The sequence below is a fragment of the Actinotalea sp. Marseille-Q4924 genome (genome assembly GCF_916618755.1).
Classification (GTDB): domain Bacteria; phylum Actinomycetota; class Actinomycetes; order Actinomycetales; family Cellulomonadaceae; genus Actinotalea.
Window position 1 is genome coordinate 397,399 of the sequence record NZ_CAKAKB010000004.1, and the last position, 42,389, is coordinate 439,787.

36 protein-coding genes, 2 tRNA genes and 1 pseudogene are annotated in these 42,389 nt (G+C 75.5%); 28 read left to right on the forward strand and 11 right to left on the reverse strand.

Annotated elements, in window-relative coordinates; genetic code table 11:
- Nucleotides 1–15: 15 nt before the first annotated feature.
- A complete protein-coding gene (locus tag LG379_RS14605) occupies nucleotides 16–555 on the reverse strand; it encodes a MarR family winged helix-turn-helix transcriptional regulator (RefSeq protein ID WP_225755321.1) in 540 nt (179 codons plus the stop codon).
- Nucleotides 556–587: 32 nt separating this feature from the next.
- Between LG379_RS14605 and LG379_RS14610 the strand changes: the two genes are divergently transcribed.
- Nucleotides 588–1,505 (forward strand): NmrA family NAD(P)-binding protein, encoded by a 918-nt coding sequence (locus LG379_RS14610; protein WP_225755322.1) that lies wholly within the window; start codon nucleotides 588–590, stop codon nucleotides 1,503–1,505.
- A 137-nt stretch (nucleotides 1,506–1,642) separates the two neighbouring features.
- Entirely contained in the window at nucleotides 1,643–2,743 is a 1,101-nt protein-coding gene (locus LG379_RS14615; RefSeq protein ID WP_225755323.1) for a magnesium and cobalt transport protein CorA, read from the forward strand.
- A 9-nt stretch (nucleotides 2,744–2,752) separates the two neighbouring features.
- Here the strand turns inward: LG379_RS14615 and LG379_RS14620 are convergent, their stop codons facing one another.
- Complete coding sequence (locus LG379_RS14620) at nucleotides 2,753–3,631, reverse strand: hypothetical protein (RefSeq protein WP_225755324.1); 879 nt, start codon at nucleotides 3,629–3,631, stop codon at nucleotides 2,753–2,755.
- A gap of 84 nt (nucleotides 3,632–3,715) precedes the next feature.
- Here LG379_RS14620 and LG379_RS14625 point away from each other — a divergent pair, with 84 nt between their 5' ends.
- Together LG379_RS14625 and LG379_RS14630 are read left to right on the forward strand one after the other, a co-directional pair.
- Entirely contained in the window at nucleotides 3,716–4,459 is a 744-nt protein-coding gene (locus LG379_RS14625) for a sulfite exporter TauE/SafE family protein (protein ID WP_225755325.1), read from the forward strand.
- Nucleotides 4,460–4,475: 16 nt separating this feature from the next.
- Entirely contained in the window at nucleotides 4,476–4,766 is a 291-nt protein-coding gene (locus LG379_RS14630; protein ID WP_225755326.1) for a hypothetical protein, read from the forward strand.
- Here LG379_RS14630 and LG379_RS14635 read toward each other — a convergent pair.
- Complete coding sequence (locus LG379_RS14635; RefSeq protein WP_225755327.1) at nucleotides 4,726–5,640, reverse strand: oxygenase MpaB family protein; 915 nt, start codon at nucleotides 5,638–5,640, stop codon at nucleotides 4,726–4,728. The genes LG379_RS14630 and LG379_RS14635 overlap by 41 nt on opposite strands.
- A gap of 423 nt (nucleotides 5,641–6,063) precedes the next feature.
- On the opposite strand from LG379_RS14635, the gene LG379_RS14640 reads away from it, so the two are divergent.
- On the forward strand, nucleotides 6,064–10,278 hold the full coding sequence (locus tag LG379_RS14640) for a hypothetical protein (RefSeq protein WP_225755328.1): 4,215 nt from the start codon (nucleotides 6,064–6,066) through the stop codon (nucleotides 10,276–10,278).
- 71 nt (nucleotides 10,279–10,349) lie between these two features.
- Nucleotides 10,350–10,601 (forward strand): hypothetical protein, encoded by a 252-nt coding sequence (locus LG379_RS14645; RefSeq protein WP_225755329.1) that lies wholly within the window; start codon nucleotides 10,350–10,352, stop codon nucleotides 10,599–10,601.
- Nucleotides 10,602–10,655: 54 nt separating this feature from the next.
- Here the strand turns inward: LG379_RS14645 and mscL are convergent, their stop codons facing one another.
- The 3 genes from mscL to LG379_RS14660 form a co-directional block, all read right to left on the reverse strand.
- Nucleotides 10,656–11,051, reverse strand: a complete 396-nt coding sequence (mscL, locus tag LG379_RS14650; protein WP_225755330.1) for a large conductance mechanosensitive channel protein MscL — start codon at nucleotides 11,049–11,051, stop codon at nucleotides 10,656–10,658.
- 140 nt (nucleotides 11,052–11,191) lie between these two features.
- Nucleotides 11,192–11,608: an RcpC/CpaB family pilus assembly protein gene (locus LG379_RS14655; RefSeq protein WP_225755331.1), complete on the reverse strand. Its 417-nt coding sequence runs from the start codon at nucleotides 11,606–11,608 to the stop codon at nucleotides 11,192–11,194.
- A gap of 106 nt (nucleotides 11,609–11,714) precedes the next feature.
- A complete protein-coding gene (locus LG379_RS14660) occupies nucleotides 11,715–12,173 on the reverse strand; it encodes an FmdB family zinc ribbon protein (protein ID WP_370634536.1) in 459 nt (152 codons plus the stop codon).
- Nucleotides 12,174–12,252: 79 nt separating this feature from the next.
- On the opposite strand from LG379_RS14660, the gene LG379_RS14665 reads away from it, so the two are divergent.
- Entirely contained in the window at nucleotides 12,253–14,820 is a 2,568-nt protein-coding gene (locus LG379_RS14665) for a penicillin acylase family protein (RefSeq protein ID WP_225755332.1), read from the forward strand.
- A gap of 75 nt (nucleotides 14,821–14,895) precedes the next feature.
- Here the strand turns inward: LG379_RS14665 and LG379_RS14670 are convergent, their stop codons facing one another.
- A complete protein-coding gene (locus LG379_RS14670; RefSeq protein WP_225755333.1) occupies nucleotides 14,896–15,534 on the reverse strand; it encodes a 5-formyltetrahydrofolate cyclo-ligase in 639 nt (212 codons plus the stop codon).
- Between the two features lie 109 nt (nucleotides 15,535–15,643).
- Between LG379_RS14670 and glp the strand changes: the two genes are divergently transcribed.
- The 5 genes from glp to LG379_RS14695 all read left to right on the forward strand — a co-directional run bounded on the left by glp (nucleotide 15,644) and on the right by LG379_RS14695 (nucleotide 20,343).
- Nucleotides 15,644–16,864, forward strand: coding sequence for a gephyrin-like molybdotransferase Glp (gene glp / locus LG379_RS14675; protein ID WP_225755334.1), 1,221 nt, complete (start codon nucleotides 15,644–15,646; stop codon nucleotides 16,862–16,864).
- Nucleotides 16,864–17,469, forward strand: coding sequence for a GNAT family N-acetyltransferase (locus LG379_RS14680; protein ID WP_225755335.1), 606 nt, complete (start codon nucleotides 16,864–16,866; stop codon nucleotides 17,467–17,469). The genes glp and LG379_RS14680 overlap by 1 nt, the downstream gene beginning before the upstream one ends.
- A gap of 78 nt (nucleotides 17,470–17,547) precedes the next feature.
- Nucleotides 17,548–18,666 carry a hypothetical protein gene (locus LG379_RS14685; protein ID WP_225755336.1) on the forward strand — a complete coding sequence of 373 codons (1,119 nt, stop codon included), beginning with the start codon at nucleotides 17,548–17,550 and terminating at the stop codon, nucleotides 18,664–18,666.
- 81 nt (nucleotides 18,667–18,747) lie between these two features.
- Nucleotides 18,748–18,820 (forward strand) — tRNA-Ala (locus tag LG379_RS14690).
- Between the two features lie 179 nt (nucleotides 18,821–18,999).
- Nucleotides 19,000–20,343, forward strand: coding sequence for a glycoside hydrolase family 20 zincin-like fold domain-containing protein (locus LG379_RS14695; RefSeq protein ID WP_225755337.1), 1,344 nt, complete (start codon nucleotides 19,000–19,002; stop codon nucleotides 20,341–20,343).
- Nucleotides 20,344–20,371: 28 nt separating this feature from the next.
- Here the strand turns inward: LG379_RS14695 and LG379_RS14700 are convergent, their stop codons facing one another.
- Nucleotides 20,372–21,949 (reverse strand): dolichyl-phosphate-mannose--protein mannosyltransferase, encoded by a 1,578-nt coding sequence (locus tag LG379_RS14700; RefSeq protein WP_225755338.1) that lies wholly within the window; start codon nucleotides 21,947–21,949, stop codon nucleotides 20,372–20,374.
- A gap of 112 nt (nucleotides 21,950–22,061) precedes the next feature.
- Between LG379_RS14700 and rsmI the strand changes: the two genes are divergently transcribed.
- A complete protein-coding gene (gene rsmI, locus LG379_RS14705) occupies nucleotides 22,062–22,910 on the forward strand; it encodes a 16S rRNA (cytidine(1402)-2'-O)-methyltransferase (protein WP_225755339.1) in 849 nt (282 codons plus the stop codon).
- 121 nt (nucleotides 22,911–23,031) lie between these two features.
- On the opposite strand, the gene LG379_RS14710 is transcribed toward rsmI, so the two are convergent.
- A complete protein-coding gene (locus LG379_RS14710) occupies nucleotides 23,032–23,646 on the reverse strand; it encodes an isochorismatase family protein (RefSeq protein WP_225755340.1) in 615 nt (204 codons plus the stop codon).
- A 175-nt stretch (nucleotides 23,647–23,821) separates the two neighbouring features.
- Between LG379_RS14710 and LG379_RS14715 the strand changes: the two genes are divergently transcribed.
- From LG379_RS14715 to LG379_RS14750, 8 genes are all read left to right on the forward strand, one after another.
- Nucleotides 23,822–25,048: a sorbosone dehydrogenase family protein gene (locus LG379_RS14715; protein ID WP_225755341.1), complete on the forward strand. Its 1,227-nt coding sequence runs from the start codon at nucleotides 23,822–23,824 to the stop codon at nucleotides 25,046–25,048.
- Nucleotides 25,049–25,112: 64 nt separating this feature from the next.
- On the forward strand, nucleotides 25,113–26,915 hold the full coding sequence (metG, locus tag LG379_RS14720; RefSeq protein ID WP_225755342.1) for a methionine--tRNA ligase: 1,803 nt from the start codon (nucleotides 25,113–25,115) through the stop codon (nucleotides 26,913–26,915).
- Between the two features lies 1 nt (nucleotide 26,916).
- Nucleotides 26,917–27,837 carry a TatD family hydrolase gene (locus tag LG379_RS14725; RefSeq protein WP_225755343.1) on the forward strand — a complete coding sequence of 307 codons (921 nt, stop codon included), beginning with the start codon at nucleotides 26,917–26,919 and terminating at the stop codon, nucleotides 27,835–27,837.
- Between the two features lie 143 nt (nucleotides 27,838–27,980).
- On the forward strand, nucleotides 27,981–29,042 hold the full coding sequence (locus LG379_RS14730; RefSeq protein ID WP_225755344.1) for a G5 domain-containing protein: 1,062 nt from the start codon (nucleotides 27,981–27,983) through the stop codon (nucleotides 29,040–29,042).
- A gap of 212 nt (nucleotides 29,043–29,254) precedes the next feature.
- Nucleotides 29,255–30,715, forward strand: a complete 1,461-nt coding sequence (locus LG379_RS14735) for a resuscitation-promoting factor (RefSeq protein WP_225755345.1) — start codon at nucleotides 29,255–29,257, stop codon at nucleotides 30,713–30,715.
- A 103-nt stretch (nucleotides 30,716–30,818) separates the two neighbouring features.
- Nucleotides 30,819–31,667: a 16S rRNA (adenine(1518)-N(6)/adenine(1519)-N(6))-dimethyltransferase RsmA gene (rsmA, locus tag LG379_RS14740; protein ID WP_225755346.1), complete on the forward strand. Its 849-nt coding sequence runs from the start codon at nucleotides 30,819–30,821 to the stop codon at nucleotides 31,665–31,667.
- Nucleotides 31,668–31,733: 66 nt separating this feature from the next.
- Nucleotides 31,734–32,684: a 4-(cytidine 5'-diphospho)-2-C-methyl-D-erythritol kinase gene (locus LG379_RS14745; protein WP_225755347.1), complete on the forward strand. Its 951-nt coding sequence runs from the start codon at nucleotides 31,734–31,736 to the stop codon at nucleotides 32,682–32,684.
- Complete coding sequence (locus LG379_RS14750; protein WP_225755348.1) at nucleotides 32,684–34,510, forward strand: ATP-binding cassette domain-containing protein; 1,827 nt, start codon at nucleotides 32,684–32,686, stop codon at nucleotides 34,508–34,510. The genes LG379_RS14745 and LG379_RS14750 overlap by 1 nt, the downstream gene beginning before the upstream one ends.
- Nucleotides 34,511–34,534: 24 nt before the next feature.
- On the opposite strand, the gene LG379_RS14755 is transcribed toward LG379_RS14750, so the two are convergent.
- Nucleotides 34,535–35,023, reverse strand: a complete 489-nt coding sequence (locus LG379_RS14755; protein ID WP_225755349.1) for a MarR family winged helix-turn-helix transcriptional regulator — start codon at nucleotides 35,021–35,023, stop codon at nucleotides 34,535–34,537.
- Complete coding sequence (locus LG379_RS14760) at nucleotides 35,020–35,625, reverse strand: TetR/AcrR family transcriptional regulator (RefSeq protein ID WP_225755371.1); 606 nt, start codon at nucleotides 35,623–35,625, stop codon at nucleotides 35,020–35,022. The genes LG379_RS14755 and LG379_RS14760 overlap by 4 nt, the downstream gene beginning before the upstream one ends.
- Before the next feature lie 179 nt (nucleotides 35,626–35,804).
- Between LG379_RS14760 and LG379_RS14765 the strand changes: the two genes are divergently transcribed.
- From LG379_RS14765 to LG379_RS14795, 7 genes and pseudogenes are all read left to right on the forward strand, one after another.
- A tRNA-Gln gene (locus tag LG379_RS14765) sits at nucleotides 35,805–35,876 on the forward strand.
- 189 nt (nucleotides 35,877–36,065) lie between these two features.
- The gene (locus tag LG379_RS14770) at nucleotides 36,066–37,157 is read left to right on the forward strand and encodes a hypothetical protein (protein WP_225755350.1); all 1,092 of its coding nucleotides are present in this window, start codon (nucleotides 36,066–36,068) and stop codon (nucleotides 37,155–37,157) included.
- 175 nt (nucleotides 37,158–37,332) lie between these two features.
- Nucleotides 37,333–38,892 carry a bifunctional UDP-N-acetylglucosamine diphosphorylase/glucosamine-1-phosphate N-acetyltransferase GlmU gene (glmU, locus tag LG379_RS14775; protein WP_225755351.1) on the forward strand — a complete coding sequence of 520 codons (1,560 nt, stop codon included), beginning with the start codon at nucleotides 37,333–37,335 and terminating at the stop codon, nucleotides 38,890–38,892.
- Nucleotides 38,893–38,962: 70 nt separating this feature from the next.
- Complete coding sequence (locus LG379_RS14780) at nucleotides 38,963–39,946, forward strand: ribose-phosphate diphosphokinase (RefSeq protein WP_225755352.1); 984 nt, start codon at nucleotides 38,963–38,965, stop codon at nucleotides 39,944–39,946.
- A 237-nt stretch (nucleotides 39,947–40,183) separates the two neighbouring features.
- Nucleotides 40,184–40,825, forward strand: coding sequence for a 50S ribosomal protein L25/general stress protein Ctc (locus LG379_RS14785; RefSeq protein WP_225755353.1), 642 nt, complete (start codon nucleotides 40,184–40,186; stop codon nucleotides 40,823–40,825).
- A 99-nt stretch (nucleotides 40,826–40,924) separates the two neighbouring features.
- Complete coding sequence (pth, locus tag LG379_RS14790; RefSeq protein WP_225755354.1) at nucleotides 40,925–41,521, forward strand: aminoacyl-tRNA hydrolase; 597 nt, start codon at nucleotides 40,925–40,927, stop codon at nucleotides 41,519–41,521.
- Nucleotides 41,522–41,736: 215 nt separating this feature from the next.
- Nucleotides 41,737–42,389, forward strand: a pseudogene (locus LG379_RS14795) (hypothetical protein); the annotation flags it as partial.

Sequence of the window (42,389 nt, forward strand, 5' to 3'; positions counted from 1 at the left end):
CCGCCGTCGCGCGACTCAGACGAGCCCGGAGGCGTCGTCGTGCGCCGTCCCTGCCGTGAGGCGCTCGGCTCTCACCTCCGCGGCGAACCGCGCCAGCAGGCGCGCGAGGTGCTCCCGGTCCGCCGGTGACCAGCCCTCCAGCAGCGCACCGAGGCGATGCGCACGGAAGGCCAGCGCCCGGCCCGCGAGCGCGGCGCCGTCGTCGGTGAGGTCCAGGCGCACGCGTCGCCGGTTCCTCGCGGACGGCGCCTTCACGACCACGCCCGCACCGATCGCCCGGTCGACGAGGCGGCTCGCTGTGGACGGCGCGACGTCGAGCGCCTCGGCGACGTCGGCGACGGTCGCCTCACGCCCGGCGGCGCGGGCGGACCGCAGCGCCTCCGCGACGAGCAGGGTCGACGACTCGACGTGCCGCGGTGGAGGTCCGGCGCCGGCCGATCCGGCGCCGGGCGGCACGTCGGCGACGGCGTCCGGCGCGCTCCAGAACCGGCGGAGCGCGAGAAGAGCCGCGTCGAGCGTCCCGAACGCGGGGTCCCGGACGAGGCGGTCTTTCACATGTGTATCGTACACACGTCAAGGAGGTCCCCGTGGAACCACCCGTCCTCGTGCTCGGCGCGACCGGCACCGTCGGCTCCGCCGTGCTCGCCGAGCTGCGGGCGCTCGGTGTGCCGGCGCGCGCGGCCGTCCGACGGTCCGGCCAGGCGGTGGCGGGGGCCGCGGAGGCGGTCGCGTTCGACCTCACCGAGCCGGCGACGTGGCCCGGTGCCTTCGCGGGCGTCCGCACGATGTTCCTCCTGCGGCCCCCCGCCGTCTCCGACGTGCGCCGGGACCTGCTGCCGGCCGTGGCCGCCGCGCGGGAGGCGGGCGTGGGGCACGTCGTCCTCCTCTCGCTGCAGGGCGCCGACCGGATCCCGGTGGTGCCGCACGCCGCGGTCGAGGCATGGCTCCGTCGGTCGGGGATGACGTGGACCTTCGTCCGCCCGTCGTTCTTCTGCCAGAACCTCCTGACAACCCACCTCGCCGACGTCCGCGACCGGCGGGTCCTGCCCGTCCCGGCCGGCGGCGGGCGCACCGCCTTCGTCGACGCCCTCGACGTCGCGGCGGTGAGCGCCCGCGCCCTGGCGGAACCGGCCGCCCACCGTGACCGGGCCTGGACGGTGACGGGCCCCGAGGCGCTCACCTACGAGGAGGTGGCGGCGGTCCTCACCGGCGAGCTCGGGGTCGAGGTCCGGTACACGCGTCCCGGCGTGCCCGGGTGGGTGCGCCACGCCCGCCGCACCCTCGGCCTGCCGTGGCCCATGACGGTGGTGACGGCCGGCATCTACACGACCGCACGGCTCGGTCTGGCCGCCGGCACCACCGACGACGTCCGGACGGTCCTCGGGCGTGACCCCGTCGACGTCGCTTCGTTCGTCCGGCGCGAGCGTCGTGCCTGGGCGCCGGTCGGGCCGGGCGGCGCACCGCCCGACCACCCCGCCCCCACCACGCACGGAGGACACGCATGATCATCGCCCTGCTGGGCGCGACCGGCGCCTGACCGGACGCGCGGGCGTCCCCGCATCGGCCTCCTCCGCGGCGGCCTCGCGCCTACAGTGCGGGAGGGGCGGCTGCCGCGCCGCCCGCCAGGGGAGGAGGAAGCGACGTGGCTCACGACGACGACGGCGCGCCGCAGCCGCGCAGGGGCGAGTCGTCCCCGCGCGCGACGGCCCAGCGCGACCTCTCCCACGACGACCGTCCGGTCGGCACGATCGGCGACTGCGGCGTCTACGAGCACGGCGTCCGCCGCGGCGGCCGGATCCCGCTGAGCGAGGCGGCCGCCGCGGCCGCAGCAACCGAGGGATTCGTGTGGATCGGGCTGCAGCAGCCCACGCACCAGGACATCGCCGACGTCGCCGTGCAGTTCGACCTCCCGCCCCTCGCCGTCGAGGACGCCGTGCGGGCGCACCAGCGGCCCAAGCTCGAGGCCTACGGCGAGGTCCTGTTCGCCGTCCTCAAGCCGGTGCGCTACATCGACTCCGAGGAGGTCGTCGAGGTCAGCGAGGTCGCGATCTTCCTCGGGCCGCACTTCGTCATCACCGTGCGACACGGGCACAGCGACGTGCTCACGGCGGTGCGGGCCGAGCTCGACGGCGGGGCCCATCCGCTCCTCACCGACTTCGGGCCGTCGCTGGTGCTGTACCGGGCGGCAGACCTCGTGGTCGACGGGTACGAGCGCGTGCTGGAGGCGATCGGCGCCGACGTCGACGAGATCGAGGAGGAGGTCTTCGGCGCCGGGGAGGACGACCACGCGGAGCGCATCTACAAGCTCAAGCGCGAGGTGGCCGAGTTCCGGCGCGCCGTCGTCCCGCTGGCCTGGCCGTTCGAGCGGCTCGCCACGGCCGCCGTCGGCCACGTCCCCGACTCGACCGCCCACCACTTCCGCGACATCCACGACCACGTGCTGCGAGCCACGGACCAGCTCGAGGCGATCGACCGGCTGCTGACGGACGTCCTGCAGGCCAACACCGCACGCGTGGCGACCGCCCAGAGCAAGATCGCCCTGCGGCAGAACGAGGACATGCGCAAGATCTCCGCGTGGGCGGCGATCGCGCTCGTCCCGACCGCGGTGGCGGGCATCTACGGGATGAACTTCGAGCACATGCCCGAGCTCGAGTCGCGGTACGGGTACTTCGTCGTGCTCGGCGTCATCGGTGTCATCTGCTTCACGCTGTACCGGGCCTTCCGGCACAACGGCTGGCTCTGAGCCCGCCCGTCACCGGACGGGGTCCGGGACGCCGTCCTCCCAGTTCTCGGCCGTCTGCAGCGCCCAGAACACGGTGAACAGCACGAGCAGCACCGCCTCCACGACGAACACCCAGCCGTCGACGGCGACGAACGACGTGAGCGCCTCGGCGCCGGCGACGGCCCCGGCCACCGCGATCGTGCCGACCATGCCGACCGCGACCACCGCGTAGGCGCCGGAGAACTGGCGCGGGCTGAGCACGCGCACGCGGGCCCGCCGTCGGACGCGCACGGCGTCGAGGACGGCGACCGCCGCCACGAGGCCGAAGAACGGCACCGCGGCTGCGTAGTGGGCGGCGGCGAGGAAGCCCTCCCGCGGCCACAGGAGGAACCAGGCCCCGAACGCGGCCCAGACCACGACCGCCGTCGTCAGGCCCCACCGGGTCGCGGTGCTCGCACGGCCGTCGGCCAGCGCCATCCAGCCCGCCGCCACGATGCCGACGGCGCCGACGACCAGGAGCGCCGCCACGTTGTTCTCCACCGCCGGCACGAGGTTCGCGGGGACGCACCGCCCGGCGCCCGGCGGGCAGCCACCGGCGACGTCCGCCGCCACGGGGGTGGGCACGAACGCCACGACGGGCACGAGCATCCCCGCGAGGTTGAGCAGCGTGTCCTCCGCGCCGGGCCGACCCGCGATGGCCACGAGGGCCAGGCCGATCGCCACGAGCGAGCCCACGAGCACCGCGCGGACGGGCGAGTAGTAGTACGCGCTGATCGAGCCGAGGAGCGGCCCGCCGGTGCGCGCCACCTCCAGGACCAGGGACGTGGCCAGCAGCAGCGCCAGCGCCACGACCGACAGCCGCAGGTACCGGTACGTCCGGACCGTCGACAGGCTGAGCGCCTCCGGCATTGGCGTCCCCCTCCTCGTCGCTGCGCCGGAGGCTATGCCGCGCACCCGGACGGTGCCAGCGGCGGCCGGGGTACGGTCCGCACCGTGGAGCTCTCGGTCCTGGTGGTCGTCGTCGGCCTGGTCGCGGCGTTCGTCTTCGGGGTCTCCAAGACGGCCGTGCCCGCGGTGGGCGCCTTCGGGGTGGCGCTGCTCGCGACGGTGCTGCCCGCGGTGCCCTCGACCGGTGTCGCCCTGCCCGTGCTCATCGTCGGGGACGTGTTCGCCATCGCCCTGTACGGGCGGCATGCGGAGTGGGGTCTGCTGCTGCGCCTGCTGCCCAGCGTCGTCGTCGGCCTGGCGGCGGGATGGGCGCTGGTCCGGTTCGCGGACCCGACCGTCGTCACGCGGGTCATCGGGGCCGTCCTGCTGCTGAGCGTGGGAGGGGCGCTGGTGCGACGCCGCGGGACGGCCGACGACGACGCCCCGGCGGCCGCGGGCGGACCGGTCGCCCTCCTGCTCGGCGCGGGCGCGGGCCTGTCGACCATGGTGGCCAACGCCGGCGGGCCGATGATGACGCTCTACCTCCTGCGCATGCGCGTCGGGGTGCTGGGGTTCCTGGGGTCCGTCGCGTGGTTCTTCGCGGCGGTGAACCTGCTCAAGGTGCCGTTCAGCGTGGGGCTGGGCCTCATCACCGCCGAGTCGCTGCTCGTCAGCGCGGTCATCGCTCCCGGAGCGGTCGCCGGTGCCCTGCTCGGCCGGCGTCTCGTCCGGGGCATGTCCGTCGAGGTCTTCCGGGTCGTGGCGCTCGCGGCGACGGCCGTCGCCGGGCTGTGGCTGGTCGTGCGCTGAGGCGTACGGTCGCCCGGTGCCGTCGTACCGCGTCCGGATGATCGTCGGGATGCTCCACCAGGGTGTCGACCCGGCGGACGTCCTGCCCGCCGCCGCGGCGGCGGCCCGGGCCCACACGCCGGTCGAGGCGACCGCGCTCGAGGTCGTCCGAGGGCGGCCCCGGCTGACCGTCCGCTACGAGGCGGCCGACGACGTCACGGCTGCGGGCGTGGGCCGTGCCGTGGTGGAGCGGGTCGACGCGCTCGTCGACGTCGAGACCAGCCGCGTCACGCGCCGGTTCGGCGCTCGCTGGTACCCGATGCGGTGACCTGGCCGACGCGCTCCCGGGCGACGCGTGCGTGCGGCCACTCGCGCGCGCCGCGGGGGAGCACGGGGGCCGCGGCGCGCAGGGCACGGCGCAGCGCCGCCCAGGCCAGGCGCTCGCGGCGTCGCCACGGCAGCCCGTAGGCGTCCCGGAGGTCCTCGGGCAGCAGTGCCGCGGCGAGCAGCGTCGGCACCGGTCGCAGCGGGCGCGGCAGCAGCGGCGGCTCGGGCCGCAGGATGCGTCGTGAGAGCGCGCGGGCGGTCTCGCCCACGACGAGGGTCCGGTCGAGCTGGTCCTGGACGTACGCCTCGAGGGACGCGGCGTCGTCGGGCGCGTCCGGGGGCACGCCGAAGAGGCGGCCGAAGCGACGCATGTCCGCCACGTAGTCGTCCCGCTCCGACGACGGCACGGCACGGACGACGGCGTCGGTCGCGCGGAGCGCCGACCAGGCGAGCGTCGCCCACACCCACTGGGCGAGGGCGCCGTCCTGAGCGGCGTAGCCCGTGCCGGCCGGGAACGACCCGGTACCGCTGGCCAGGACGCCCCGCACGGGCACGTGCCGGCGGCCCACCTGGCGGGCTGCGTCGTGGGCCTGCTGCACGTCGCCGAACGTGACCGTGAGGACCGCGTCGAGCGTCCCACGCAGGCGGCGCAGCGGGTCGTCCGTGAAGTCGCTGTGCGCGGCGACGCCCGCACCTACGAGCGGGTGCGCGACCTGCAGGAGCAGGGCGGCGGGGCCGGCGAGGAGGAGCGCGCGCTCCCGCCCGACGCGCCATGCCGCGCTGCCCGGCCCGAACAGGCCGGGGTCGGCGGGCGTGCCGGCGGCGGGCGGCGGCGGGAGGAACCGGCGCACCCTGGTGAGCGGACCGGTGAGCACGCCCCATCATCGCCCGGCCCGGGCGTCCCGTCACGGGCCCCTGTCGGGACGAGTCATGACCGCCGACGATGGGCCTCCGAGTCCCATCAACGCATCTCGTCGGAATGGGGTGGGAGCGCTTGCGCGACGCACGGCCAGCAGCCCCCGCTTCTACGGATTTCGTCGCAAGCAGCCCGATAGGCTCCTGTATCCCGTCTGTGACTCCCGAGGATCAACCGTTTCGGTGGGAAACGCAGTGATCGACGTTTGACGCGCAATCGCGGCGAGAGGCATACTTCTCGTGACGGTCCGCATCGCCTGCCCCCTGCGCGGTGCGGACCGTCTTCATGTCCGGGCGAGGGCGCGCGGCGCCCTCCGCACCCCGCCGACGGCGCCCCGGCGCGGCACCGCCCCGCGGCCACCGACGCCCGTTAGCGTGGCGCCGTGACTCTTCCCGCGCGTCGTGACGACTCGGGATTCGACGGCTCGGGGGGCCGTGAGCCCGAGGGCACCGCTACCACCCCCGAGCAGCTCGTCGCCGCCACGATGGACCGGTGGCGTGACGACCTCGCCGCGCGTGCCGGGGACTCGGCGCTGCTCGACGTGGACCGCCTCGGGGACGCTCGACTGGACCTGTCCAAGGCCCACCCCTCCGGCATCGCCCAGCTCTTCGCCGGACGGGAGACCCGGCTGTCGAACCTGCTGCGTGACGGCGGGGTGCTGGTCGGCGCCCGGCGCAGCGCGCGCGCCGTCGTCGCCCGGGCCGACGACCACGCCCAGCGCTACGGTCTCGCCTCGGCCTTCCTCGCGATCGGCGTCGCCCGCTGGACCGAGCCCGTGGCGGCGGACCAGGACGACGACGGTGCGGACGGCCCGGCCGACGACGTCGCCGCGCTCGCCACGGCCACCCGCGCCCCGGCCGGCGGCCCGCGGGCCGACACCGGGGCGGAGGAGGCGCCGCGCACCCGGACCGTGCGGGCACCGGTGCTGCTGCGGCCGGTGGCCGTGCGCGCCCGGGGGCGGGGCGAGAGCGACTTCGACCTGACCCTCGAGCCGTCGTTGGAGGTCAACCCGCTGCTGGCCACGGCGCTGCGCAGCCGGGGTGCGCTCCTGGACCCGTACGCCCTGGCGCGGGGCACGTTCGCGGAGGGCGGGTTCGACCCGCGCGCGGCGCTGGACCGGCTCCGCTCCCTCGGCGGGGCGGTCCTCGAGGACTTCAGCCTCGACGAGCGGCTCCTCATCGGCACGTTCGTGCACCCGGAGCAGGTGCTCGTCGGGGACCTGGAGACGCTGCGCGAGAGCGCCGCCGGTCACGAGGTGCTCCGGGCCCTGGCCGAGGACGCCGACGCGCGCGCCGCGCTGGCGCACCCGCTGCCCGAGCCGCTGGCCGGTGACCGGCCGCTGGAGCAGGAGCGCGGGGTCGGAGACCTCGACCCCGCCCAGGTGCGCGTGCTGGACGCCCTCGCTGCCGGCCACCACCTCCTCCTCGACGCGCCCCCCGGCAGCGACGTCGCGGGCACGCTCGCCGCCGTCGTCGCCGACGCCGCGGCGACGGGCCGCACGGTGCTGTACGTCGCCGGTCACCGCCGGGCCGGCCACGCGCTGGTGGAGCGCCTCACCGCCCTGGGCCTCGACGAGCTCGTGCTCGACGTCGCACCGGACTCCGGGTGGCGCCAGCAGGCGGCCTCGCGGCTCCTGGCGGCCATGACGGTGCAGCCGGTCGCGGTGCCCACGGAGCAGGTCGCCGTCGTCCAGCGCGAGCTGCTCGACCGGCGCCGGCGGCTCGCCGGCTACATCGAGGGCCTGCACCGCACCCGCCGCCCCTGGGAGGCCTCCGCGTACGACGCGCTGCAGTCCCTCGCCCGGCTCACGTCGGCGCGGCCGGGCCCGCAGACGACCGTCCGGCTCAGCGCCGCCGTGGCGGAGTCCCTCACCCCCGAGCGACGCGCCCAGGCCGCCGCCGACCTGGTCCGCGTGGCCGCCCTCGGCGCCTTCACCGCCGCGACGCGCAGGAGCGCCTGGTACGGCGCCGACCTCGTGACCCCCGACCGTGCCCGTGAGGCGCTGCGGCGCGTCGAGGAGCTCCTCGACACCGTCCTGCCGCGCGTCACCGGGGAGGCGGAGCGCGTCGCGGAGGCCACGGGTCTCGTGGCGGCGCAGAGCCCCGCCCAGTGGTCCGAGCAGCTGACCATGCTGGCGGAGGTGCGCCGGGCGCTCGACGTGTTCCAGCCCATCGTGTTCGAGCGGTCCGCCGCCGACCTGGTCGCCGCGACCGCGACGTCCGCGTGGCGCGCCGAGCGCGGCATCGAGATGAGCGGCATGGTGCGCCGCCGGCTGCGCAAGCAGGCGAAGGACCTGCTGCGCCCGGGCCGCCCCGTGGAGGACCTGCACGGCGCGCTGGCCCACGTGCAGCAGCAGCGGGAGGTCTGGCAGGCGCACTGCCCGGCGGGCGGCTGGCCGAGGGTCCCCGGGGGCCTGGCCGAGATCGAGGACGAGAACGCCGAGCTGGTCCAGCACCTCGACGCGCTGAGCGCGACGCTCGGCCTGAGCGGCGACGCGCGGCTCGAGAACCTCCCGTGGGCCGGTCTGGCCGGGCGGCTGCAGCGCCTGCGGCAGGACCAGGTCGCCCTGGAGGTGCTGCCCGAGCGCACCGCGCTGCTGCGCAACCTCGGCCGGCAGGGTCTCGGCGCGCTGGTGCAGGACCTCGAGGACCGGCAGGTCGGCCCCGGCGGGGTCGCCGCGGAGCTCGACCTGGCGTGGTGGACGACCGTGTTCGAGGAGATCCTCCGCCAGGACCCTGCGCTCGCCGGCTACGACGGCACCGCCCTGGCGCGCCTCGTCGCGGAGTTCCGCGCCCTGGACCGCCGTCACCTGCGCGACCGCGCGCTCCTCGGGCTCGCCGAGGCGCGCGAGCTCCTGCGCACGCGCCTGCGCGGGGCCGACGAGGAGGCGCAGGGCCTGTTCGCCGAGCTCGTCGAGCACCGCTTCAGCGGTCTGCGCACCGCGGTCGAGCGCTACCCGCGGGTGGTGCGCCACCTGCGCCCGTGCCTCGTCGCGTCGCCGATGCTCGTGCCGCAGCTGCTGCCGTCGCAGCGGACCGAGGACCTGGTCGTGCTCGACGCGGCCGGTCACCTGCCCATCGAGGCCGTCGTCCCGGCTCTGGCCCGCGGTCGCCAGGTGCTCGTCGTGGGGGACACGCGGTCCGCGAGCGGCACGGCGCTGCCGACGCTGGCAGAGGTGCTGCCCACGCTGTCCCTGCACGCGGACGCGTCGCGTCGCGACCCCCACCTCACGGCCTTCCTCGCCGACCACGGCTACGCCGGGCTGCTCACCGCCACGCCGCTGCCCGCGACCCAGGCGCTCCTGCGGCTGGACGTCGTCGAGGGCGTCGGGATGCCCAACGCCCATGGCGCGGTCGAGTCGACGCAGGCCGAGGTGGACCACGTCCTCGAGCTCGTCACCGAGCACGCCCTCACCCGTCCCGAGGAGTCCCTCGCCGTCGTGACCGCCTCGCCGGTCCACGCGACCCGCGTGCGGGACGCCGTTATGGCGGAGGTCCGCGAGAACCCGGCGCTCGAGCGCTACTTCCGGGCCGACCGGGCCGAGCCGTTCGTCGTCGTGGAGGTCGGCGCCACCCAGGGGCTGTCGCGCGACGCCGTCGTCCTCTCGGTGGGCTTCGGCCGCACACCGCACGGCCGGGTCCTGCACCGCTTCGGTGCGCTCAGCGACGCCGGCGGCGAGGCGCGGCTGCTCGAGGCGCTGGGGGCGACGCGGCACCGGTTGACGGTCGTGAGCTGCTTCGGCGCCGACGACCTGGACGAGGACCGGCTGCGGGCGCCCGGTGCCCTCGCGCTGCGGGACCTGCTGCGGCTCGCCGCCGAGCGCACGGCGGCCCCGGCGCAGCCGGGCCGGACGGCGCCCGACGGCGGCGCGGAGCCGGACCGCCTCGTGCTCGACCTCGCCGAGCGCCTGTGGCGCATGGGTCTCCCCGTGGACCTGCACCACGGTGTGCCGGGAGGGGCTCGCCTGCCGCTCGTCGTGGGGCACCCGGACGTCCCCGACGAGTGGCTCGTGGCCGTCCTCACCGACGACGACGCCTACGTCGGCGAGCCGAGCGTCCGCGCGCGGGACCGCCAGGTGGCCGAGCGGCTCGAGCGCCTGGGCTGGACGGTGGCGCAGGTGTGGTCCGCGGCGGTCTTCCTCGACCCCACCGGTGAGGCGGAGGCGATCGCGCAGGCGGTGGCCGAGGCCGCTCGGCGCCGGGTGCTCGTGCGCGCCGCCCGGCCCGTCGTCCAGCCGCCCGCGCGCGTGGTGGAGGACGCTGCCGCCGACGACGACGAGCCGCGTGAGGACGACGGGGCACCTGCCGGTACCGACGCCGACAGTGCGCCGGACGCCGGCGGCGGCGTCGACACCGGCGTGGCGATGGTGACCGCCGTGCCGACGCCGCGCGGGCCGCGACCGATGGTCGAACGGGGGCTGGCGGTCAACGCCTACACGGACGACCAGCTCGACGACCTCGTGGCGTGGATCCGGGCCGACGGGCGGACCCGGGACGACGACGAGCTCGCCGCCGCCCTCCGCGCGGAGCTGGGCGTGCCGCGTCGGGGGGCGCGGCTCGACGCCGTGGTCGAGGCCGCGGTGCGGCGCAGCCGCTGAGTGGTCGAGCCGCGAGGCCGTCCGTCCGGCCTGCCCACGGGGATCCGGACGGTTCAGGGGACGATGGTGTCGTGAGCGACGAGCGGCCTGACACCCCACCGCGGCACGCGCCACGGGCGGATGCCTCCGGGGCCTCCGGTGCGGTGCCACGGCGACGCGGCCACCGACGGGCCACCGGCGGCACCGCCCCGCCCGGGACGACGGCGGCTCCGGCGCCCGCGGGGCTCGGACGCAGCCCCGACGACACCGACGAGGGCTGGGGCGACCGGCCCGGCGGGGACGACGACGAGCGGATCCTCCGGGAGGTGCCCCCGCACTGGTGAAGCACGGGAGCGGCGTCCCGCGAGCTCACCGACCGCCGTGGTGGTGGCCGGCTCTCAGACGTCGCGGCGGGCGGCGAGCAGGTCCCGGATCTCCTGCAGCAGGAGCACGTCCTCGGCCGGCGCCGGCGGCTCGGGCTCCACTCCCGCCTTGCGGCGCTTCGCGAGCGTGTTCATCGGCATGACGACGAGGAAGTACACGACGGCGGCGATGACGAGGAAGTTGAGGATCGCGCCGACGACGAGCCCGAACGAGATCTCGGCACCGTTGCCCACCCCGACCGTCCACGTGTCGGAGAGGTCCCCGCCGCCGCCGAGCGCCGCGATGAGCGGGTCGATGAGGCCCTCGACGACCGAGTTGACCAGCGCGGTGAACGCCGTGCCGATGACGACCGCGACGGCGAGCTCGATGACGTTGCCCCGCATGATGAAGTCCTTGAAGCCCTGCAGCATCGTGCTCCCTCTCGTGATCGCGGTGCCGGCCGGTCCGCCGGTCGGCCGGATCGACGGTAGTGCGTGCGGGCGGCCCGGACTCGCGACGCCCGGACGCTCGCCTGTGCTCGGCACCGCACCGCCCGATCCCCGCGCGACCGTCAGCCGACCAGGACGGCACCGACGTCCGTCCAGCCGACCACGGCGGCGAGGCGGCGGCCTTCGTCGGGCGGCACCGCCACCACCGTGAGGACGGCGCCGGCGTTGCCGGGTCCGGTCAGCCCCAGCGGCCCGGTCGTGTCCGTCACCGTCGTCCGGTCCAGCACGAGAGCCCCGCGCGCGACGACGTCGGCCGCCACGCCCGGCGCGCCGCCGTCGGCGGGGGCCGCGGTGACGAGGTCGACGCGGTCGCCCGGACGCAGCAGCCCCGTGACGGCGGGGTCGGCGAGACGCACGGCGACGACCACGGTGCCCGCCGGCGCCGCCACCGCGAAGCGCTCCCCGGCCAGCACGCCCTCGACGAGCGGGAGACCCGCCGGGAGGTCGACCAGGGCCTCGCGACCCGTCAGCGCGTCCACCGAGGCCGGCGCGCCGTCCGGGACGGCGCGCCCGGGGCGGAGCTGTGCCGTCGGGGGACGGGGTGCGCACCGGCCGGTCTGTGGAGGGGGAAGGCCGGCGCGCGTCTCAGCCGGCTGCCGCGGGCGCCTCCGCGCTCGAGGAGCTGGAGGACGACGTCCCGCCGGAAGAGGTCCCGCCCGTCGACGACCCGCTGGTGGATCCCCCCGACGCGCCGGAGGAGGAGTCACCGGAGGAACCGGAGGAGCCGCCCGACGACGACGCGCCGGACGACCCGTCCGAGGAGCCGCCCGACGGGGTCGCGGTGGACGAGGACCGCGAGTCGGTGCGGTAGAAGCCCGAGCCCTTGAACACGACGCCCACCGCGTTGAACAGCTTGCGCAGGCGGCCGGAGCACTGCGGGCACTCGGTCAGGGCGTCGTCGGAGAAGGACTGCCGCGCGTCGAAGCGGTGGTCGCACGCGGTGCAGGCGTAGCTGTAGGTGGGCAAGGTGTCCTCCACGGTCTCGTCCTGGGCGGGCGACCCGCGCGCGACGACGGCGCCGTCCCGGTCGCGCTGGCACTCCACCCTTCCGAGTGCCAATGGTACGGCGCGAGGGCGCCGGCGCCCAGCCCGGGGCCTCGGTCCTCGCGGGTACCCTCGGGCCGTGCCTCGTCGACGTGCTGTGCGGACCGCTCTCGTCGCGCTCGTCGCGATCGTCGTGGTGGCGCTGGTCGCCGTGGTCGCCGTGGGAGCGACCGTGGTGCGGCGCCCGCTGCCGCAGCACAGCGGCACGCTGGACGTCGCGGGCCTGGAGTCGGAGGTGACCGTGCTCCGCGACGCGCGGGGCGTCCCGCAGATCTATGCCGACTCCGCCCACGACCTCTTCCTCGCCCAGGGCTTCGTCCACGCGCAGGACCGGTTCTTCGAGATGGACTACCGGCGCCACGTCACCGCCGGTCGCCTCTCCGAGCTCGTGGGGGAGGACCCGTCGGCGCTGGCGGCCGACAAGGTCATCCGGACCCTGGGGTGGAGGCACGTGGCGGAGCAGGAGTGGGAGCTCCTCCAGCCGGACACCCGCGCGCACCTCGAGGCGTACGCCGAGGGCGTCAACGCGTACATCGCCGACCGCCCGCTGGACTCGCTCGGGGTCGAGTACGCGGTCCTGTCCACCCAGGTCGAGCTCGAGGAGCCGAAGCCCTGGGACCCGGTGGACTCCCTCGCCTGGCTCAAGGCGATGGCCTGGGACCTGCGCAGCAACTACAGCAGCGAGCTGGCCCGCGCCCTCACCTACGGCACGGTGCGCGACGTCGCCCGTGTCGACGAGCTGTTCCCGCCCTACCCCTACGAGAGCAACCTGCCCGTCCTCGCGACCGATGCCCCGGTCGAGCAGACGGCCGCCACCGACGCCGACAGCGTGCTGCTGTCCCCGCAGCTGCGTCGCGCCCTGGAGCGGGTGGAGGAAGCCCTGGCGGCGGTGCCCGTCCTGGTCGGCGAGGGTGACGGCATCGGCTCCAACTCGTGGGTCGTCTCCGGCGAGCACACGGCGAGCGGTGCACCCCTGCTGGCGAACGACCCCCACCTGTCGATCTCCGCACCGGGTGTGTTCACGCAGGTGGGCCTCCACTGCCGGCAGGTCGGGGAGGGCTGCCCCTTCGAGGTCGCGGGCTTCTCCTTCGCCGGCTTCCCGGGCGTCATCATCGGCCACAACGCCCGGCTGGCGTGGGGCATCACCAACATGGGGGCGGACGTCACCGACTTCTTCCTCGAGCGCACCGACCGCCAGGACGGCACGTGGCTGCGGGACGGCGTGCAGGTCCCCCTCGACGTGCGCACCGAGGTGATCGAGGTCAACGGCGGTGACCCGGTCGAGATCGAGATCCGCTCCACGGCGCACGGCCCCATCGTCTCGGACGTGCTCACGGAGGTGGGCCGGGCGTCGTCCTCCCCGACCGCGGACGGCGTGCGCCGCTCGACTGAGGTCTCCCTCGGCTGGACCGCGTTGCAGCCGGGCAGGACGGCGGACGCCGTCTTCGCCTTCGCGACGGCGCAGGACGCGGCCGGCATCGCCGCGGCCGCCGCGCTCTTCGAGGTCCCCGCCCAGAACATCGTCTTCGCGACCACGGACGGCCGGATCGGCTACCAGGCGCCGGGCCGTATCCCGGTGCGGGCACGCGTGACCGACGGTCCGGTCCCGTCGGACGGCTCGTGGCCGCGTCCGGGCTGGGACTCCCGCTACGACTGGCAGGGGTGGGTCGCGCCGGAGGACATGCCGGCCGTCGTCGACCCCGCCCAGGGCTTCCTGGTTGCGGCGAACCAGGCCGTGACACCGGCGGGGGAGGGGCCCTTCCTCACCACCGACTGGGACCGCGGCTACCGTGCGCAGCGCATCCGCGAGCTCCTCGAGAAGGCGATCGCGGACGGCACCCCGGTCGACGTCGCGCTGAGCACGCGGATCCAGCTCGACACCCTCAACCCGTACGCCCAGGCACTCGTCCCGCCCCTGCTCGGGACGCCGGTCGCGGACGACTTCACGCGGGACGGCGTCAACCTCCTGCGGGGCTGGGACCGCCGGAACGACCCCGACTCGGCGGCCGCCGCCTACTTCTCCGCGGTCTGGTCCACGCTGCTCGAGCTGACGTTCTGGGACGACCTGCCGGAGAGCCAGTGGCCCGACGGCGGGAGCCGCTGGCTCGCCGTCGTCGAGGACCTGCTGGACGACCCCTCCAACGCCTGGTGGGACGACCGCCGCACCGTCAACGTGGTGGAGACGCGGGACGAGATCCTGTCGCGTGCGCTGGAGAGCGCCCGCCTCCGGCTCACGGTGGACCAGGGCAAGAACGCCGACGAGTGGCGGTGGGGCTCGGTGCACGTCGCGGCGCCGCAGCATCCCGTCCTCGGCGGTCGGGACGTGCCCGAACCGGTGCGCCGCCTCATGAACCCGAGCCCGCAGAGCGTGTCCGGCGGCTCCTCCATCGTGAACGCGACCGCCTGGGACGCCTCGACCGGGAGCTTCGCGGTGACGGCGGCCCCGGTGATCAGGATGGTCGTCGACCTCGGGGACCTGGACGCGTCCACCTGGGTGACCATGACCGGCACCTCGGGGCACCCGGGCAGCGTCCACTACGCGAACCAGCTCGGCGCCTGGGCCGACGGCGAGTCGTTCGCCTGGCCGTTCTCCCCCGCCGCGGTGGAGGAGGCCTCCGGGCACGAGCTGACGCTGCGGCCCGGCTGAGGCGGCGCGGCGCGGGAAGAGCGGGCGGCCGCAGGAACCCGGGGGAGCGCGGCCGAGCGGCCCGACGCCTGCGGCTCAGACCCCGCGGAGCTCCTGCCACCCGGCGGTCGTGGCGACGAGGTCGATGAGCCGGTCGTGCTCCTGCTGGGGCAGCGGGCGCACCTCGGCGTCGTAGAGCTCCTCGGGGAAGACCATCGAGACCGTCGGAGTCGTGGGGTTCGCGTGCGCCAGCACCCGGTCGTACCAGCCGCCGCCCTGGCCGAGCCTCGCTCCCGTGGTGTCCACGGCCAGCGCGGGGACCACGATGACCTGCGCCTCCGCGAGCGCGTCGGCCCCGAGCGTGGGGCCGGCGGGCTCGGGCGGGCGTCCGGGGGCGCGCACCGCAAAGTCGTCGGTCGCGGTGTACCAGGCCCAGTCGCGCTGCAGGCCGGCGCCGAGCACCGGCAGGAGGACCTCGACGCCGCGCTGGGCGAGCCGTTCGATGAGCGCGATGGTCCCGGGCTCCTTGGGGCGGGAGACATAGGCGGCGACGCAGCTGACGCCGCGCAGCTGGGGCATGTCGCCGATGACCTGCGCGAAGTCGTCCGCCGCCCGGGCGAGCATCCTCGGGGTGCGCTTGTCACGCTCCGCGCGGATCGCTCGCCGGAGCTCGTCCTTCGCCTCCGTCACGTCGAGGCCCGTCCTGCCCGGGTACGGCTGGGCGACGCTGCTCATGGTCACATCATCGCAAAGAAACCGTCGAAGCAGTACCAGCGGCGCGCCAGCGAAGGTCGTGCTGGTGGAGCGGCGGGGCACCACGACCCGCTGCCATGATGGGCGCCTCATGAGATCCGTCCACGACCAGCTCGCCGCCGTCCTCGCCGCGGCGCAGCCCGTCGCGCCGCTCGACGTGGTCCTCGCCGACGCCCCCGGGTGCGTGCTGGCGCAGGACGTCACCGTCGCCGCGGACGTGCCCGCACGTGACGTCGCCGCCTGCGACGGGTACGCCGTGCGCACGGTGGACCTCGTGCCTCCCGCGGGCGCGGCGGTGCAGCCGGACGTCACGCTGTCGGTGCTCGAGGACGTGGCCGTCTCGGCGGTGACGCCCGGTCGTCTCGTCGAGCGCAGTGCGGCGCTCCTGGCCTCCGGCGCGCCGCTGCCCGTGGGCGCCGACGCCGTCGTGCCGTTGGACCGGACCGACCGCGGGCGGGCCCGCGTCGTCGTCCGCGGTGGGGCTCGGCCGCACGAGAACGTGCTGCGCGCCGGGTCCGACCTGGCCGCCGGCGCCGTCGTCGTCCGCCGGGGGAGCCGCGTCGCGTCGCGGCACCTGGCCGCGGCCGCTGCGGGCGGCCTGGGCCGGGTGCGCGTCCATCCCCGGCCGCGCGTCGTCGTCGTCACCGTGGGGGACGAGCTCGTCGAGCCCGGGCGCGCCCGGCCGCCCGGTTCGACGCACGACGCCGACGCCCACGCGCTCGCCGCCGCGGTCCAGGACGCCGGCGCGAGCGCCGTCCGCGTGGGTCCGGTGCCGGACGACCGGGCCGTGCTGCGCGAGGTGATCGAGGACCAGCTGGTGCGCGCGGACCTCCTCGTGCTGACCGGCGGGCTCAGCGCCGGGCCGTGGGACACGGTGGCGGACGTCCTCGCGCCGCTCGGCACGGTCCGCCTCGACCAGGTCGCCATGACACCCGGGGGGCGCCTCGGGTTCGGCACGGTCGACGGCGTCCCCGTGGTCGCCCTGCCCGGCCGCCCGGTGTCCGCGCTGGTCGCGCACGAGGTCTTCCTGCGGCCCGCACTGCGCGCCATGGCCGGGCACACCGACCTGTTCCGGCCGTCGGTGCGTGCCGCGGTGACCCGGCCGTGGGCGTCGCCGGCCGGACGCCGCCAGTTCGTGCCCGCGACGCTCGCCGGAGGACCGCTGGACGGGTACACCGTCACGCCCGTCGGCGACCCGGGCGCTGCCTCGCTCGGGGACCTGGCGAGGGCCAACGCGCTCGCCGTCGTCGGGGAGGACACGACGGCCGTCCGCGCGGGGGACACCCTCGCCTGCCTGGTCCTGGACGGCTGATGGCCCGCGGGTGGCCGGCGGTGCTGCGCGAGGGCGACGTCGTCCTGCGTCCCCTGCGGCGTGCCGACTCCCGGACGTGGCTGACCCTGCGGGTCCGCAACGCCGCATGGCTCGAGCGCTGGGAGGCGACGTCGCCCGAGCCGGCCCCCGGGCCCCCGCCGACCTTCGGGCAGTTCGTGCGGACGCTGAACCAGCAGGCGCGCAGCGGGTCCTCGCTGCCGTTCGCCGTCGAGTACCGCGGGGAGCTCGTCGGCCAGCTCACCGTCGCGACCGTGGTCCGCGGCTCGCTGTGCTCCTCGAGCATCGGGTACTGGGTGAGCGAGCACGTCGCCGGGCGGGGCATCACGCCGACGGCGGTGGCGCTCGCCGTCGACCACTGCTTCGGGCCCGTGGGGCTGCACCGGGTCGAGATCAACATCCGGCCGGAGAACGCGGCGAGCCTGCGCGTGGTGGAGAAGCTCGGCCTGCGCGACGAGGGGGTCCGGGAGCGCTTCCTGCACATCCAGGGCGCCTGGTGCGACCACCGCACCTTCGCCGTGACGGCCGAGGAGGTCCCGGGCGGCCTCGTCGAGCGTCTGCGTCGCGCCGGGCTCCTCGCCCGCTGACGACGACGACGCGCGGCGCCTCCCGACACGCCGCGCCCGGTCCCCGGGCGGCCCGCGTGCTGCGCCTACCGTCGTGACGTGAACCAGGCCGGCATCGTGCTCGTCGCGGTGGCCGCGCTCTGGATCGCGTACCTGGTGCCGCACCGGTCCCGGTACCGCCAGCAGCTCCTGGAGTCGCGGGCGGACGACCGCTTCTCGGAGCACCTGCGGGTCCTGCGCGTCGCGCATGCCGCGGGCCGGCGGAGCGGTGCGGTGCCGATCACGTCGCCGGGCACGGCGCTCGGCACGGCACCCGACACGGCACCGACAGCCGGGACCCACAGGACCTCAGGGGTGCGACTGCACCCCGCCAGACGACCAGGAGGCGGTCACATGGACCGGCCGCACGGCACCACCGACCGCGTCGTCGCCGACGCTGCACGGCGCACCGCCGCCGAGCGCGCCCAGCGCGTCGCCCACCTGGCCCGGCGCCGTGCCGCGGCCCGTCGTCGCGCCCTGCTCACCGGGGTGCTGCTCGTGGCCGGGGTCATCGGCTGGTCCGTCGTCGCCGCCACCGGCGCGACGGTGCTGCTCGGGGTCGTCCCGAGCCTCGGGCTGGTCGCCGTCCTGGGCCTCGGCCGCGCCGCGGTGCGCGCAGGGGTCCGTGCCGACGAGCAGTGGGCGGCAGGCGCGTCGTCGCGGGTCGCGCTGCCCGGTGCCGGTGAGGGTGCGCGCACCGTCGGCCGGTCCGTCCACCCGTCGGACGCGCGCACCGAGGTCCTCGCCCGTGTGCCCCTGCAGCGGGCCGCCGGTCCCGCCCCGGCCGCCGCTCCCGTCGTGCAGCACGAACCCGTCGCCGTCCCGACGCAGCGCTCGGAGCCCGACGCGACCGTCGAGGCGACCGCGGCGGTCGACGACGACGCCGCGGCTCGTCCCCGCACGGTGCCGCAGCGCACCTCCGCGTGGTCGCCCGTGCCCGTGCCGCCGCCGTCCTACACGCTCAAGCCCTCGGCGCCGCGCCGGGAGCCCGCCCCGCTGCCCGCCGACGAGCACCTCGCCGCGTCGTCGTCCGCCGCCGGTCGTGAGTCCGGCGACGCGCCTGCGAGCGACGGGGTCGCGGCCGCGTCCACGACGCCGCCCGCCCGCCCCGACGCGGACCCCGCCACGTCCCTGGACCTCGACGCGATCCTCGCCCGGCGCCGCGCGTCCGGCGAGTAGGCGCCGTGCCGCGGGTGCCCGCGCCGGTCGCGCCGAGGTGCAGGAGCGGCCCGGAGCAGTGCTAACCTTGGACCCGCTCGCGGGGCTGTGGCGCAGTTGGTAGCGCGTCTCGTTCGCAATGAGAAGGTCAGGGGTTCGAATCCCCTCAGCTCCACCGCAGAAGGCGGGACGACCACCAGGTCGTCCCGCCTTCGTCGTCCGCGCCGGGCGCGGTCGACGGCACCTCCCGGCCCGTACCGACGATGGGGCGACGTCCCCCGGGCGGCGGCTGTCGTGCCGGCCCACCCGCCGTACGCTGGGCGTTCGCGCGGGGGCGCAGCCGACGGGAGAGCCATGGACGTGCTCGGGATCCTGCCCGCGCCGGTCTCCGCACGATCCGACGGCGGCCCGCCGTTCGCGGTGAGCCCCGGTGTGCGCATCGTCGTCGACGAGGAGCCCGACGCGGTCGCCGTCGCCGTGCTCGTGGCCGGGCGGGTGGGGCGGTTGGGCGACTTCCCCGTCGCGGTGGTCCACACCGACGACGGCACGCCGGGCAGCGTCGTCCTGCGGCTCATGGCGGAGCCGGACGCCACGCCGGAGGTGATCCGCCGGCTGCTGCCCACGCTGGGCATCCCCACCGCCCTGCCACCGGAGCTGGCGCGCGAGGCGTACCGCATCGGCGTCACCACGGACCGCGTCGAGGTCCTCGCGGCGACCGCCGCCGGGCTCGTCCGCGGCGCCGCGACACTCGTCCAGCTGGTCGACCACAGCACCGCGCCGTGGCCCTCCGTCCCGTGCGTGACGGTCGTGGACCACCCCCGCCTGGCCTGGCGGGGGCTGCAGGTCGACGTCTCCGAGCACCCGCTCGCCCTCGCCGACGCCAAGGCGATCGTCAACGTCCTGGCGACCCTGCGGATGAACGTGCTGCACGTGCGCGTCGCGGACGGCGTCGCGTGGGTCCCCGACGTGCTCGAGGAGGGCGGAGCGGTGGCGAGCGGCTTCGCCGAGCTCCAGGCCTACGCGGCCGCCCGCCAGATCGCCGTCGTCCCCGAGATCGACGTGGCGGGCGGACGCCTCGACGACGACCGGCTCACGGAGGTCCTCGGCCGGGTGGCCGCGACGACCCGGGCCCACGTCGTCCACGTGGGCGGGCGTGTCGGTGGTGCGGCGGACGGCCCCCCGGCGCACCGGTGCGGCGACCGGGTCGGACGAGGCGCCGACGACGTCGTGGCGGCGGGGGCCGTCGTCATGGCGTGGCAGTGCGCCGCCACCGCGCTCAGCAGCGCGCGGCACCCGGGTCACCTGCTGCAGGTCGGCGACGTGACCGATCCCGCGCTGGCGCCCGCCGTCGCGGACGGGGCGGCGCTCGTCCTGTCGCCACCGGAGCTCGACCTGGGTGTGGCCACCGTGACGCTGCGCGAGCGGTACGGCGCCGACCCCGTCGGCGCGGTGGAGGCGGCCGGGCTTCCCGCAGGTGCGGTGCTGGGAGTGGAGGCCCTCGTCGGCGGCGCGCACGGCGGGACGCGCGAGGGGCTGTTCCTCGCGCTGCTGCCGGACCTCGCAGCGGTGGCGGAGCTGGCCTGGAGCGGTTCCGGTGCTCCCGGCTGGGCGTCGTTCGTCGAGCGCGTCGCCCTCGAGAGCTCCCGGTGGCGCGACGACGGCCTGCCCGTCCCGGTTGCGGTGGACCGAGCCCTGTGACGGGCCTGAGCGGCCGGGCTCCCCGGGGTCACACCCAGCCGGGCAGCCACATGTGCATCTGCCACACCCGGAACGGGATGACCTCCCCCGTCCAGAGCGGCAGGAACCACAGCGAGACGGCGACGACCGCGAGGAGCGCGGCGCCCACCACGACCCGGGTCGCCGGCAGCCGGTCCGGGCTGCGCGCCCCCCACCGCAGCACGCGCTGGGCGACGTAGGTCAAGGACAGCACCAGCCACGGCAGCAGCACGACGGCGTAGAACGTGAAGATCGTCCGCTCGGAGTACGCGAACCACGGCAGCCAGCCCGCGACCAGACCGACGAGGCAGGCCACCGCGACCGGGTCGCGTCGGCGTACCACCCACCACAGGCACACGACGACGGCGGCCGTCGCGAGCCACCACAGGAGGGGGTTGCCCAGCGAGGTGACCGCCTGCGAGCACCGCTCCGCGCCGCACAGGGCCTGCGCCGGCTCGGGTGCCTGGTAGAAGAAGCTGGTCGGCCGCAGCTGCAGCAGCCAGCCCGCGGGGTGCGCGGCGTAGGAGTGCTCGGCGGTCAGCGTGGTGTGGAACCCCCACATGTCCTGGTGGTACTTCACGAGGGACCGCATCGCCTCCGGCAGCCAGGTGACGCCCTCGCCGGGGTGCGCGGCGGCCCACTGGCGCCCGTAGGCGCCGGGGGAGCGGAACCAGGACGTCCACGACGCCAGGTACGCGACCGCGCCCACCCCCACCGTCGAGACGAGGGCCGGTGCGGCGTCCCGCGCCAGGGCACCCAGGACCGGGCGCCGGGCGCCCGCGGCGTGCCGGGCGGCGGCGTCCCAGCCGACGGTGAGGAGGCCGAGCACGGCCACGAAGGTGAGGGCGGACCACTTCGTGCCGACCGCCAGGCCCAGCAGGACCCCGGCGAGCAGGCGCCACGGCCGCGGGCCGAGCGAAGGCCCCCACCGGGAGGGTGCGCGCGGTGGTGCGGTGAGGCGCCGGAGGCGCGCCCGTGCGACGTCGCGGTCCACGAGCAGCGCGGCGAACGCGCCGAGCACGAGCACCATGAGGAACCCGTCGAGCAAGGACGTGCGGGAGTGGACGATCGCCGACCCGTCGAGCGCCAGGAGCAGCCCCGCCAGACCACCGGCCCACACGGACCCCAGCAGGCGCATCCCGACCCGGGTGACGAGGAGCACGGCGAGCACCCCGGTGAGGGCGGCCGCGATCCGCCATCCCACCGCCGTGTCCGCGCCGACCAGTCGCATGCCCAGGCCGATCAGCAGCTTGGCGACCGGCGGGTGGACGACGTAGGAGGGCTCGGTGGAGTACGCGTCGACGTCGCCCGACGCGAAGGCCGCGTCCACCTCGTCCTTGTCCCCCGGCCACTGCGCCTCGTACCCGAGGCTGACGAGGGTCCACGCGTCCTTGACGTAGTACGTCTCGTCGAAGACGAGGGTCGGCGGGCGGTCCAGCGCGGGCAGGCGCAGCCCGGCGCCGACGGCGGTCACGGCGAGGGTCACCACCCAGCCGAGGGTGCTGCTGGACGCGCGGGCCGCCACGGCGGGCGTCCCCCGGACGTGTGCCCCGGTGCGGGCGCCGGCGTCCCCCCGCGTGGTCGTCACGCGGTCATGCTAGGCGGGGGCGGGTCGGGCGCCGGGCACGCGGGGGCGGGTCGGGCGCCGGGCACGCGGGGGCGGGTCGGGCGCCGGGCGCACGCCGCGTAGCCTGGCCGCCATGGGACCGGGGACCGGGCGGGTCGTGCTCGCCGCGACGCCGATCGGTGACCCCGAGGACGCCTCACCGCGGCTGCGCCGGCTGCTGGCGACCGCCGACGTCGTCGCCGCGGAGGACACACGCCGGCTCGCCGGTCTCCTCCAGCGGCTCGACGTGCGCACCACCGGACGCGTGGTCAGCCACCACGAGCACAACGAGGCGGCGCGGGCCGAGGAGCTCCTCGACGTCGTCCGCGGCGGGGGCACGGTGCTCGTCGTCTCCGACGCCGGGATGCCGACCGTCTCCGACCCCGGCTTCACGCTCGTGCGGGCGGCCGTCGCCGCGGGCCTGCCGGTGACCGCCGCCCCGGGCCCGAGCGCGGTCCTCACCGCGCTGGCCGTGTCGGGTCTGCCGACCGACCGCTTCTGCTTCGAGGGCTTCCTCCCGCGCCGTCCCGGCGACCGACGGCGCGTCCTGGCCACGCTGGCCCGTGACCCTCGCACGACCGTCTTCTTCGAGGCCCCGCACCGGCTCGCGGAGACGCTCGCGTCCATGGCGGAGGTGCTCGGGGCGGACCGTCCCGCGGCCGTCTGCCGGGAGCTGACGAAGACCTACGAGGAGGTCGTCCGGGACAGCCTCGGCGGGCTCGCCGCGTGGGCGGCGGACCGGGACGTCCGCGGGGAGGTGTGCGTCGTCGTCGGCGGGGCGTCGGCCGAGGGGCCGCCCGACGTCGCGGACCTCGCCCCCGAGGTCGTGTCCCGCTCCGACGCCGGGGAGAGGCTCAAGGACGTCGTCGCCGAGGTCGCCCAGGCCACCGGGGTGTCGAAGCGGGACCTCTACGCGGCGGCCCTCGCGGCGCGCGCCCGCTGAGCGGCACACGCTGCCCACGACGCACTGCGGACGGTCACCCGTGCAGGTCGCGGGCGGTCCTCCGCGCCGGGCCGGGCGGTGCCCTCCGCGCCGGTCGCGGGCGTCCCGCCGGCGGGGGCCGTCAGAGGGACGTCGAGGGGACGAGCTCGATGCCCTCGGCCGCCATGCGCTCGCGGGCGGCGGCGCCCTGCTCCGGCGTGACCGGCACCGTGAGGTCGGTGAGCACGCGTGTGCGCATCCCGAGGCGGACGGCGTCCAGCGCCGTCGCCAGCACGCAGTGCGACTCCGCAATCCCGACGACGTCCACGTCCGTCACGCCGGCCTCGCGCAGGACGTCGGCCAGCGCGTGCCCGCCCTCGTCGATCCCCTCGAAGCCCGAGTACGCCGCGGCGTACTGGCCCTTGCGCACGCTCACGTCCGGGTGGAGGTCCGCCAGCGCCGGGTGCAGCTCGGCCTCCGCGGTCCCGGCCACGCCGTGCGGCGGCCACGTGTCGACGAAGTCGGGATCGTCGCTGAAGTGGTCGCCCGGGTCGATGTGCCAGTCCTGCGTGGTGGCGACCAGGTCGTAGTCGCCCCGCCGTGCGGCGGCGAACTCGGCGACCCCGCGGGCGACCGCGTTCCCGCCCTTGACGCCCAGCGCCCCGCCCTCGCAGAACGTGGGCTGGACGTCGACGACCAGGAGCGCGCGTCGCCGGGCCGCCGCGTCGCCGTCCGGGTGTCCCGTGGTCTCGCTCATGGGACCAGGTTAGGTCGCCGGACGCAGCAGCCCGCCCAGTGGTCTGGGGAGGATCCGTTGCAGCATCCGCAACGGATCCTCCCCACTGCGGGCGACGGGTCGGGTGGGAAGGTCGCTGCGAGGTGTCGTGTTGCACCCAGGACGGGTTCGGCGGCACGGACGAGGGGGTCGGCGGGTGGCAGGCGAGGAGCAGCGTCGGGCGGGTGCGCGGCGGGCGGCCGGCGTCGTCGTGGCGCTCGTGCTGGCCGGGTGCGGTGCGCAGCAGCCCGAGCGGGTGCCGACCGTCGCGGACGCCACCCCGTCGGGGACGCGGTCGTCCACCGCGCCCGCACCCGAGTCGTCGTCGTCGGGCGTGTCCGTCCCGGGGCCGGCGCTGCCGGCAGCGACCGACTCGCCGCAGGACGTCCTCACCGGCCTCACGACGCCGTGGGACCTCGCCTTCCTGCCCGGCGGCGCGGCGCTCGTGACCCTGCGCGACCCCGCGCAGGTGCTCCTGCTCCGCGACTCCGGGGTCGTGACCCTCACCGGACCGGGCGCCGACGAGCTCGTCTCCGGTACGGCCACCGGCGGTGAGGGCGGCCTGCTCGGCATCGCGGTACCGCCCGGCGACGCCGGAGCGGGCGAGCCCTCCGACCTGCCCGCAGGCTCCCTGCCCGTGTACCTGTACCGGACCACGGCCGACGGCAACGAGGTCGTGCGGACCGCGCTCGACCCGGACGCGGGCACGCTCGGCCCGCTCGTGCCCGTGCTCACCGGCATCCCGGCGGAGGGCACCCACAACGGCGGGCGGATCGTGTTCGGCCCCGACGGCCACCTCCACGTCGCGACCGGCGACGCCCAGACGAGCGGCGCGAGCCAGGACCCGGGCTCCCTCGCCGGGAAGATCCTGCGCGTGACCGCCGACGGCGAGCCGGCGCCGGGCAACCCGTTCCCCGGCAGCCCCGTCCTCAGCCTGGGGCACCGCAACGTCCAGGGGCTGGCCTGGCACGAGGACGGGACCCTCGTCGCGAGCGAGTTCGGGCAGAACCGCCTCGACGAGCTCAACGCGATCCGCCCGGGCGGCAACTACGGGTGGCCGGAGGTCGAGGGGTCCGGCGGCGCCCCGGACTTCGTCGACCCGCTCGTCACCTGGACGACGGACGTCGCGTCCCCGAGCGGCATCGCCGTGACGGCGGACGCCGTCTACGTCGCGGCGCTGCGCGGTGCGCGGCTGTGGGAGGTGCCGTGGGCCGACGGCGGCGTCGCGGGGGAGCCCGTCGCGCACCTCGTGGGCGAGCTCGGGCGGCTGCGGCACGTCGCCGTCGGTCCGGACGGCGCCCTGTGGGTGCTGACGAACAACACGGACGGACGCGGCGAGCCGCGCGAGGGCGACGACCGGTTGGTGCGGCTGCTGCCACCGTGACCAGGCGCTGTCGGCGGGACCTCCGGGTCAGCGTCGACCTGCCCGCTCACTAGGATCGGTGCCCATGGCCCACATCCTCTCGGCGGTCGCGTGGCCGTACGCCAACGGCCCCCGCCACCTCGGACACGTCGCCGGCTTCGGCGTCCCCTCCGACGTCTTCAGCCGGTACATGCGCATGGCGGGCCACCGGGTGCTCATGGTCTCGGGCACCGACGAGCACGGCACCCCGATCCTCGTCCAGGCGGACAAGGAGGGGACGACCGCGCGCGAGCTCGCGGACCGGAGCAACCGCATCATCGTCGAGGAGCTCGCGGCGCTGGGCTGCTCCTACGACCTCTTCACCCGCACCACGACGGCGAACCACTACGCGGTCGCCCAGGAGCTGTTCCGGCAGGTCCACGCCAACGGGTACATGGTCGAGCGGACCACCCGGGGCGCCATCTCGCCGTCGACCGGCCGGACCCTGCCGGACCGCTACATCGAGGGGACGTGCCCGATCTGCGGCTACACGGAGGCGCGCGGCGACCAGTGCGACAACTGCGGCAACCAGCTCGACCCGACCGAGCTCCTCGAGCCGCGCAGCCGGATCAACGGCGAGACCCCGCAGTTCATCGAGACCCAGCACTTCTTCCTCGACCTGCCGGCGCTGGCGGACGCCCTCGGGGCATGGCTGGACGATCGGGAGGCCTCGGGCACGTGGCGGCCCAACGTCATCCGGTTCAGCCGCAACATCCTGCAGGACATCAAGCCCCGCGCGATGACCCGGGACATCGACTGGGGCATCCCCGTGCCGCTCGAGGGCTGGGAGGACCAGCCGGCCAAGCGCCTGTACGTCTGGTTCGACGCCGTGATCGGGTACCTGTCCGCGTCGATCGAGTGGGCGCGGCGCCTCGGCGAGCCGGAGCGGTGGCGCGAGTGGTGGAACGACCCGCAGGCCTTGTCCTACTACTTCATGGGCAAGGACAACATCACCTTCCACTCCCAGATCTGGCCCGCCGAGCTGCTCGGCTACGCCGGTCGGGGGGAGCGGGGCGGTGAGCCCGGCGCGTACGGGGAGCTGAACCTCCCGACCGAGGTCGTGTCCTCGGAGTTCCTCACCATGGAGGGCAAGCAGTTCTCCTCCTCGCGCGGCGTCGTCATCTACCTGCGCGACGTCCTGGAGCGGTACCAGGTCGACGCGCTGCGCTACTTCATCTGCGCCGCCGGCCCGGAGAACTCCGACTCCGACTTCACCTGGCGCGAGTTCGTCACCCGCACGAACGGCGAGCTCGTCGCCGGCTGGGGCAACCTCGTCAACCGCACCGCGTCGATGATCGCCAAGAGCTTCGGCGAGATCCCCGCCCCGGGGCCGCGGACCGAGGCCGACGACGCGCTGCTGGCCACCGTGCGCGCCGGCTTCGACACCGTCGGGGGGCTCATCGGCCGGCACCGCCAGCGGCAGGCGGTGGGCGAGGCGATGCGCGTCGTCGGCGAGGTGAACAAGTACGTGACCGACACCGCGCCGTTCAAGCTCAAGGGCGAGGACGAGCGCGAGCGGCTCGCCACGATCCTGCACACGACCGCCCAGGCGGTGTGGTGCTGCAACACCCTCCTCGCGCCGTTCCTGCCGCACTCGGCGAACGCGGTGCACCGCACGCTCGGCGGGGACGGGGACTTCATGCCGATGCCGCGCGTGGAGGAGGTCACCGACCTGGACGACGGCCGGCCGTACCCGGTCATCACCGGCGAGTACTCGACCACGCCGCCGTGGGCGTTCACCGACGTGCCGGTCGGTGCCCCCGTCGCGAGGCCGACGCCGATCTTCACCAAGCTGGACGACTCCGTGGTGGAGGAGGAGCTGGCCCGCCTGCGCGACGAGGAGGTCTGACGTGGCCGGCTCGCGTGACCGGTCCTGGCCCCCGCTGCCGGAGCCGCTGCCGCACCCGGTCGTCGACGACCACACCCACCTGGACCACCCGGCGCCCGGCGCCGGCGGGTTCGGCGGCGGCTCCCTCCCGCCCACGCTCGCGGAGCAGGTGGAGCGAGCCGTCCTCGTCGGCGTGACGCGGATGGTGCAGATCGGCTGCGACCTGCCCGCCGCGCGGTGGACGGACGCCGTGGTGCGCCAGGAGCCGGCGCTCCTGGGCGGGGTGGCCCTGCACCCCAACGAGGTGCCGCTGCACGCCGGCGTGCGCGAGGTCGCGCCGGACGGCCTGCAGCCCGACCCGCGCGAGCACCACGCCGTGCCGCTCGACGACGCGATGGCCGAGATCGCGGCGATCGCCGCGGGCAACGACCGCATCCGTGTCGTCGGGGAGACGGGGCTGGACTTCTTCCGGGCGGGGGAGGAGGGGCGGCGCGTGCAGCGCGAGGCCTTCCGTGCGCACATCGCCCTGGCCAAGGAGCTCGGCCTCGCGCTGCAGATCCACGACCGTGACGCGCACGCGGACGTCGTCGAGGTCCTGCTCGCCGACGGCGCCCCGGACCGGACGGTGTTCCACTGCTTCTCCGGCGACGCGGCGATGGCCCGGCTCTGCGTCGAGCAGGGGTGGTACCTCTCCTTCGCGGGCACCGTCACCTTCGGCGCGGCGACCGGGCTGCGCGAGGCGCTGCGCGAGGTGCCGCTCGGGCTCCTCCAGGTCGAGACGGACGCGCCCTACCTGACGCCGCACCCCCACCGCGGCCGGCCGAACGCGCCCTACCTGACGGCCGCCACGACCCGTCGCCTCGCCGCGGAGCTCGACGTGGACCTGGAGCACCTGTGCCGGACGCTGTGGTCGACCGCCGAGGACCTCTACGGCCCGTGGTGAGCGGGCGTCCGGGTGAGGTCGGGACCTCCGACTACCCGCCGTCGTGTCCTTTCCGTTACCGTCGACCCGGCCCTCCCCGCGGGACGGGCCGCACCAGGACCGCCTGAGTGCCTGCCGCTTGCCCCCGACGGACGGAAGCCCCTGTGCCCCAGAGCCCTGCCGGTGCCACTCGCCGGGAGCTGCGGCGCCGGGACCGGCGTCGGAGCGGGGTCCTGCGGACCGCGCGGTCGACCGCGCAGGCCACGGTGCTCGCTCTCGTGGTCGGCGGCACGGCCGCGTTCGCGGCGGTGCAGACGACGGTCGCGCCGGACGCGGGCCTGCCCGGCGGTGTGGCGAGCCCGGCCGACGTCGCCGCGGAGCTCGGTCTGCGCGACGCGGCGTCCGCGGCGTCGCGCGCGTCCGCCGTGGAGCGCGACCCGGTCGACGGGACGAGGACGGTCCACCTCACCGTGGACGGCGCGACGCAGGCCCTCGAGACGACCGCCACCACGGTCCGCGACGCGATGATCGAGGCCGGCGTGGTCCTCGGGCCGCACGACCGCGTGTCGGTGGCGCTGGACGCCGAGGCGGTCGACGGCCTGGAGGTCGCCGTCACGCGCGTCGTGGCGGAGATGCGCACGGAGACGACGACGCTGCCGTTCGAGACGGTGCGCGAGGACGACCCCGAGCTGCTGGAGGGCAGCGAGGTCGTCGTGACGCAGGGGCAGGAGGGGGTCCGCACCGTCGCCTACGAGGCGTACCTCGTGGACGGCGTCGAGGTCGACCGCAAGGTCCTCGTCGAGACGGCCGTCTCCGAGCCGGTGGCCCACGTCGTCCGGGTCGGGACCCGTCCGGCGCCGACCGCGCCCCCTGCGCGGCCCGCGGCCCCGGTGCCGGACGTCCCGGCCTCCGCAGCGGTGGACCCGGGCACGGCCCGGGCGATCGGTCGCGAGATGGTCCTGGCGCGCGGCTGGGGCGAGGACCAGTGGTCCTGCCTGGACGCGCTGTGGACCAAGGAGAGCAACTGGCGCGTCAACGCGGACAACCCGTCCAGCAGCGCGTACGGGATCCCGCAGGCGCTCCCGGGGTCGAAGATGGCCACCGCCGGCGCGGACTGGCAGACCAACCCCGCGACCCAGATCACCTGGGGCCTGGGGTACATCTCGGGCCGGTACGGCACCCCGTGCGCGGCCTGGGCGCACTCGAAGGCGCGGAACTGGTACTGACCGGTCCCGGCTCCGGAGGCGGCCGCTGGGCCGTCCGAGCGACGCTCGACCGCGCGCCCCGCCTGCGCACTTGACCGTCCCATGACCCTCCTCATGCCGCTACATGCCCGGTGACCTGCGGCGATGCGCGATGTGACGTGCCACACGACTCTTGGCGCTGGATCACAGATCGGTTACGGTGCCGTGTCGCCGCTGGCCGGGACGGACCTCGTTTGATATTGGTCCGCCGGCTCGTGAGCCCCCGCCACACCGGCGACGACCGCACGACCGGCCCCGCGGCCGGGATGACGGCCGGATCAGGGACCGGAACCGTCGGCGAGCGCCTTCGGGCGGACGCCGCCGGGCGCCACGACGGCGCACCCATCTCTGTGCCCGGGACGACCGACGTCTGGACACCAGTGCCCTTCTCCTCCCTCCGCCGCGCGCTCACCCGCAGGCCGCAGACCGCCCCCACGACCGACACGACCGAGCACGCCGCCACCGCGCCGCGCTCCCGGGCCCGCAGGCCCCTCCTCATCGGCGGCCTCGCCGCCGCCCTCGCCCTCACGGGCGGGACCGTCGCCGTCGCCGGCGCCCACAAGACCGTCACGCTCGACATCGACGGCGCCACGACCACCGTCTCCACCTTCGCCGGCAGCGTCGGCGGGGTGCTCGACGCCCACGACCTCGAGCTCGGCCCTCGCGACGTCGTCGCCCCCCAGCCGGGCGCCGCCCTGTCCAGCGGTGACGAGATCGTCGTGCGGCGCGCCCGCCAGGTGGTCGCGCTCGTCGACGGGCAGGAGACGCACGTGTGGGTCACCGCCCTCGACGCCGACGAGGCCCTCGGGACGCTCGCCGCGCGCGGTGGCGACGTCCGGCTGGTCGCCTCGCGGTCCGCCGAGCGCACCGACCTGGGCGTGCGGCTCGACGCCGACGGTCCCGTGGACGTCGTCGTGGACGGGCAGACGCACGAGGTGCCCGACGCCTCCGTCGGGCTCGCCGACGTCCTGGCCGGGCTGGGCGTGGAGCTCGGCCCCCTGGACCGCGTCCAGGTGCACCACGTGCCGGGTGACGCGGGCTCGCGCCTGACCGTGACGGTCCAGCGCGTCGTCGCCGAGGAGCAGGCCACCGTCACCGAGGTGCCGTTCGAGAAGGTCGTCGAGGAGACCGACGAGCTGTTCCGCGGTCAGTCCGAGACGGCGGTCGCCGGCGTGCCCGGTGAGCAGACGGCCGTCCACCGCGTCGTGCTCGTCGACGGCGTCGAGGAGTCGCGCATGCTGCTCAGCGACGGCGTGACCCGGGAGCCGGTGACCGAGGTCGTCCGACGCGGGACCAAGGAGCGACCGGCGCCCAAGCCGGCGCCCGCACCGGCACCGGCACCGGCGCCCGCCCGCGCGTCGTCCGGCTCGTCCTCGGCGGCCCCCGCCCCGGCCCCCGCACCGTCCACCGTGGGCGGCGACGTCTGGGCCGCCCTGGCCCAGTGCGAGTCCGGCGGCAACCCCACGATCGTCTCGAGCAACGGGCTGTACTACGGCCTGTACCAGTTCTCGCTGTCGACGTGGCAGTCCGTGGGCGGCTCCGGCCTGCCGAGCGAGGCCTCGCCCGCCGAGCAGACCCAGCGGGCGCAGATCCTGCAGGCCCGCTCGGGCTGGGGCCAGTGGCCGCACTGCTCGAGTAAGCTCGGCCTGCGCTGAGCGGAGCGCTCCACCGCAGCACGCCGCAGCACCGCACGACCTCGGGCCACCCGGCCCGGACCGCCCCGGCGGTCCGCGGCCGGGTGGCCCTAGGCTCGTCCGCATGACAGACGCCCTGCTCGGTCCGGCCTCGATCCGCGACCTGGCAGGGCGTCTCGGCATCCGCCCCACGAAGACGTGGGGGCAGAACTTCGTCGTGGACGCGGGCACGGTCCGCAAGATCGTGCGGATCGCACAGGTCCGTGAGGGCGAGCGTGTCGTCGAGATCGGGCCGGGGCTCGGCTCCCTCACGCTCGGGCTCCTCGAGGCGGGCGCCCACGTGGTCGCGGTCGAGATCGACCCCGCCCTCGCACGGCAGCTGCCGCTCACGGTGGCCGAGCGGCTCCCCGAGGCCGTCGACCGGCTCGAGGTCCTCGCCGCCGACGCGATGACCGTCACCACGCTGCCCGGGCCGCCGCCCACCGCGCTCGTCGCCAACCTGCCCTACAACGTCGCCGTCCCCGTCCTGCTGTCGTTCCTGGAGCGCTTCGACTCCCTGGAGCGGGTCCTCGTCATGGTCCAGGCGGAGGTCGCCGACCGGCTCGCCGCACCCCCCGGCTCCCGGACGTACGGCATCCCCTCGGCGAAGGCGGCCTGGTACGCCGACGCCCGGCGGGCGGGCTCGATCGGTCGCGCCGTCTTCTGGCCCGTCCCGCGCGTCGACTCGGCGCTGGTCGCCCTGGAGCGGCGCGACCCCCCGACGACGACGGCCTCCCGGGAGGCGGTCTTCACCGTCGTCGACACCGCGTTCGCGCAGCGCCGCAAGACGCTGCGCGCGGCGCTCGCCGGGCTCGCCGGCTCCGGCGACGCGGCCGAGCGCGCCCTGCGTGCCGCCGGCATCGACCCGGCCACGCGCGGGGAGCGGCTCGACGTCGTGCAGTTCGCCCGGATCGCCGAGGCGCTCGCGTCCTGAGGGGCGAGGCCCGGGGGTCGTGCGCGACCGTTCGAAGCGTGCTCCCCGCCGTGGCAGGGTTGTCCCGTGAGCCGGCCACCCGTCCCCCGCGAGGTGCACGTCCGCGCCCCGGGGAAGATCAACCTGGCTCTCGCGGTCGGGCGGGCGACGCGCGACGGCTACCACCCGCTGGCGACCGTGTTCCAGGCCGTGTCCCTGATCGAGGAGGTCACGGCCACGGCCGCCGAGCGCTTCAGCCTGACGGTCGACGGCCTGCACGCCGACCGCGTACCCACCGACGACTCCAACCTCGCGCTGCGTGCCGCCCGGCGCCTCGCCGAGCACGTGGGCATCGACGACGGCGTCCACCTGCACGTCCGCAAGGGCGTCCCCGTGGCCGGGGGGATGGCGGGCGGGTCCGCCGACGCCGCCGCGGCGCTGCTGGCCTGCGACACCCTGTGGCGCACGGGCCTGGCGCGGGAGGAGCTGTCGGAGCTCGCGGCGACCCTCGGCGCGGACGTGCCGTTCGCGCTGCTGGGGCACACCGCCGTCGGCAGGGGACGCGGGGACCTCCTCACGCCCGCCCTCAGCCGCGGGGAGTACCACTGGACGCTCGCCCTGCAGGACCACGGGCTGAGCACCCCCGAGGTCTTCCGCACGTTCGACGACGTCGTCGGCGGGGTCGGCGATCCCGTGCCGGACCGGGCGCTGCTCCAGGCGCTGGGCAGCGGTGACCCCGACGCCGTCGGCGCAGCCCTGAGCAACGACCTGCAGCCCGCGGCCCTGGAGCTCGCGCCGCACCTCGCCGAGACCCTCGCGGTCGCGGAGGACGCCGGCGCGCTGGGCGTCGTCGTCAGCGGGTCCGGGCCCACGGTCGCCGCGCTGGCACGGTCGCGCCAGCACGCCGTCGCGATCGCGGCGGCGATCACGGCGGCGGGCGTCGCGGACGGCGTGCTGACGGCGTCCGGCCCGGTGCCGGGCGCTCGGGTCGTCGTCGGTGAGCGGGCCGGCGTGCCCCACGTGGGGGACCGCGGCTGATGGCGCACCTGCTGGGCCTGGACTCGGTCTCCCTGACGGTCGGCACGCGGACGCTCCTGGAGGACGTCAGTCTCGGGCTCGACGACGGCCTCCGGGTCGGCGTCGTCGGTCCGAACGGCGCCGGGAAGTCGACGCTCCTGCGGCTCCTGTCGCGCGTCCTGGACCCGGACTCCGGCCGCGTCACGCACAGCGGCGGCCTGCGCGTCGGCCTGCTGGACCAGCGCGACGAGCTGCCGAGCGGCACGACGATCCGCCAGATCGTGCACGGTGCGGGGGAGACCCACGAGTGGGCCCGCGACTCCCGCATCCGTGCCGTCCACGCGGGGCTGCTCGCCGACCTCGACCTCGACGCGGACGTCGGTACGCTGTCCGGCGGGCAGCGGCGCCGCGTCGCCCTCGCCGCCCTGCTCGTCGACGACCACGACGTGCTGCTGCTCGACGAGCCCACGAACCACCTCGACGTCGAGGGGGTCGCCTGGCTCGCCGAGCACCTCACGGAGCGGTTCGGTGGCGGCACGGGCGCGCTCGTCGTCGTGACGCACGACCGCTGGTTCCTCGACGCGGTGTGCACGCGCATGTGGGAGGTCACCGGCAGCCGGCACGGGGACACCCGCGGCGGCACGGTCCTGCCCTACGAGGGTGGCTACGCCGCGTACGTCCTGGCCCGCGCGGAGCGTGCCCGCCAGGCGGCGGTCACCGCCGACAAGCGCGACAACCTGCTGCGCAAGGAGCTGGCGTGGCTGCGGCGCGGGGCACCGGCCCGCACGAGCAAGCCCCGCTTCCGGCTCGACGCCGCCGCCGCGCTCGTCGCCGACGAGCCGCCGCCGCGGGACAGCCTCGAGCTGGCCCGGATGGCCACGGCGCGCCTGGGCAAGCAGGTCCTCGACGTCGAGGACGTCACGGTGGCCGTGCCGACGCCGGACGGGACCGACGAACGGGTCCTGCTCGAGGACGTCACGTGGCGCCTGGGGCCCGGCGACCGGTACGGCCTGGTGGGTGTCAACGGCTCGGGCAAGACGACGCTCCTGCGGCTGCTCACCGGGGAGGTCCGTCCGCGATCCGGGCGCGTGCGCAGGGGCAAGACCGTCGTCGTCGCGACGCTGAGCCAGGACGTCACGGAGCTGGACGAGCTGGGCGACCTGCGCGCCGTCGAGGTCGTCGAGCGCGAGCGCCGGACGCTGCAGGTCTCGGGCAAGGAGCTCACGGCGTCCCAGCTCGTGGAGCGGCTGGGCTTCGCGCGCGAACGCGCCCAGACGCTGGTGCGGGACCTGTCCGGCGGGGAGCGGCGCCGGCTGCAGCTCCTGCGGCTGCTCGTCGGGGAGCCGAACGTGCTGCTGCTCGACGAGCCGACGAACGACCTCGACACGGACACCCTCGCCGTGGTCGAGGACCTCCTCGACGGGTGGCCGGGGACGCTGGTGGTCGTCTCCCACGACCGGTACCTCCTCGAGCGCGTCTGCGACCGGCAGTGGGCGCTGCTCGGCGACGGCCGTCTGCGCGACCTGCCCGGCGGGGTCGACCAGTACCTCCAGCTGCGCCGCGCGGCGTCGGCGCCGGCCGGGGCATCTGACGCCGCTCCGGACACCGACGACGGCGCCGCCGCGCCCAGCCAGGCGGACGTCCGCGTCGCCCGCAAGGAGATCGCGCGCATCGAGCGACGGCTGCAGCGCATCGCCGAGGCGGAGGAGCGGCTCCACGCGCGGATGGCCGCGGTCGCCACGGACCACGCCGCGGTCCTGGAGCTCGACACCGAGGCGCGCGCTCTCGCCGCGGAGCGGGAGCTGCTCGAGGAGGAGTGGCTCACGGCCGCCGACGTCGCCGGGTAGGCAGCCTCGACCGCGGCTGACGGCTCAGGCGTCGAACGGGGCGACGAGCACGCGCAGCAGGTCCGCGAGCGTGCTACGGTCCGGCTCCGGAAGCTCGGCGAGCAGGTCGCGCTCGGTGCGCAGGAGGTCCTCCAGGGCGGCGTCGACCCGGCGCAGACCCGCGACCGTCAGCCGGACCAGCACGCCGCGGCGGTCGCCCGGTGCGGGGAGCCGCTCGACCAGCCCGCGGGCCGCGAGCCGGTCGATCCGGTTGGTCATGGTGCCGCTCGTCACGAGCGTCTGCTGGACGAGCGTGCCCGGGGAGAGCTGGTACGGATCGCCCGCGCGACGCAGCGCCGACAGCACGTCGAACTCCCACAGCTCGAGGTCGTGCCGGTCGAAGGCGGTGCGACGCGCGAGGTCCAGGTGACGCGCGAGACGGCTCACCCGCGAGAGCACCTGCAGCGGGGCCACGTCGAGGTCGGGGCGCTCGCGGCGCCACGCCTCGACGATGCGGTCGACCTCGTCCGTCACGTCGCGTCCTGCTGCAGCAGCGTCGGCTTGCGCTGCAGGTCGGCCAGCCCGTGCCACGCCAGGTTCACCAGGTGGGCGGCCACCTCCTGCTTGCCCGGCTTGCGCGCGTCGAGCCAGTACTGGCCGGTCAGCGCGACCATGCCCACGAGCATCTGGGCGTACAGCGGAGCGGTGCGCGGGTCCAGCCCGCGCTTGGTGAACTGCGCGGCGAGGAGGTGCTCGACCTGCATCGCCACGTCCCCGATGAGGCTGGAGAAGGTGCCGGTGGACTGCGCGACGGGGGAGTCGCGGGTCAGGATGCGGAAGCCGTCGGTGGACGTCTCGATGTAGGTGAGCAGCGCGAGGGCGGTCCGCTCGACCAGCTCCTGCGGGTGGCCGCCGGCCTCCAGCGCCGTGGTCAGGGCTCCGGTGAGCGCCTGGATCTCCCGGTCGACGACGACGGCGTACATGCCTTCCTTGCCGCCGAAGTGCTCGTACACGACCGGCTTGGAGACCTGCGCCCGCGCGGCGATCTCCTCGACGCTGGTGCCCTCGAAGCCCTTCTCCGCGAACAGCTGCCGGCTCACGTCGAGCAGCTGCTCGCGCCGCTGCGTGCCGGTCATCCGGGGACGCGCCGGCCGCTTGCTCGAGGAAGCCACGTCCCCATCATGCCGTGCCGGCCGGCCGCGGCCGCTGAGGGGGCCGCCGCGGGCGAGCCGGGAGCGGTCGGCGGCCACGGCCCCGGGCCGGCGACTGGCTGGCAGGATGGGGCACCGTCCGGACGCCCACACCAGGCTGCCGGTCCGCCCTGGTGTAACGGCAGCACGCAGGCCTTTGGAGCCTTGCGGTCCAGGTTCGAATCCTGGGGGCGGAGCGCGACGAGGCACCACGAAGGGCCCGCCCCGCGAGGCGCCGGGTCGGGACGCGGCAGGACGTCACGACCAGGCACGACCCGCACGCGCCCGGTGGGACCGAGGTCCCGTTCTCACGGTCCCGACCGTTTCTACTGTTCGGAGACGCACCCCCGCGACGGGTGCCTCACGACGACCCCTGGGACCCCACGATGACCTCGCCTCCTCCCGCGCCTGCCCGGCTCGGCACGACCGCCCGGCGCCTCGGTGCCACCCTCGCCCTGGCCGGCGGGCTCACCCTCGTGGCCGCTCCGGCGTCCGCGCACGAGCGGTGGTTCGCCGAGCTCGCCGACGGCGGTGACTGGGGGTTCTTCGGCACACCGCTCGCCCTCGGCGCGACACTCGCCGTCGTGGTCCTGGCGGTGGCGTGGCGGCTCGTCGCCGCACGACTGCCGCGCCCCGAGCTCCCCTTCCTCGCGCCGCTCGGCCGTCTCGCGCCGTTCGTCCCCCGGCTGCTCGCGGTGCACCTCGGTGTCGCGCTGCTCGCCCTCGCGGTGACCGGGTCGTTCCTCAGCCCGGCCGTGCCGCTCGAGGAGGTGCCGGGCGGGGCCCTCGCCGGCGTCGTCGAGGCGGTCATCGGCATCTGGCTCGTGACGGGCGTACGGCTGCGGGCGGCGGCCGTCGGCGTGGCCCTGCTGGGTCCCGTCGCGCTGCTGGCCGCCGGCCCGGTCGCGGTGCTCGAGAACGCGGCGATCCTCGGGATCGCGGCCTTCCTCGCGGTCGTGCCGCCGTCGGACGCGACGTTCGGCCGCGTCGACCCGAGCCCGGAGCGCCTGCGGGTCGCGGTGCTGCTGCTCAAGTCCCTCGTCGCGGTGACGCTCGTGACGCTCGCGTTCAGCGAGAAGTTCACCAACCCGGAGATGGCCCGCAACACCCTGCAGGCCTACCCGGAGCTCGACGTCTTCGCCCTCGTCGGACTCCAGGTCCCGGTGGACACCTTCGTGGTGGTCGCCGGCGGCGCGGAGCTGCTGTTCGGCCTGCTCGTGCTGTCCGGTGCGATGCCCCAGGTGGCGACGCTGGTGGCGATGGTGCCGTTCAACGCGACCCTGCTGCTCTTCGGCACGACCGAGGTCATCGGGCACCTGCCCGTGTACGGCCTGTTCCTCACGCTGCTGGTGTACGGCTCGAACCCGCGCACCGCGGCCGCCGTCGCGTGGCTGCCCTCGCGGGGCGACGTCACGGACCTGGTCGCCCGGCTCCGGCCTCGACCCAGGACGGCGGCGGTCGCCACGGCCACCGTCTGACGCCGGGGCACGTGGCCCGACGGCCGGTCCCGACGTGCGCTCCCGACGTGCGCTCCCGACGTCCGGTCCGGCGTCCGGGACCAGGGCGCGGCGGTAGAGTGGCGCCACGCCAGGACCATCGCCGGCGGGCGCAGACACAGGGCCCCGCGGAACGGCAGATCCGACGGGAGACCGAGTGACCACCCCACGCCCCGCCGCCGTCGTCGTGCTCGCCGCAGGCGAGGGCACGCGCATGCGGTCCGCCACCCCGAAGGTCCTCCACACGCTCGCCGGCCGCACGATGCTCGGCCACGCGCTCGTCGCGGCGCGCTCCCTGGAGCCCCTGCTGCTCGCCGTCGTCGTGCGGCACGAGCGCGACCGCGTCGCGGCCCACGCCGTCGAGGTGGACCCCGAGGTGCTCGTCGCGGACCAGGACGACGTCCCCGGGACGGGCCGGGCGGTGCAGTGCGGGCTGAGTGCCCTCGAGGCGGCAGCGCACGCGCGCGCCGTCGGTGGCGGCAGCGGGGAGGACGGCGCTCGGGACGCAGGGCTGGACGGTCCGGTGGTCGTGCTCGCCGGCGACATCCCCCTGCTCGACGGGGGCACGCTCGCCGAGCTCCTCGCCGCCCACGTCGCGGACGGCAACGCGGTGACCGTGCTCACGACCGAGGTCGAGGACGCGACCGGGTACGGCCGCGTGGTGCGCGACGCGGCGAGCGGCGAGGTGACGGGGATCGTCGAGCACAAGGACGCGGACGACGCCCAGCGTCAGATCCGCGAGATCAACTCCTCGGTCTACGTCTTCGACGGCGCCGTGCTGCGCGGAGCGCTCGGCCGACTGGGTCGTGACAACGCCCAGGGCGAGGTCTACCTCACCGACGTCCTCGCCATCGCGCGGGCCGACGGCGGTGCGGTGCGCGCCGTGCGCGTCGACGACCCGTGGCTCGTCGAGGGCGCGAACGACCGCGCCCAGATGTCGGTGCTCCGCGCGGAGATGAACCGCCGGATCGTGCACGAGTGGATGGTCTCGGGCGTGACGGTCGTGGACCCCGCCACCACGTGGATCGACGTCGAGGTCGAGCTCGAGCCGGACGTCACGGTCCTGCCGGGGACGCAGCTGCTGGGAAGCACCACCGTCGCGCGCGACGCCGTCGTCGGCCCGGACACGACGCTCACCGACGTGCACGTCGGCGCCGGGGCGCAGGTGGTCCGGACGCACGGCTCCGGCTCGCGGATCGGCGCGGGCGCCGTCGTCGGGCCCTTCTCGTTCCTGCGGCCCGGGACGGACCTCGGCGCGGACGGCAAGATCGGTGCGTACGTCGAGACGAAGAACGCGCAGATCGGTGCGCACTCCAAGGTGCCGCACCTGTCCTACGTGGGGGACGCGACGATCGGGGAGCACAGCAACGTCGGCGCCGGCACGATCTTCGTCAACTACGACGGCGTCGCCAAGTCGCGCAGCGTCGTCGGGGACCACGTGCGCATCGGCTCGGACAACGCGATCGTGGCGCCGGTCCGGATCGGCGACGGCGCCTACACCGGCGCCGGTTCCGTCATCCGCCAGGACGTCCCGCCGGGCTCGCTGGGCATCAACACCGCCCCGCAGCGCACCATCGACGGCTGGGTGCTGCGGCGCCGCGAGGGCACGCCGTCCGCTGCCGCCGCCGCGGCCGCGCTGGACGGGGACCACGACGACGTCGTGCTGTCCCCCCAGGCACGGGCGGAGCGAGCCCGTGCCGGGCGCCAGGACGACTGAGGGCCGGCCCGCCGCGACGACGGACCGGACCCTCCCGCACCCCCCGCCGAAGAGAGAAGGCCTGCTGCAGATGACCGGGATCACCTCGAGCGACGGTGAGAAGCGCCTCGTCCTCATGTCGGGGCGTGCGCATCCCGAGCTGGCGGAGGACGTCGCGAACGCGCTGGGGGTGGAGCTGCTGCCGACCACGGCGTACGACTTCGCCAACGGGGAGATCTACGTCCGGTTCAGCGAGAGCGTGCGGGGCACCGACGCCTTCGTGCTGCAGAGCCACACGGCCCCGATCAACCAGTGGATCATGGAGCAGCTGCTCATGGTGGACGCGCTCAAGCGGGCGTCCGCCAAGACGATCACCGTGGTGCTGCCGTTCTACGGGTACTCCCGGCAGGACAAGAAGCACCGGGGTCGCGAGCCGATCTCGGCGCGGCTCATCGCGGACCTGTTCAAGACGGCGGGCGCCGACCGCCTCATGAGCGTGGACCTGCACGCCGCGCAGACGCAGGGCTTCTTCGACGGGCCGGTCGACCACCTGTGGGCCATGCCGCTGCTGGTGGACTACGTGCGCACGCGTGTGGACCTCAGCAACGTGGCCGTGGTCTCGCCGGACGCGGGCCGGATCCGGGTCGCCGAGCAGTGGGCCGCGAAGCTCGGCGGCTGCCCCCTGGCGTTCATCCACAAGACCCGGGACATCACCGCCCCGAACCGGTCCGTGGCGAACCGGGTGGTCGGCGAGGTGGAGGGACGCACCTGCATCCTCACCGACGACCTCATCGACACCGGGGGGACGATCGCCGAGGCCGTCCGCGTCCTGCGCGCCGCCGGTGCGAAGGACGTCATCGTGGCGGCCACCCACGGCGTCCTGTCGCACCCCGCCGGCCAGCGCCTGCAGGAGTGCGGCGCCCGGGAGATCGTCGTCACGGACACCCTCCCGATCAGCGAGGACCGGCACTTCGAGAAGCTCACGGTGCTGTCGATCGCCCCGCTGCTGGCCCGTGCGATCCGCGAGGTGTTCGACGACGGCTCGGTCACGTCGCTGTTCGACGGGGCCTCCTGAGGGACCTGATCAGCGCTCGTCCGTGCGGTAGGATCGGCAGCCGTGCCTCGGCGAGGGACGTCGGACGGCCGGATCCCGGCAGGGCCCATGGGGGCACTGCCTGAGAACCTGGCCCCGGCTCCGTGATTCGACGCGGCGGCCGTCCTGCGCGTCCGTCCTGCGTCCCGCGCCGAGGCCGCCCACCGGGCCCCCACCCCGGTCCGAGAGCCACCACCGAACGAGATGCCAGGAGTCACCGTGTCCGAGATCAAGCTCGTCGCCACCACCCGAACCGAGTTCGGCAAGGGTGCCGCACGACGCATCCGCCGCGCCCACCAGGTCCCCGCCGTCATCTACGGCCACGGTGAGGCGCCGGTGCACATCACGCTGCCGGGCCACGAGACGATGCTCGCGCTCAAGCACGCCAACGCCCTGCTCTCCATCGAGCTCGACGGCAAGGCCCAGCTGGCGATCGCGAAGGACATCCAGCGCGACCCGATCAAGCCGGTCATCGAGCACGTCGACCTCCTCGCGGTCCGCGCCGGCGAGAAGGTGACCGTCGACATCCCCGTCCACGTCACCGGCGAGGCCGTCCCCGGCACCGTCACGCTCGTCGAGGCGCAGACGCTGCAGGTGGAGGCCGAGGCCACGCACATCCCCGAGTCCGTCGAGGTCTCGATCGAGGGCCTGGAGGCGGGCAGCAGCATCACCGCCGGCGACGTCTCGCTGCCGTCCGGCGTGACGCTCCTGGGTGACCCCGACGCCGCCGTCGTCGTGGTGGCGGCGGAGCGCCTCGAGGAGGAGCCGACGGAGGGCGAGGAGACGGCGGAGGAGCCTGGCGCCGAGGGCGAGACCGCTGCAGAGGGCTCCACCGAGGCGGAGTCGGCCGAGGAGGCCTGAGCCCCCGTCCGACCGGCTCGGACATGACGGTGCGCGACGCCCGGTCCCCCAGGGGGCCGGGCGTCGTCGCACCCCCACCCTGAAACGCGGAGGACCGTGATGACCGACCCGTGGCTCGTCGTCGGGCTGGGCAACCCCGGGCCCTCCTACGCCGGCAACCGGCACAACGTGGGACAGATGGTGCTCGACGAGCTCGGCCGGCGTGCGGGCGTCGCCTTCGGCTCCCACCGCAGCCGCGCACAGGTCGCGGACGTCCGGCTGGGCGTGCTGCCCGGCGGGGTGCCCGGGCCCCGCGTGCTGCTGGCGAAGCCGACGTCGTACATGAACGTGTCCGGCGGGCCCGTCGCCAGCCTGTCGTCGTATCTCGGCGTCCCGGTCGAGCGGCTCGTCGTGGTGCACGACGAGCTGGACATCCCCTTCGCCCAGGTGAAGCTCAAGCGCGGGGGAGGCGAGGGCGGCCACAACGGCCTGCGGAGCATCACCTCCGCCGTCGGCAGCAAGGACTACGTGCGGGTGCGCGTCGGCGTCGGCCGCCCGCCCGGTCGGATGGACCCGGCGGACTTCGTGCTCAAGGACTTCTCCACGGTGGAGCGCAAGGACCTCCCGTGGCTCGTCGACGCCGCGGCGGACGCCGTGGAGATGGTCGTGCTCGAGGGGTTGGAAGCCGCACAGCAGCGGTTCCACAGCCCGAGCTGACTCCCGGCACGGCGTCCGACGGCGCCGTGCGCCCCCCCTCCGGCCGTGCTGTGCGGACCGCTGTCCGCGCGACGTCCTGCTCGTCGACCGTCCCTCCGGGTGAAAACCGGGCCTTTCGTCCCCCTGTCCCCCAATCGAGATCATCTATGCCGTAATGTCCGGTTTGGATGATTCGCGCGGTTGGTCTGCGCGGCCACGGGAACAGGGAGAGCCACATGCGCAAGCTGCTCGCGCTGCTGATGACTGCAGCGCTGCTGATGGTGGGGGGTGCCGCCGCTGCGTCGTCGGACGTCGACCAGACCTGCAAGGACGTCGTCACGGAGGGCGCCGGCGGCTGGGGTCAGATGATCAGCACGAACGGCGACCCGGCGACCGTCACGGTGAACGCGGACGCCGGTTTCCTCATCGACAAGTACTGCGTGAAGGCCGGCAGCGGCGACGGTGCCGTCCAGATCGTCCTGGTCGAGCCTCCCGCCGCTCAGGTCACCATCGATCACTCGGTCAAGGACTCCGTGAGCCACTACGTGGTGCACCAGATCCCGATCCCGAAGGTGGTCGTGACGCCGGAGGTGCCGCAGAAGGTGGACCTGTGCGGGACCGAGGATGACGACGTGACGCTGCCGACGACGACCGGTGTGGTCTACACCGAGGTGCGTGAGGGCAGCACGGTGACGGTGACCGCGGCCGCCGCGGAGGGCTACGTGCTGGCCGACGGTGCGATCACGGAGTGGGTGTTCGCGTTCACGGACGTCCCCTGCCAGCCGGTGCCGGTGGTCGTGACGCCGGAGGTGCCGCAGAAGGTGGACCTGTGCGGGACCGAGGACGACGACGTGACGCTGCCGACGACGACCGGTGTGGTCTACACCGA

What these genes read in the sequence shown, in the direction of transcription:
- LG379_RS14620 (WP_225755324.1), bottom strand. Translation starts at nt 3,631, where the DNA reads ATGCCGGAGGCGCTCAGCCTGTCGACGGTCCGGACGTACCGGTACCTG.
- mscL (WP_225755330.1), bottom strand. Translation starts at nt 11,051, where the DNA reads ATGCTGCAGGGCTTCAAGGACTTCATCATGCGGGGCAACGTCATCGAG.
- LG379_RS14670 (WP_225755333.1), bottom strand. Translation starts at nt 15,534, where the DNA reads ATGAGCAGCGTCGCCCAGCCGTACCCGGGCAGGACGGGCCTCGACGTG.
- glp (WP_225755334.1), top strand. Translation starts at nt 15,644, where the DNA reads ATGAGATCCGTCCACGACCAGCTCGCCGCCGTCCTCGCCGCGGCGCAG.
- LG379_RS14680 (WP_225755335.1), top strand. Translation starts at nt 16,864, where the DNA reads ATGGCCCGCGGGTGGCCGGCGGTGCTGCGCGAGGGCGACGTCGTCCTG.
- LG379_RS14695 (WP_225755337.1), top strand. Translation starts at nt 19,000, where the DNA reads ATGGACGTGCTCGGGATCCTGCCCGCGCCGGTCTCCGCACGATCCGAC.
- rsmI (WP_225755339.1), top strand. Translation starts at nt 22,062, where the DNA reads ATGGGACCGGGGACCGGGCGGGTCGTGCTCGCCGCGACGCCGATCGGT.
- LG379_RS14710 (WP_225755340.1), bottom strand. Translation starts at nt 23,646, where the DNA reads ATGAGCGAGACCACGGGACACCCGGACGGCGACGCGGCGGCCCGGCGA.
- metG (WP_225755342.1), top strand. Translation starts at nt 25,113, where the DNA reads ATGGCCCACATCCTCTCGGCGGTCGCGTGGCCGTACGCCAACGGCCCC.
- rsmA (WP_225755346.1), top strand. Translation starts at nt 30,819, where the DNA reads ATGACAGACGCCCTGCTCGGTCCGGCCTCGATCCGCGACCTGGCAGGG.
- LG379_RS14750 (WP_225755348.1), top strand. Translation starts at nt 32,684, where the DNA reads ATGGCGCACCTGCTGGGCCTGGACTCGGTCTCCCTGACGGTCGGCACG.
- LG379_RS14760 (WP_225755371.1), bottom strand. Translation starts at nt 35,625, where the DNA reads ATGACCGGCACGCAGCGGCGCGAGCAGCTGCTCGACGTGAGCCGGCAG.
- LG379_RS14770 (WP_225755350.1), top strand. Translation starts at nt 36,066, where the DNA reads ATGACCTCGCCTCCTCCCGCGCCTGCCCGGCTCGGCACGACCGCCCGG.
- LG379_RS14780 (WP_225755352.1), top strand. Translation starts at nt 38,963, where the DNA reads ATGACCGGGATCACCTCGAGCGACGGTGAGAAGCGCCTCGTCCTCATG.
- pth (WP_225755354.1), top strand. Translation starts at nt 40,925, where the DNA reads ATGACCGACCCGTGGCTCGTCGTCGGGCTGGGCAACCCCGGGCCCTCC.